Source organism: Clostridium pabulibutyricum (genome assembly GCF_058242705.1).
The window spans coordinates 110015-167685 of record NZ_JBZAYZ010000004.1 but is presented as its reverse complement, the minus strand read 5'-3'; the positions used below and the strand labels follow the sequence as shown (position 1 = coordinate 167685).

The following is a 57671-nucleotide window of genomic DNA, read 5'->3' as shown; positions in this document are numbered from 1 at the left end:
TTACACATATTCTCAAGTGTATACACTACATCCGGATCTTTCATTTTATCCATCAAATCCCGTGACTTGTTCAAATGCACAAAAGATTCTTCCATGTTGTCAAACTGATAGAACAAGTTGCCAAGGTTATTTTCAATTTTTGCCATACTTCTGATATCTTTTATATCCTTATATACAGAAAGAGCTTTTTTTGAATATCTGACCGCATTGTCAAGTTCACCTTTTTTATTGTATTCCTCTGCTATAAGAAGAAGCGTCTTTGCATATTGATTTTTATTTTCCGTTTTTATAAACTTCTTCTTTGCAAGATACGAATAATTCATGGCTTTTTTTATATTATCAAGCTTAAAATATATAAATGCTATATAATAATATATTTTCCCTATAAGGAACTCTTCATTAATATTATTTTCATTATATACAGTTTCAGCTTGTCTAAAATAACCCATGGAAGAATCATAGGATTTTATTTTTACATTTATATATCCAAGTCCCATAAAAGTTTTAATAATTTCCATAAAATTGTTATTCTTTATAAAAATAACATTAGCTGATAAAAACAACTGCTGTGCAGACGAATATTCGTCCTTAATTATACAAATTTTACTTGATAAATACATGTTTTTTGCTTTTTCATATTCGAGATTATATTTATCTGCATAATACGTTGCGTACTCAATGTATTTTTGGGCTTGTACTAAATTTCCTTGAACGATATAAGACTCAGATATATTTTCAAAATAATTACAACTCTTACTGGCTTGAGTTTTTTCAGATTCCATAAGATATTCAACTGACATTCCGAGTTTTTCTGAAAGATATTCAAGTAAATCCATACTTGGATTCGACTTTCCGGATTCCACAAGACTTATTTGTCCTGGAGTTACCCTGTCTCCTGCGACGTCTTTCAATGTCATACCAAGCCCTTTTCTTCTCTTTTTGATTTTTTCTCCGAGCGAAAGTATTTCCATATATCATTCTTCCTTCGATATAAATTTTTAGAATTGCTATGATGTAAAAATACGTCATGAAACAATACAATATTATCTAATTAATGAATCAACCAATAATTTATTCATTTTATTATAGCATAATTTATATAATATAATATAATATGTCAATAAATTAATATCTGGCTGTTTTATGAAAATCTTTATGAAATAACAGCCAGATACATTTTTTTATATTACTTCATCCAATCTGCTGCGCTGTGAGCCATATTTTTCATAATTTTAGAGGTTTTTCTCATTTTCTTTCCAGTGGATTTTTTAGTATGCATCATCACTGCAACTGTACTTCCAACTATAATACCTGCCAAAAATTTACCATGAATCATAATAAGTCGCTGTAGATTTAGTACAGCTTTCAACTCCTTTCAAATTAAGATATTTGTGCTCTTGAATTATGTTGTGTAAATTTGAGGTTTTTATGCTAGTCTGCAATAACTATATTGTCTTTATAATTTCCCGCAAGGCTTTCAATCTTGAGTTTTGTATCCAAATCCACTACTTCAAGTTTATTTTTTCGAATCCACTTTTCAACAACTTTTTTTGATTCTATTTCACAGGCCTCTTTTGCCATTTCATCTGCGATATCATTAAATAAATCTCCAGAGTGTCCGGAAACTTTTGAAAATTTTATATCAAGTCCCGAATCCATAAATTTTTTCATTTTATTATAATACTCAACAGAAGAAACACTTTTTCTTTCCCAAGCGCCAGTTACATGATTTGCCACACCTGCATAATCATGCAGTATGACTATATGTTTTTCATTATTTTTAAAGCTGTATTCTGCAGCTTTCACAGCAGCTTCAAGTTCTCCTGCAACTTGTCTTATAGATTTTTTTTTGCTGTCCTTAGAAACTCCATTCTCAACATACTGTACTATATTATTTTTCACTGCAACAAAAGCATAAGCATATCTTTCCGTGGAAATATTAAAGCTTCCATCTACATATATATTCAAAAACTTTGAATCACCAAATAAAACCTGCCCATTCTCCATTGTGTTTTCATTTCCTGAAATATATTCTTCTGCAAGACACCTGCTTTGAAAACTTTTATATTCGGCACCTTTAGCTCCGTGTACATAAAGAAGACATTCCGCCCATGTGTCTACAATCTTATTTTTTACACTCTCGTTTTTTTTAAAATCATAACCCTTTCTTATTGCATAAAATTTCTTTTTCATGAATTAAAACAAGTCTCCCTTCCCAAATTAAACCTTTTTCCTTAAAATGCTTGATATCTTGCTGAAATTGCCGGCTCCAACTATTTCAGACATATACTTCACTGCATTCTTCGCAATTATGAATATGTCGCTGCTTCCGCTCCAATTATCAAGAAGAACCTCCTCCGGAATCTTGTCTATAACCATGTTAAGTGCAATAAATGCCACAGCCGCATCATCCATTTGACCAAGTACAGGTATAAAACCAGGTATCAAATCTATTGGGCTTATTATATATATCATTGCATTTACAATTAATATTTTTATTTTTGCACTCACACGTTTGTCTCTAAAAAGTTTCCAGAAAAGAACAACTATATCCGGAATAATCAATATATACTCTGCAACTTTGGCATATTTGTCAGGCATTTTAGCTTCAGTCTTCTTTCTAAATTTCTCATACCACTCAAGCATAAAAGACGGATACTTTTTTTCATCATCATCAAAATGCGGACCTTCTTTGTCTTTGTTATATATTATGTTTTCCACATTAATCTGAACTTTTCCCTCACTTGCCTCTATTCCCGTCACATTAAAATCAAATTTTGGTACAATTGTTTTTAATTTATCAAGTTCAACATTTACAGTATCTCCGTCGACATTTACGCCAAACTTTTCAAAGTTTTTTAACTTGTTTTTAACAACCTTGTTCTTTATGATATTAAATATTCCAAATTTATATATCTTAAGCTTATATACTTTTAAATTGACTACATTGCCGTGAACATTTCCAATTCCAATTCTAGCTTCAAAACTTATAGAAAGCTTCTTTTCATATCTTCCCTTTACAATTATGACTTCATCAAGAAACACACTGTCTATACGAAGCCCCTCCACATGCAGATACTCATCTAAAAGTTCAAGTATATCCTTCTCTTTTAGAATTATACTGGCAGATGATACCTTCATTCTGCATTCTCCTCTCAATGTTTATATGTAAAGTATACATTAAACCAAAATTTCTGCAACTTTCAGTTCACAAATACCCATATTACAATTATATCCTAAACTTGAATCAATTACTTTAGCAAATTTTATGATTTTGATTAGACTAATATCCACACATGTTATATCATAGTTACATAAAATTCAAAAAAATATGAATAGCAGGTGATCCGATGAAAAAACTCAAATACAGATCTTTCATGCTCCCGCTTGTCATAATAGCAATATGCATTCTATCACTGTCAATTTCAAAATATAAAAACGGCGGAGCCATAGAAAATTCCTATTTAACCTTCAAAAGTTACATTCACGAAAACAGAGTGTCAAAAGTATACATTTTAAACTCGGAAAAAATAAAATTCACACTTAATGACGGCAGCATCCACGAAACTGACAACCCTGGCAGCAGTGATTTCAAAGAAAGTTTATTAAATAAAAACATAAATGTACTAGAAGGCTATCCTGAAAGCAACCTCGAAAAATATTCCATGGCAGCTCTTATAGCATGCCTGATATGGATGGCTGCATCGTACCTTAAATCCGGGAAATTTAAATCGAAACGTTCTCTTGCAATAGATTCCCTTGATGCTTCAAAAGTCTCCTGTCCTGATTTCACATTTGATAGCATGGCAGGAAATGATGAAGCAAAAGAAAGTGTCAAAGATGTAGTTGATTTTCTAAAAAATCCGGATAAATACACAGCCTACGGAGCAAGAATACCCCGTGGAATTATACTCTACGGTGAACCTGGAACAGGAAAGACTCTTCTTGCAAAAGCAGTTGCCGGTGAAGCAGATGTACCGTTTTATGCAGTATCGGGTTCAGACTTCGTTCAAGTATATGTGGGTGTAGGTGCCAGTCGTATAAGGCAACTTTTTAAAAAAGCACGAGCAAACAAAAAAGAAAAATCCATAATATTCATAGATGAAATAGATGCCATAGGGAAAAGAAGACAGGGAAGCGGCGCTTCAGGTTCCGACGAGAGAGACCAGACTTTAAATGCCCTGCTTACAGAAATGTCAGGCTTCAACGGCAATTCACGCATAGTGGTAATGGCTGCCACAAACAGGCTTGATACTCTTGATCCAGCTCTCCTTAGACCTGGAAGATTTGACAGACACATTGAAGTTACACTGCCGGATATAGCTGCAAGGGAAAAAATAATAAAGCTTCACCTAAAAGACAAACCGTGTTCAAACATAAGTATAAAAGAATGGGCCAGAAAAACCTCATATTTTTCAGGTGCCAAAATAGAAAGCCTAATAAATGAAGCTGCCATAACAGCCTGTAAGGAAAACAGCAAAACAATTGAAGATGCTCACATAGACAGAGCCTTTTCAATAATCCTTGCAGGATATGAAAAGAAAAACCACAGCTATATAAAAGAAATTGACAGAAAAATCACAGCCTACCATGAAATGGGACATGCTATAGTTTCGTTAAAAATGCTTCCGGAAGAAAAAGTGTCAAAAATAACAATCATCCCAAGCACAAAAGGTGCCGGAGGATATACTATGAGCATACCCGAGGACAGACTATACCACAGCAGATCATACCTTGTGAAGAAAATGATGTCTCTCTTGGGAGGCAGAGCTGCAGAGGAACTGATATTCGGAGCGGAATATATAACAACAGGTGCCCACAATGATCTGAAAAAATGTACAAGTATAGCATATAATATGGTTACAAGATATGGAATGGGAGAAACTCTCGGGCTTCTAAACATGGATGAACTCGCAGAACTAAACATAAGTCAAGATAAAATAATAGTAGAATGCAAAAAAATTGTAAATCAAATCTACAAGGAAACCAAGGAGATACTGGAAAAAAGCCGTGATATCCTTGAAAGCAAATCGAAACTTCTCCTTGAAAAAGAAACTTTGCATGAAAACGACATTGCATTTTAAAACTATAAATAAAAGACAGCCTTTAAAGATTAATTTCCCTAGGCTGTCTTTTTTAAATTCAAAACAAGCGAAATTAAAATTCCTCCCACAAGCCCTCCTATATGTCCAAAATTATCTATGTTTGATGCTGAAAATCCAATTAACAGATTAATTATTATTACTGAACCTATATTGTACACATATTCTCTATTTATACCTTTCTTCATCTTCAATCCAAAAACAAGTGCCGCACCAAATAATCCAAATATTGCTCCAGATGCACCGATTGACATACTTGGGGAAAAAATATAACTAAAAACCGACGCTAAAATCCCCGAAAAAAGGTATATAAAAGCATATCTCATGGAGCCGTATATCCTTTCAATAAAAGGTCCTACTGCAAACAGTGCATACATGTTGAATGCAATATGCATAATACCTCCATGCAAAAACATACATGAAACAAGCCTGTAATACTCACCAGATGATATAAGATAGTCCACCTTTGCACCCATAGCAACAAGTACATTTGAATCTATAGTAAAAAAATGTTTTGACAATATTGCACTTATTAAAAAAACTATTATATTTACGGCTATTAAAAAATATGTAAATTTGGCACTGCTTAGATTTATCTTGCCGGAATTTGTACTGCGCCTAAAGCTTTTTTCTGTACAGTCACAAATTTTATAAAAAATATCATCTGATACCTGAACTGAAGAAATTATTTGTTTAGAATTCAAATCCACTAAAATTAATCCACAATGTGGATAACTTATGTTCATAACAACAGACTGATCATTTTTTTTTCTGTATGCCATAACTATTACAATTTGTATACTCCTAAAACTGTATTTTTCCAACAGATCAGAATATATTTTTTCAAAATCTATTCTCTGATACACACCAGGAGCTGAAAAAAACACTGCCTCAATACCGCCATTGCCACACCTTCTTGAAAGTCCCCAAGTACTTACAAGTCCTTCTGCCTTCTGCTCTATTATGTTATATCCATAAATTCTATACATATTATGTACAAATTTCTTTATATATTCTTTCATTAAATTCCTCTGAGTCAAGCCATACTTGAAATTACAATTGAATGTTTATCCAAAAGATCTATTTCATGATAGTCATTTTCTCTTTGAAAACACCTTACAACAGGCCTGTCTGGAAATCCCTTGTTTTGTCTTATTACATATCCATCCTCACTATTTGAAAGAATTACATGAGCTCCAAGAGGATAAATTGAAAATGTATCTTTAAAATTTACGACATATTCCATATCAAAGGCACTTCCACTTCCTGAAAGCACAAGTTCGTATGCATCGTTCAGACTGAACTTTTTTCTATAAACCCTGTCATTGCTTACTGCATCATATACATCACATATACTGACGATTCTCGCAAATTTACTTATCTGACTGCCTTCAAGCCTGAATGGATATCCACATCCGTCAAACCTTTCATGGTGCTGTGCAACTATTTTTATTATACAGTCCGAAATGGAATATATCTTTTTTAAAATTTCCACTCCATATACAGGATGCTTTTTTATTTCTGAAAACTCTTCATCTGTAAGTTTTGTTCTTTTGTTTAATATCTCGATGGGAACCATGGTTTTTCCTATATCATGAAGAACTGCCCCCATACCAAGTTCCTCCAGACTGTTTCTGTCAATTCCAACTGTCATTCCAAGAAAAGACGCCATAATACATGTATCAATCGAATGTACAAAAGTATAATTGTCATAAGTCTGAATATCATAAAGACTTTTATTCACATCGCCCATTTCAACTATATAATCTATCATATCTCCAACAGTTTTTATCGACTCCCTAAAGTCCCTCATATTTCCCCCTGATAAGCTTGGAAATATTTTGGAAATGCTCTTCATTGCTGTCTGTTTGAGCTCCGTAAGTTTTTCATCTTCTACATCAACATCGTCAAGCCTTTCATCTTCAAGATATACATATAATACACCAAGTTCCTTAAGCTTATTTATATAAACGTCATTTAGCTTTATTCCAGAGCGAAGAAGTATCTGTCCTTCTCTTGTAAATATACTTTTTCCAAGAATAAAATCATCTTTCACATTATCTATAAATTCCAGTCTCATCGCATCACCCCAATAACTTGTAAAATAATTTATTTCCAAATATTTACTTATGACGAATTTAACGTTATTATTATAATGTAAAGCAACCTACTTATAAGGAGGATATCATGAAAAGAATTACATACATATCAATATCGATATTACTGCTATGTGCTGTCTGCCTTTATGGATATAACAGAAGCAAATACAGAGATTTAAATTACACATTGAATAAATACTTCACCACAGGCATTTTCAATAAATACAAAATGTACACAATAGGCACAAAAAATCTCTATTTTTCAGACGGAAATACATCTTTCTTCAAAATAAGCGGAACTTCATGTAAATATCCGTATGACAAGGTAAATTATATCGTATCTGTTCAAAAGAATTCAAGTGGAATATGGAAAATTAAAAGAATATATACAAATTCAGACAGGGAATAACACTATTTTGGTTTTGAAAGTTTATCTCTACATTGGCTGCATATTCCATTAAATCTCAAATTGAGATTTTCGTCTACAAGTATAAAACCTGTCTTGCTTTTTATTACTTCCTCTATCTCCTGCATTGGACAATCTATTTCCACTTGCTTGTGGCAGAATTTGCACTGAACTATATGTTTATGATGTTTTTTCAATATTGCATATGTAGCCTTGTTAATTCCAATATCAAATTTTTTTATTATCCTCTTTTTTTCAAAAAGCTCCAAAGTTCTATAAATAGTCGACATATCAATATTTATATCTTTCTCTTCGAACTCTTTGAATATATCATCCGCAGATATGGAACTATCGCTAGAAGAAAGGATTTTAAGTATACTTATTCTTGATTTTGTAACTTTTATGCCGCAGTTCCTCAAATACTGTCTTAAATCTTCCATAAGATCACCCCAAATTAAATGACAAAATAATTTCGGTTCATAACTACATTATATATCAAAAGAGGAACATTTTTAACTGCTCCTCTTCATTAACTTTTTAAATAAGTTGTCATTATCCTCTTTTTTTGGGTTTTTTTCAGTATCTGGTTCACTTTCTGAAAGTTCAACCATACTCAAATTCAAAGTATATTTATTAAAATATTTTTTCACTATGATTGTAAGTGTCAAAAATATTATCCAGAACATTGCAAGACACTTTATATCTTTAAACAGAACTGTATAATTTATACCCCATATTATCTCCCTAAGTGCTGAAACAGAATAATAAAATGGTAAAAATGGTCCTACAGTTTTAAAAACCGCTGGAAGCATCTCTCCAGGAAACGTTCCTCCTGAACTTGTAAGCTGAAGTATAAGGGCAATTATTGATATTACCCTTCCTATATCTCCAAATATAAATATAAAATTCTGCATTATAGCTATAAACACAAAGGACAGAAAAATATTAAAGGCAAAGTAAACTGGAACATTTGACGGTCTAAGTCCCAACAATATAATTGCAACGCTTAGAAATAATGCCTGCACAAGGCCTACAGTTGAATATGTTATATATTTTCCAAACGCTGCAGAACCTCTTCCGACTTTATCATTCTTATCGTTCATCGGCTTCTCTGTTATTATGAAGAACATCAACAGCGCTCCAACCCATAAACCAAGACTTATAAAATAAGGTGACAAACCTTCGCCATATCTATTTACAGTATAAAGATCATTTTCCTTCATCTTAAGCGGACTTGCAATAAAGTCTCCCATTTTTCCACTTCCAGAGACTAGCTTGCTTTTAAGCTGATCAGCTCCATCTGAAAGTTTTTCGTGAAGTGTATTGGTTCCATCATAAAGTTTTTGTACACCCTCTTCAAGAGCAGGTAACTTGTCCCTAAGTTTCTTTATTCCATCTCTCAATTCACTGGCTCCATCTGAAAGTTTGAAAATTCCATCTGAGAGTTCGGTTGAGCCATCTGAAAGTTTTTTAACTCCTGACTTCATATCGCCTGCACTGCCATTTAAAGTTCCAAGATTACTTGTAAGACTTTGAGAGCCATCCCTCAGCTTGAAAATTCCATCTGACAAACTTGAAGTCCCGTCTTTTAGCTTACCTACTCCTTCTTCAAGGTCGGGTACCTTCTCATTCAGTTCACCTATACCATCTTTTAATTCTCCTGAACCGTCATAAAGTTTTCTAACTCCTGATTTTAGATCAATACTTTTATCATACAATTCATCAAGTCCGTCATACAAATCTCCGGAACCATCATAAAGTTTTTTAATTCCAGTATTCAATTCATCAAGCGAATCTTCCGTTTCATTTATGTCAGACTTTATATCCTGAAGCAGATTTATTGTCGAAGAAATCTGATCCTGAATATTTTTTGCAGCCTGCTTTATGCTTTCGGGAAGATTTTGTGAACTTGAAAAAGGTTCCAGATCCTCTTTTATATCACCAAGTGTATTTATCGCCTCATCAATTTTCGATTGAATTTTTTCAAAATGAATATTATCGCTTGTTTGCATTTCCTGCAGTGCACTATCCAGCTGGCCAAGCAAAATGCCTGTATCCTTTAATGTTTTTTGAACATACTGCCTGTATTCACTACCCGATGTCCCCTGAGGAAGCGCATCAATCATTTTACCTATAAGCTCCACCTGATTTTCCATGCTCTTTACAAGCGGAATAACTGCTCCCGATATTTTTTTGCCTTCTGTAACTACCTTGTCCGTGATTTCATCCTGTTTTTTTGCAAGCTTATCCTTTAGTTCCGAAAGTCCATCACGTAACTGGCTGGAACCATCTTTAAGCTTACCCACACCGGAAACAAGATCCGGCATTTTGCCGTTTAGAGTTCCAAGTCCGTCTTCAAGTGTTGAAGAACCGTCATAGAGCTTGCTCACCCCTGATGCAAGATCCGGCATTTTGTCATACAGCTCTCCAACTCCATCATTAATCTTATCGCTTCCATCAAGTGCACTGCCAAGTTTGTCGGTAATTGTAGCAGAGCCTGTATAGAGCTTACCTACACCAGAAACAAGATCTGGCATTTTGCCGTTTAGAGTTCCAAGTCCGTTTTTTATCTGAAGTGCACCATCCGATGCATCGCCAAGCTTGTCTGCAAGTGTTGAAGATCCTTCAAACAGTTGTGACACTCCATCTGTGAGTGTCGGCATTTGATCTTTCATTTGTCCTATTCCATCTTTTATCTCTCCACTTCCAGAGGCTGCACTCTCCATGCCGCTCTTAAGTGTCTCCATACTGTCATATAATTTCACTCCTACATTCTTTGCTATATTCTCTCCGATTTCATCTTTTAATATTCCAGAAGCCTTGTCGGTTATTATTCCAACTACATAATTTTTCTTCTTGTTTGTAGAAAATACTAATTCAGGCTTTTTTATCGTGCCTTTTTCAACCTGTGACAGCCTATATGAAAAATTTCTGGGTATTACAAGAAGCGCATAGTACTTTTCATCCTGAAGATTATCTTCCGCTTCCTCTAAATTATTTGTAAAATGCCATCCCAGACTATCATTGTCTTTTAACTTGTCTACAATATCATTTCCATAATTGGTTTTTTTCCCATTTATTTCAGCTCCCGAATCCAGATTTACAACCCCAACCGCTACCTGTTGAGTCTTGCTGTAGGGATCCCAAAAAGCTGCAAGGTAAAATCCTCCGTAAATTATAGGAATCAAGCTTATGGAAAAAACCGCCATCACGAGAAGCTTCTTCTTGGAGATATTTTTAAAGTCTCCCAATACTACTTTTAAAAATCCCATGTCTATCTCCCCTCTTTAAGCTTGAAAATATTTCTTACTGACTGGTCAGTTATATTAAACACCTTTTTTCACTTTCTGTCAACAGACTGTTTCATCATTAATTTATAAATATAAAAGTAAAGTTTCCGCAAAACATGTGCAGAAACTTTACTTCTATATTTCATCCATTTATATGAAATTTTACAGTTCAACTACTTCAATCCTGCCAAGCAGTCTTTCTACCTCTTCCCTGGTGCAAAGATCCGATGAAAAAGCTGTTGCACTTCCAGACGCCGCACCAAATTTAAAAGCTTCAACCACATTTTGGCTTTCAATATATTTTCCAAGAAATCCTGCCACAAGAGAATCTCCTGCACCTACTGAATTCACAACGCTGCCTTCAGGTGCAGAAGCCCTGTATACACCTTTTTCGCATACAAGCAGTGCTCCGGAACCTCCCATGGATACAATCACATTTTGTGCACCCATTTTTCTGAGTCTGCCTGAATATTCAACAACATCGCTTATTTGTTCTATATTCCTGTTAAATAAATCTCCAAGCTCGTGTATATTCGGCTTTATGAGAAAGGGTTTATACTCAAGTGTGCTCATAAGTGCTTCACCCGTAGTATCCACAACAAATTTCACACCTTTGCAATTTTGCTGAATCATAGAATATATGTTTCTTGGAACAGACTTTTGCACATTTCCCGAAAGAACAATAAAATCATTTTCATTTAGATTCTTTACCTTTAACATAAGTTTTTCTATATCGTCTTCAGAAATTTGAGGCCCTGCTGCATTTATCTCGGTTTCCACCTCCGACTTCAATTTAACATTTATCCTCGTATCTTCCTTGACATTTATAAAGTCAGTTGAAATTTCGGAGTCTTCAAGTGCATCTTTTATAAACCTGCCTGTAAATCCACCTATAAATCCAAATGCCGTACTGTTAACTCCAATATTTTTCAATACTCTGGAAACATTTATACCTTTGCCCCCTGCATACTTCTTCTCACCGGAAACCCTATTTATTTTTCCTAGCTTGAACTCTCGAAAATTTATAACATAATCCACTGAAGGATTAAAAGTTACTGTATATATCATCTACTCACAACCTTTATATTAGTTTTACAAGAATATTTATTGTAATTTTCAAGCTGAACATCAGTTATTATGCATGCCTCCTCAAGATCGGCAACTTTCACAAAGCTAACTTCCCCAAATTTGCTTTCATCTGCAAGAACAAAATTTTCAGTTGAATGCCTTATGGCACTTTGCTTAAGTACAGCTTCCTCCGAATCAGGAGTTGTATACCCGTGTTCAAAATGTATTCCGTTTATTCCAAGAAAACACTTGTCAAATCTAAATTTCTCAATATTTTTCAGCGCATCTGAACCTATTACAGCCCTTGTGGTATTTTTTATTTTTCCACCAAGTATATAACCGCACATGTTGCTTTTCATAATGGCGTTTATATGTTCAAGACCATTGGTTACTATTGTTACATTTTTCTTGTCTATATACTGAATCATCTCAAAAGTGGATGTACCTGCATCAATATATATACAATCACCATCTTTTATACAAGCTGCAGCATATTTTGCAATTTTCCTCTTCTGCTCTGCATTTGTAACCTCCTTTTCACCATAACTTGGTTCCGCAAGTCTTTTTTTAACAAGCGACGCACCGCCATGCACCCTCTTCAATGCATTTATACTTTCAAGATATGTAAGGTCCCTTCTTATAGTTGATTCCGAAGTATCAAGTATTTTCACAAACTCGTTAATTCTTATAATACCCTTCTTTTTCAATTCATTGAGTATTATTTTATGTCTCTGTTCCGTAAGCAAAGCCTATACCCTCTTTCCATGATTATTATAATATACTTTTTATTCAGATTCAATCATTTTCAGTTAAAATCATTCAAAATCTTTCATTGATATTTTTCAAAACTATGATATAATTTATAAAAAAAAGAAAGGAAGACCAGTTATGATTAAAAACTTTGCAACACTCCTCAACTGTATGGATGGACGCGTGCAGCTGCCTGCAATAAACTGGATAAAGGCAAATTTCAATGTAGAATATGTGGATACTATAACCGAGCCTGGAATTGACCGATTAGTTTATGAAAAAGACATGGATTTTTTAAATTCTCTCAACAGGAAAATTAACATATCACTAAGTTTACATACTTCAAAATACATATTTATAACCGGTCACCATGACTATTCCGGAAATTCTGCAAGTAAAGAAGAACATATGAAACACATAAAGTGCTCAGTTAAACTTCTAAAAGACATATATAAAAATATACCTGTAACAGGGTTATGGATAAATCAAAACTTTGAGGTGGAAAAAGTATATACAATAGAATGAAACAAAAAATTGAGCGCAGCTTTACAGATTCCAAAAGTCTACATGAATTGCATTATGCTTATTTTCTTTCATTACTGAAATTGCCCAAAATGATTTAAACAGCCCGCCAACACCATTAATTTATTATCTCGCCATTCCATATAATGATAATATTCTTCTATTGTCATGCAATTATAGCGACTGTTCTGTTCTTCCAATAATATCGTCCTGCGTCTTTTTAGACAATACATTGAAAAATGCACTGTAACCTGCCACACGAACAATCAGATCTTTATGCTCTTCTGGATGTTTCTGAGCATCCAAAAGTGTTTCTCTGGACACAATGTTATACTGCACATGATATCCGTGTAATCTATTGAAAAACGCTTTGATCATCATCTCCAACTTCTGTTTATTTTCTTCAGTAGAAACCATCTGAGGTGTTATTTTCTGATTTAGCAGTACACCTCCTGTAATCTTTTCTGTAGGAAGCTTGGAAACTGATTTAAAAACAGCTGTCGGGCCACTCTTATCCGCATTATGAGCAGGACTGCATCCTTCCGCCAAAGGTTCATAAGCATTTCTTCCATCTGGTGTTGCCATGGTTCCCATTCCCTGTCCTACATTTGCACTGATAGAAGAAGTTCCACCATACCTGATTCCTCCAATCGAACCTCTATGATATCTTGTATTCGGATACTTCTTTATCTCATCCAGGTAAGAATCATAAGCTTCTACCACAAGTTGATCCACGTAATCATCATCATTTCCGTATTTCGGTGCTTCATTTATCAGCATTTGCTGAATCTTTTGATTCTCAGTAGACTGGAAATCATCCAAGATTGCATTCCAAAGCTGCTCTCTCGTGATTTTCTTTTCTTCATAAACAAGCTTCTTAATTGCTGCAAGTGAATCTGCCATGTTAGCAATTCCTACCTGAAGTCCAGAAGTGAAGTCGTAAACTGCTCCACCTTCTTTGATGGTCTTCCCCTTTACAATGCAGTCATCTGTAAGTGCAGAGCACAGAATATCCGGTACATCCCGCTCGGATGCTTTGTCAATGGCATTCTCCACGATAACGCTGTAACGCGTCATTTCTCTTACAGTCTTGTCCCATGCTTTTACCAAATCTTGATAAGTGTGCATTTCTTTAAAATATCCATATCCTTTTGTAAACCTCCTGCCACTTGTCATATCTATACCATTATTCATTGCACAGAGCAACACTCGAGGAAAATTTATATAAGACATACCTGTACAACGATATCCCCACTTGCCCGGGACTGCTGTTTCTACACATCCAATAGCACTGTAATTATAGGCGTCCTCTTCTTTAACACCCCAATTAATAAATGATGGAATAATAATTTCGTCATTATTAAGCGCAGGCATTCCAAATCCAAGTTTCATCACTTCAATACATTCATCAAAGAAGTGTTTGTCAATATTTTGATGATAACGAACCGTCAAATTTGGCTGAGTCAGTCTTGTCTGGGCAACTGACCGAAGAACTGCAAAACTCAATTCATTTACTGCATCCTTTTTATCAATTGTCTGACCTCCTATAGTAACATTCTGGTACATAGGAGAACCTGCTGAACTTAATGTATGGGACTGAGAACGTACTTTATTGATTGTCAGTGTCTTAATCCAAAGACAAGTCAACAACTCAAGTGCTTCCTGTTTTGTCATCTTTCCTTCATTTAAATCTTTCACACAGTACGGATACATATACTGATCAAATCTTCCATAACTCAAAGAATGTCCATTTGATTCAATCTGTAAAATTAGCTGAATAAACCAGACTGACTGTACCGCCTCTCTAAAAGAAGATGCTGGCTCATAAGGGACTTTTCCACAAATTCTGCTCATTTTAAGAAGTTCAGCTTTCCTTCTTGGGTCCTGTTCTTTTTCTGCCAACTCTTCTGCAAGGACACTGTAACGCAATGCAAAATTATGAACTGATTCGATAACAGTCAGAATAGACTTATAAAATACATTTTTATCAATGCTCTGTGGGTCAGTAAGATCAAGAGCTGCCTGAAGCTCTCGAGTTTTCTTCTCATATCCTCGCAGTCCATCAGATAGAAGCCTTCCATAATTAACAGACAGATGTGCATCCCCCGCATTTAATTTGCCTTCCATTCCAAAAACTTCGGTCTCCATGAATACGCTTACTTCATCTGGAAGAAGCGCTTCTCCTCTTGCTCGAAGATTGTTGTTTTCCCAAAATGGTGCAATTTCACGAAGCTGTTTTTTAGTATCTTCCGTAATATAAAAAACATCTCCATCTCTCTTCTCGAAAAGATCAAGCTCATTCATTACAAATTCCATCGTATATTCTGGAAAAATAGGTGCATTGCGATTCTTCGTTGACTGATTTCCCGCAATCATAGATTTCTTCTCAATATAAATCGTCATACCTTCCAAAATTTCTTTCAGCATACGTGCTCTTATAATCACACGAGGCTGATTCAAATTTTCCTTATATGCTTTCGTTGCCAATACTGCCCGCTCGGCATCAATATAGGGCTTTTCATTCAAAATTTCTTCACGAAAAGCCTGCATCCTGTCTGTCAATTTGCCAAAATGCGCTTTGCTCTTCATATTATCGCCTCCATTAATTTCATTCATAACTTTAATTAATTTTATTTATAATTAAACTTTACTATTTCATTATATGTCTGTCAATAATTTTTGTTAGAAAATATTTTTACTTTCATTTGAAATTTTAGTTTTTAGCTGAGTTGTTGTATAATCTTATTATACAAAGGAAGAAGGTAATATCATTATGAAAAAAGCAGACCGTGATAAAACCGGTGTAATATTTAACATTCAAAAATTTAGTATCAACGATGGACCAGGTATCAGAACTGTGGTGTTCTTCAAAGGATGTCCACTTCATTGCCTCTGGTGTTCCAATCCTGAAAGTCAACTTTCCAAGACGCAAATATTTTTGGATCAGAAAAAATGTATAACCTGCCTTCATTGTATAGATATTTGTCCTATTGGTGCCATTACTTTACACAAAGAACATATACATATCAACACTGCTTTATGTAATGGATGTAGGCGCTGTGTACTGGAATGTCCTAAAAAAGCTATGGAAACAGAAGGTGAACAAAAAACAGTGCAAGAAATCATAAATGTAGTATTACAGGATCAAGTATTTTATGAAGAAGATGGCGGTATTACATTGTCCGGTGGAGAATTTCTTTTCCAGCCTCATTTTGCAGAAGAATTACTTCTTGCAGCAAAAGAAGAAGGACTTCACATTTGTTGTGAAACAACTGGTTTTGCTATTCCAGAAATTTTTAATAAGATTATTCCATATATAGATTATGTTCTTTTTGACATGAAGCACTGGAATACCGAAAAGCATAAAGAATATACAGGTGTCTATAATGAACTTCCTCTTGTTAATATGAAGTATGCAGTTAGAATAGGAAAAACTGTTCTACCAAGAATCCCTGTCATCCCGGGATTTAATAACTCTCTTGAAGATGCTGCCAGATTTGCAACTACTCTTCATACAGTCGGTATCGAAAGTTGTCAGCTTCTCCCTTTCCATCAATTTGGAGAAAATAAGTATCATCTATTAGGTCAGCCTTATCACTATGCAGATATCCCTTCCCTTCACCAAGATGATTTATATGATTACCTACAGGAATTTCATAAGTATGGAATTAATGCTTTTTTCTAATTCTTTCATGCATTAACCCTGTATTTATAACTATACGTCATTGAAAAAATAATTGTTTGTAGTATACTGATAGAAAAACAATCGAGGTGACAATATGAAACACAGATCAAATAAAATATTAGAATTTCTTACTCATCAAAATAAAATGGAAGTGTCACTTCTCTCAAAAAAACTTGGTGTTTCTCAAGTTACAATCCGAAAAGATCTCGATGCGTTGGAAAGAAAGGGAATTATTAAAAGAGAACATGGTTTTGCTCTATTATGCAGCACAGATGATATTAATGGCAGGATTGCCTACCACTACGAAGAAAAACGAAAAATTGCCCAAAAATCATCTGAACTTATTTGTAACGGCGATACCATTATGATTGAAAGTGGAAGCTGCTGTGCAGTTTTAGCAGATACTCTGACAACTACAAAAAAAGATTTAACAATCATCACCAACAGCGCATTTATTGCTGGCTATATACGTGGAAAATCTAATTTTCAGGTTATTCTTTTGGGAGGAATCTATCAACAAGATTCACAAGTCATGGTTGGTCCTATGATTCGGCAATGTATAGAAAACTTTTTTGTAGACTTGTTTTTTATCGGGACAGATGGATATAATACCAAAGTTGGTTTCACCAACCGTGATCAAATGCGTGCACAAGCTGTGCGTGACATGGCACATCAAGCCGGACAGATTATTGTCTTAACAGAAAGTAATAAATTTTCAAATAATGGTGTTGTTCCCATGAATCTAAAAGATCAAGTAAAAACTGTCATTACAGATGCGAATATTTCTGATGCTGTAAAGGCAGAACTTGAGAGCAAAAAAATTCATGTTATTATTTCCTGAATTCATCCACTTAATTTACTCTTTATATAAAAATGGAATACCAGAATGAATCCGGTATTCCATAATCATTTTCTATTTTCTAATAAATAGGAGTACAGTAATCTGCATATTTTGGATTTTTTCCTACAGTAAGCGTAAAGAACAACTCCTTGAGCTTCCTGCATATTTCTCCTTCTTTTCCATTTCCAACAATTCTATGGTCAACTTCAATTATCGGAGTTACCTCCATAGCTGTTCCACTGAAAAATACTTCATCTGACGCATAAAGTTCAGTTCTTGTAACGCTTCTTTCAACAACTTCAAGTCCAAGTTCTTCTTCTGCAAGCTTTATAACAAGGTCTCTTGTTATACCTTCAAGTATATTGTCTGAAGCTGAAGGAGTTACTAACTTTCCTTTTTTATATATGAACAAGTTTTCTCCAGGTCCCTCACAAACATGTCCCGATCTTGTAAGGAATATTGCTTCGTCAAAGCCTGCTCTATGCGCCTCAAGCGATGCAAGTGCCGAATTCAAATAAGAAGCAGTGGCCTTTACTCTAGGTGGTATCATGTTATCTTCAATCCTGCCCCAAGACGTTACCCCAACGCTCAGTTCAGATTTTCCTGCATATTTGTCAAGAGGTTGACAATATATTACAACTTTTACATCAGGATTAATAAGATTCGGCCCTATATCCTGAGCATCATTATAAATTATAGGCCTTATATAAGTAGTCCTCTTGAATTCATTTTTCTTAAGCAACTCTACAGTCCATTTGCAAAGGTCGTCCACTGTATATGGAACATTCAAGTTAAGTGTTTTTGCAGACTGAAGCATTCTTGTATAATGATCTTTAAGCCTGAATCCAAAAAGCTGTTTCTGCTCCTCGTCCCAGTAAGCTCTTATCCCTTCAAAGCATCCAAGTCCGTAGTTGAACGCCTTGCTTCTTATGCCCACACTTACTTCACTTTCATCTACAATTTTTCCTTGATAAAATACGTATGATTTTGACATCAAAAGCCCCCTTAGTTAATTTTCAAAGTTATAAGACAAAAACTATTATAACGTTACTAATTAATATACCTCTATAAAAAAGTTTAGTCAACAAATTTTGTATCTTCTAAATAAAATGGTCTAATCTCAACACCACTTCTGCAATTATTGTTGCAAAGACAAAGGTACCAGTATAAACTGTAATAGCAATTACAACTATTTTCCAGCTCAACTCTTTGAAAAGTTTCAGGTCTTTTCCAAGGGAAAGCCCTGCAAAGGCAAGTACTGGAGTTGTAAGCGCAAGCATGTCTATTTTACTCAAATAATTCGAATCTATATATGCTCCATAAGGATTTACAGGACTTGTAACAAGAACCGCTATTATTGAAACCCAAAATACTGTAGGAAGTTTCAGAGGAACAACCTTGCCTATAACCATTCCTAAAACCGTAATTCCAATCAATATTAACATTCCAATTGCACTTATCTTCAAAGATACCTTATCACTTATACTGTTACCTATCAATGCTACAAATCCGACCCACAATAAAACAAATAATTTCTGCTTCCAATTTTCCATATTCAACTTCTCCTATCTTCTTCTACCTATTTTAGGTTCAAGCCAACTGTAAAGCTTGTTTGCTACAGGAAGTGAAACAAACAGCGTAAAATATATTCCAACTATTGTTGTTATCAAATTTGAAGCTGCAGCAAAACTTGCTATTTCCTTCTGCTGTGCCGGGAATACGGATGCAATTGCCCCGGATGCCGCCGCCATCATGCTTCCCGAACCTACTCCAGATCCCATTGCAAGCGCAAGTGGATTAAATATTTTAAGCGATCCGAGATATCCTGCAAGAAGTCCTATATATATGGCTCCAAACAGAGTACCACATATGTATATGCCCATAACTCCTCTTCCCTCTGGTGAATCCATTCCATATTTTTCGGCAATAATTGCAATATTAGGCTCCCTGTCTATAGAAAATGTAGCACCTACAGCTTCTCTCTTCATTCCAAGCAGCAGCGCAATGGGAAGTCCAAGGATAACGGTTCCAAGAAAATGCCCGAGCTCCTGAAGGCAAAGTGCAATACCAGATTTAAAAAGCATCGCGATTGACGGCCCCATGGTCGCACCTATCTTTGCAACAAATATTACTACAGCTATACTCATTATAGAATTTGAAAGTTTCATTTCCTCCCTGGAGAGAATTTTTAATTTTGGGAGACTTATAATGGTTCCAAAAACCAAAGCAAAAAGCATTGGGAGTATTATAAGGTAACCCGGTCCTAATTTTATCTTCTTTTCACCTATGAATTCACAAACCACAACAAGCACCAGTGCCAGAAGACATATTTTCCAGTATTTTTTTATCATTATTTTTTCCTCCAAAATAAAATATCAGTTATAAAACTCATTCATCATGCTTAAATACTTTTCAACTGTAAATGCAGGTTCAAAATTGTCCACAATTTCCCGCCCCTTTTTACAATTGTCAAAAAGCAAATCCACAACAGTCATTGCCAAGATTTTTGCTGGCAGGACACAAGCTGCATTATAATCTTCAACATTAAAATCACTTGAATGTAAAAGTCCGCTTACACCACCGATGTAAGGATGTATTGATGGAATGAGCTGTGATACATCGCCCATATCCGTAGACGCAAAGAAATGCCCTGCATCGATTACTGCTTCTTCTGGCAGAACTCTTGTACAATTTTCTCTAAAAACACTGTTTAATTCAGTAGAACATCTAAGAGGAAGGTATCCTGGAATATTGTTTATTATAGTTTTCGCACCAACAGCATCTCCACCAGCTTTAAGCGCCCTGTCTACATTTTTATTTGCTTTTACCATGGCATCTACTGTTTTTGCGCGAACATAGCTTTCCATTCTTACATCATCCGGAACACAATTTACAACATCTCCGCCTTTTGTAATTATAGGATGAAACCTAACGCAGTCCTCATCACGAAAAGTTTCTCTAAGTGCATTGACTCCCATTATTCCAAGCATTGCAGCATTAAGCGCATTTATACCCTCTTCCGGTGCCTCTGCCGCATGTGCCACTTTTCCTAAATACTGTATTGTCTTTACTATAAATCCATTGCTTGTCTTTCCTATTGCAGCTGACGGTTTTGGGCTGTCTTTTAAAGAATGCATCATCATGGCAATATCAACATCTCCAAATTCACCCTGATATATGAGTTCCTGCTTTCCACCCATGAAGTGAATTTTGCCTTCTTCCCGAAGTTTCTGCCTGTACTCAACTTCTATGCATTCCTCCGCCGGAACAGCCATGAATGTTACATTTCCATCAAGGCCGTCCAAAGCTCCCGACAGTTTAAGTCCAATTGCAGATCCAATCAAAGCCCCAAGCTGAAGATGGTGTCCACAGGTATGTGCTGCACCAGTTTCTGGATCAGTGTTTTTGTTGCCTCTGCATATGACTGCATCCATCTCTCCAATAACTGCTACATTTACACCTTCTGAACTATCCTTCAATTTCGCCTTTACTCCGGTTATTGCAAGTTTGTCCCTATACTTAAGTCCTATTTTATCGAAAACTTCTTTTACTTTTTGGGAAGTTTTCTCCTCTTTGAAGCCAAGTTCGGGATTTTTTTCTACGGATTTAGAAAATTTTATTATATCATCCGCATTTTCGTCAATAGTCCTGCATATTAACTTTTTGATTTCTTCAATTTCCAATTTGCTGATTTCCCCCTTAATATTTGATATCAAATTGTTAAATTTATTACAATGCAATTATACATTAAGTAGCTGTATTATTCCATGCCTACTTACGCAAAGAGCTCCTCTTACCCCTATTAAAAAGCTTGTACCGTATGACGTAATATGCAAATATCCCCAAAAGGCTCCCAAAAAAATCTATTAAAACATCGCTTACAAGTGATGTCCTCCCTGCTACCAGTTGTTGGTGAAATTCATCTGTAACAGCATAAAAAAGGCATAGAAACATAATGTATATTATTGCCCGCCTTCCCTTTAGTCCAAAACTTGACAGCACAATCGACACAATTACAGCAAGTACAAAATATTCAAAAGCATGAGCATTCTTTCTTATAAAAATATTCAATCTCCCCTGCTTCGTATCTGGAATGTCAAAGGCTTTCTGTAATTTTTTCTTTAAAGAGATCTTATTTGTACCATTATCATCTTTTTGCTTATCCTGTCCAATTAAATCCTTGACTATATGGAAATCACCATGTTTTATATTTCTAAGGTCATTTAAAAAATTGTAGCTTCTATTGTTTGACTGAACTCCGTTGTTGGAGGAATTGTAAAATATAAAACCCATCCACAAAACACAGAATAAAATCACAGCTATCTTCTTCATGCAAAACACCTTCTTTTAAATAGTAAATTCATATTGGTAATGATTATAACATAAAAATAACCTGGATATTCAAATCCAAGTTAGATGATTATTTTTCTATATCAAGTGCTTTTGCAAAACCTCAACTACTGTTTTAGCACCGCCTAATGTTTCAATAGTCTTTCCCTCTCTTAACGCGTTTGCCTTATACTTGTTATTATTTTCAAATGTCTGCACTGCACTTCTCAGTGTTTTAGACGTAAACTCTTTCATTTGTAAAGATACCCCTGCATTAAGTCTTACAATTGATTCAGCATTATATTTTCGCTCAAAAACTTTTCCAGCACAGATAATTTGAGGAACTCCATACATCAATCCTGTCATAATGCTGTTTTGCCCTCCATGGTTGATATATGCTACTGCTTTCGGCATTAAATCCGCAAAGTCGAAGTATTTGTCTATAGTAATATTATCAAAATTTCTCGAAGTAAGATCAGATGAAGCAATATAAATATTGTAACTACTGTTATGAAAAGCTGAAATTAATTCTTTAACTACCTTTTTTGTTGTAATAGCACCATTTCCCATATAGACCACTATGATATTGGGATGCTTACATATTTCAACTTCACCTGGTTTAAAAAACGCACCTGTAAAAACAACTTTTTCATCGCTAAATGGCTCCAACTCGTAAGAACTGGGGACGAACTTTATATCCATCCACCTGAAAACATCCAAAATTGATGAAATTTGTGACAGACCTTTGTTTTGCAAAAATCGGCGAACTTCACCAGAATATTTTGAATTGCATGCATAAGACGTTTGAGTTGGATAGCTTATGCTCCCTGCTACAGTAACTCCCTCGAGTTTAGCCGCCACAATAGCAGTCAATCTAAATTCAGAGTATATAATGTCTGGCTGGAAATCTTGTATAGCTTTCTGTAAACACAATAAATCTTGCTCAAAATATTTTCTATTGTTTGCTCCCGTTAGCTGTAGAACTTCCTCAAAACTGTTGACTGATTTCCTTTGCTGTATTCCTAATGTTTTAGCAACTTTGAATGCTCTTTTTCCTAGCACGAGAGGAAGTCCTAAAGGAGATGGAACAGGAGCATAATAATTTTTCACATCCGTAACGGTTTTGTAATTCATATCCTCTGCTGCACAAAATGCAACATCATGTCCATTGCTCAGCAATTCATGACAAATGGCGATTGCTCTTGTCATACAGCCATTAGTCTGTGCCATAGCCGACATTGGTGCAATTAATACCTTCATATGTAAACCTCGTTAGATGATATTTGATAACTTCCTATTTCAAATTTAAACTTATCATAATAAAAGGGCTGTTCATCTCCCACTTATAGAAGACAGGAGATTTACGGCCTTTGTGTTAAATAATCAATTTTATTTTACAAGCTTGTACGCTACAGACCAGCCTTTAAGTTCCTGTGCTTTTTCAGGTTTTACATTCGTCTGGAATGCAAAATTGCAAAGCTTTGCCTTGTAAGGCCTTACAGTAAAATCTTTAAGTTCAAACTGTCTTGACTGGAACACAAGATTTTTCTCATTCAATACAGTAATAGGCATTCTGCTGAGTGTTATAGGCTTTGGTGCTGCATTTCTCATTACACATGTAACAAGAACTCTTCCATCTTGTTCAATACCAATACTGAATGTAGATATACTAAATTCGCCTTCTTCAAGTTCTGGCAGAGTTTCAAGAAAATCACCAAGCACTTTTCTGTCCTTTTCTTCCAAATCTTCAGGAAGTCCCTCAAAACTAGGTCTTACCTTGGTAGTTATTTTAAATGTACCACTTAAAACAATCTCCCAGTCTTCAGGCATCTTGTCCACCTTGACATTATCCTTTTCAAAATAAACTTTTATAGGTCTTACAGAGTGTGGCGGAAGTTTTCCAAGTCCCCTCAAATTGAAGGTTTGAACTCCAAGCGTCTCATCTTTCGAATTCTTTATGACAAGTGGAATATCCTCCAAATTTAAATTTTCCGAGAGTCCGTTTCTTACATATATTTTAGCTTCAAATTTTTCTCCTATATCATATATATATACTCCGGAAATATTAAGTTCGCCTTCTTTTATAGGAGGCAGCTCGTTTATCTCATCTTCCAGGATTTCCTTATGTACATCAGAAATTACAACATTGTCCTTCTCAAGCAGGGACAACTTTGTAGAAACATATTCATTTTTATCACTGTTCTGTGGATTGTGTTCTGCGTTCTTAACCATATTTTCCTCCATTTTAATATTTTATCTACATTATACTATAACTATCTATTTTATTCTATATTGATTGTCAATATGGAAAAATGTTCACAATCTATACTCTTTTACCCGGCTCCGAAGCAATAATCCTGAGATTCCCGGATATGCTCCAGCTTTTCACATCAAATGGCAAAATTAAATGGTCCCCTTTCGCCAGTTTGTATTCCTTTCCGTCTACTGTCAAAGTCCCACTGCCACTCAACACAGATGCAAGCGTGTACGGTGCCTCTCCTCTTTCAAATTCAGCTTTTCCATTATTACAAAGCTCCCACCTGTAAACAGTAAAAAAGTCACTTTTCACATAACAAGTCACCTTAGCATCACCTACACGGTATTCCTTTATGTCCAGCTTTGGATCAACATGAGGCACGGTTATAACAGCTATTGACTGATCTACATGAAGTTCACGTTTTTTGCCGCTGTTTGGATCAACTCTGTCGAAATCATAAACCCTGTAAGTTGTATCAGAACTTTGCTGTGTCTCAAGCGCCATGATTCCACCTCCAAGCGCATGTATGGTACCACTTGGGACATAGTAAAACTCCCCTGCCTTAACCGGTATGCGTCTGAGCAGCTTATTCCAGTCGTTATTATGAATCATTTCAGCCAGCTCTTCTCTTGTTTTTGCATAATGCCCGTAAATTAATTCAGAGCCTTCCTCCGCTTCTATAATATACCAGCATTCAGTTTTGCCCAATTCGTGTTCATGCTCCATGGCATAGGAATCGTCCGGGTGAACCTGAACAGATAAATCCATTCGTGCGTCAAGGATTTTAGTGAGCATAGGAAATTTATCCCCAGAGGCATTGCCAAATAATTCACGATTATTATCCCAAAGCTCATTCAGTGTTTTTCCTGCATAAATTCCATTTTTAATTTTAGCAGGCCCGTGTTTGTGGGCCGATATTGCCCAACATTCACCAGTATGGTCACTTGGAATATCATATCCAAATCTCTTCTCAAGCTTACTTCCGCCCCACATTTTATTTTGAAAATATGGTTTCAAAAATAATGGTTCACTCACAATTTATCTCTCCTCTCAATTTTTACAAATATCTGCAGCTGCAAGCAAACTTCCTGTAATGCCTGCATCATCTCCAAGTTTAACATGTACTATATACTTATCCACATCCGGAACAATCACATAACCATTCAGAAGTTTTAAAAATTCCCGGCGTATCATTGGAAACAATTGTTCCTGTTTCATCACTCCACCGCCTAAAATTATTATATCAGGTGAGAACGTAAGTGTATAATCCATACACGCCTGTGCAAGATAATATGCTTCAATTTTCCATGCCGGATCATCTGCAGGCACTTCAAACGCCTTCCTGCCTGTGCGTTTTTCAATTGCCGGCCCAGAAGTCAATCCTTCTATGCAGTCGCCATGATACTCACAATTTCCTTCAAACCTGTCTCCTTCAAACCTGTGCAGCAAAATATGTCCACTTTCAGGATTACTTCGTCCACAGTATAAATTTCCATGGGAAACATAGCCCACACCAACTCCCGTTCCGACAGTAACATAACATACATTTTCCATGCCTCTTCCCGCACCAAGCTTATACTCTCCATATGCGGCCACGTTTACATCCGTTGTCCACACATAAGGAACATCACAGTGTTTTCTCATCGCACCTAAAAAATCATAATTTCTCCATAAAAGTTTGGGAGTGTCTTTAATATAGCCATAAGTCGGCGACTTTGGATCAGCATCTATAGGTCCAAAAGATCCAATTCCAATTGCTTCTACCTCATACCGTTCAAAGAATTTACAAACCTTTTCCATTGTTTTCTCAGGTGTTTCAGTTGGAAATTGATCACGCTTTTCAATTTTACCTTCTCTGCTTCCAACAGCACAGACAAATTTTGTTCCGCCGGCTTCAACGGCACCCAGCAAATGTTTCATCATAATACCTCCCTTATTAAAATTTATATATCTTTTCTTCTCTGCGGCAAAGTTAACTTCTCTTTATATCCCTGTAAATGAGCATCAAAACTCAAAATCATAATACTTCCTATAGCAGGTATCTCATCTTTTGCTGTCTTTTCTAAGTACTTGGAAAATCGTGTGACTTTTTCTCTTCTAATATTTCCATTGGAAATATGTGCTATGTCATTTCCAGTTTCTATTATTGTAGCTAATGGAAGTATTAACGTATCTTCTTCACTTTCAATCAATAATTTTTATATTCATTTACTTATCCCTCCAACCATGAATAATCTTTATTTCTACTTTTATCTTTTATACTCTTCAAGACTTCATTATTTACTACAAGATCTCCTAAGCTTCCTTTAGCTAATAACTTAGGATATCTATTTATATCTATAAATTGAACAAACTCACTTCCACCGTTATCTTCATTTTTATTATACTATAATAACATGATAGCCTAATTTAAAAAACATTGGAAATATCACCTATGATATACAGTAATATTTCCAATGTTAAAGAATTACATACAGCCAGGCAATTTTTTATGGACTAAACAAATTGATTTCTCCACGGTTCAATTTCAGAATACAATTTAGCCTTGCCTACTGCATTAAATAACTTGTTTTTATGGTGTACCACTTTTTTAGCTTCTGCTATACACGATGGGAAAAGATTATTTGGATCCCATCCCTCATCCTCTCTCAAAACTTTCCTTGCCTGTTTGAAAAAAGCATATTTATAATCGGAAGAGATGTTGACTTTTGATATACCCGTTCTGACGGCTTCTGCAATCTGCTCATCCGGATTTGACGAACCACCATGAAGTACAAGCGGAATATGTACAACATTCAGTATTTCCTTGAGAATATCTATACGTATTTTAGGAGTGACATCTGAAGGATAAATTCCATGAGCAGTTCCAATTCCCACAGCAAGTGTGTCAACGCCTGTCTCTTCAACGAATTTTACGGCATCCTCGGGCTGTGTATAAATACCATTTTGCAAATGCTCTTTAATATGATTCCCCGTCTGTCCTATGGTTCCAAGTTCTCCTTCAACTGAAACTCCAACAAAATGACACATTTCAACGGTTTTTTTAGTAATTGCCACATTTGACTCCCAGGACTCGAGAGAGCCATCTATCATAACCGAACTGAAACCGTCATGAATTGCACGTGCAACATTTTTAATGGTATCTCCATGGTCAAGATGGAGTACAAATGGGACCCTGTTGCCTTTTATTCTCTGAAGTACATATGAAAAAAAGTCATCTTTTGCATATGCAAGCTCCTCAGGATGTACAGCTATTATACCAGGTGCATCATCGGCCTCGCATTGTTCAACTGCGGACTTTAACAGCTCCGCGTTGGAAACATTGTATGCTCCTACAGCAAAATGATTTTCTTTGGCTACAGACATCATTATTTTTCTAGATCTTTTTTCCATTTTATCCATCACCCTCCGGCTACATTTTCATTATATCATCTACAAAAGAAAACGCTTACTGAATTTTGTCCCATGGCAAAATACATTTTTATAAAATTGATTTAATTATAAAGCAAGCTAATGATATAATAAACTAAAAGGGAGGGAAACATATGCCAAAACTACCAGGCAGACATTTTACAATATTACTTTGCATAGGTATCATCCTTGGTACTCTTCAAGTAATACCGAACTATGCGATGGCAAAGTCTTCAAACAGCAATTACAACATATCAAAAACCAATATTCAAGCCGACAGCGTATATCCTTTTAAAAGTGGTATTGCAAAAATACAAAAAGACAATCTCTATGGTCTTATAGATACAAAAGGAAATTTAATAATAGAACCCCAGTTTACTTCCATAGGAGACTTTAAAGACGGATATGCAAAAGTATCAAAAGGTTCCAAGGTTGGTATAATAGACAAAAGCGGGAGAACAATCATAAAACCAATATACGATGATATATCCTACTTTCCAAAAGATAACGCAGCCGCTGTAAAAATTGATTCAAAATGGCAGATTGCAGATAAAAACGGCACAATTCTATCAAACTTGAAATTTGACTTTATATACGGCTTCAATGATGGATTCATGAAAGTAAGACAAAACAACAAATACGGATTTGTGGACAAACAAGGCAGCATGTTTCTAAATTGTGATTTTTCTGATGCCTCGGACTTCAAAGACGGTCATGCCGTTGTAAAGAAACAAAGCACCTGGAACATCGTGGACGAAAAGGGCAATCTTACAGTTACAGACTTTCAAGAAATGAAACAGCCGTCCGGCAGTTTGATACCCGCAGAAAGAAACGGTAAATGGGGGCTTTCAAATACAAAAGGAAAACTCGTACTTGAAGCAAAGTACGATGACATATCCTTCTTGAACAATAATCTCCTAAAAATAAAAAAGTCAGGTGAATTTGGAATTACAGACTATTCTGGGAAGGAAATACTCAGCCCCCAATTTGACAGCGTAATCCCTGCAAATTCCGGTATGTCGCTCATATCTAAAAATGGAAATTACGGGATGGTAGACTCATCGGGAAAAATTATAATACAGCCAATATACGATTGGATAGACAATTACAGTGAAGACAAGACAATAGTAACCCAGAAGGATGCCTATGGTTTTAAAAATACTTCTGGAGACATAAAAATGAAATCCAGTTTTGAAAAGATATATGCTTTCCATGAAGGACTGGCCGAAATAAAGGAAAATGGGAAATATGGTTTTATTGATGAGAACGGGAAGGTAGTAGTGGAACCAAAATTCGATTCCGCAGAAAACTTTACAGAAGGCTCATCCGTAGTCAGAAAAGATGAGGGCTCAAGAGGTGACAATGACGATATAAAGTGGAAATATATAGACAGGCTTGGTTCAACTTTGATAAACAATGATTTCGACTACGCAACAAGTTTCAACAACGGATATGCACTTGCTATAGAGGACGGTAAATGTTCGATAATAAAAAATACCAGTATCCAGACTTTAAACGAAAAAACTACAAAAGACATTTATAAAGTGTGGAAGGTCAAATTCAACAGTCCTCTTAAAGACAAAACCGAAAAGGACAAAGACGACAATGTAACAGAAAGCATAGACATGTCAATGAGAAACAATATAGAAGTATCGGACGAGAATGGAAATATCCAAAATGTATCCTTCAAATTCGAAACTCCAAGTACCATATTAATAGAACCTCCCTACGGCGGTTATGATAAAGATATGGAATATACAATAACCATACTCGACAATATAGAAAATAAATCTGGAGATAAGCTTACCTCCAATATAACAAAAATGAATTTCAAGGTAATACCTTGAAATTCATTTTTCATTTTTACTTTACCAAATACCCACCGTCAACTGGTATAATAGCTCCACCAAGGTAATCACTTGCGTGGGATGAGAGGAAAATACATGTACCTTTCATGTCGTCACCGGTTCCCCATCTGTGTGCCGGAATTCTATCAGTAATTTCCTTGTACCTTGGATTACTCTTGTCAAGAAGAGCTTCATTCATTTTAGTTGCCATATATCCAGGTGCAATGGCATTTATATTTATTCCCCTTGAAATCCAGTCATTACTCATTTCTTTTGTCATTTGTGTAACTCCACCTTTTGCTGCCGAATATGCCGGAACTGTCTGACCTCCAAAGAATGAAACCATTGACGCTATGGTAATAATCTTACCATATTTCTTTTTAAGCATTATCTTTGCAGCTTCCTGGCACAGTATAAAAACGGAATTAAGATTTACATTCAAAACAGCGTCCCATTCTTCCACAGGAAACAATTCTGCACTATATCTCCTCTGAATACCATGAGCTGTAACAAGTATGTCAAGATCTCCTCCTAGTTTTTCCACACATTCATTGAAAACATCATACACTTGATCTCTATACTCAAAATTCCCTTTTATACCATGGCACTTGAATCCTCTGTCACAAAATTTTTCTGCTACGGAGTATACTTTCTCTGAAGTTCCCACAATTGCAACTTCGCATCCTGCTTCCATAAGTCCCTCGGCCATTCCATATCCAAGACCTCTTGTTCCTCCTGTAACAATTGCCTTCTTACCCTTTATGTCAAATAAATTCATATCATTACTTCCCTTCCATAAATTTAATTAGATCTTTAATCAAACAATATTACTATTTTCTTAACTTGTGGATCTGGATTCTGAATCAAATCAAAAACTTTTTCTATCTCACTAAATTTCACAAATGTTGTAGCAATACCCTCTAGATTAAAATCACCATTCTCCATATGCTCTATAGTAGGTTCAAACTGATAGCATGACATTCTGGATCCAATAATGTCAAGTTCCCTTTGATTTATCATAGCTTGTGTTATTTGTTCAGGTTTATCCACAAATCCCATTGGAACAACCCTGCCGGCATTTCTAACTATTCCAGGCTGCATAATAAGTGTAAGAGACCCTTGAAAACATGCTGAATCAAAAGCTATGCTAACTCCTTTTCCATGCGTTATTTCCCTGATTCTTTCAACGATATCCTCATTTTTAGAATTAATTGTATAATCTGCTCCATACATTTTGGCTCTTTCAAGAGAATCGTCGTTTACATCACAGCATATTACTGTTTTACAACCTTTAGCTTTGCATGTTTGAAGAATAATTGACCCAATTGTTCCGGTGCCAAGTATAAATACAACGTCATCTTTAACCACACGTCCCCTGTTTGTACAATGTGCTCCTATGGCAAAAGGTTCTACAAGTGCAGCATCTTTCCAAGGTACCTTGTTTGATATTTTATAAACCTCATCCTGAGGGACTGTAAAATATTCTCTCCAACCTCCCTCAGCTCCACCTGAACCTCTGACTTTGACACTTTCGCACACATTTTTTCTTCCTATTTTGCATTGATAACACTCTCCGCAAGTTGAAATCAAATCAACGATTACATGGTCTCCAACCTTTACATTTGTTACTTTGCTGCCAATTGCCGATACAATTCCTGCATTTTCATGGCCTGGTATTCTTGGATATGTTGAACATGGATTGGTACCATTATATAGATGAAAATCACTTCCGCAAACACCTGCCGACTTCATTTTCACTAAAACATCATATTCATTTGTGACTTTTGGTGTAGGAACCTCCCTTATTTCATATTTATGAGGATTTAAAACAATTACTTCTTTCATTGATATATCACTCCTTTTTTATTATTTATCTTACCCTTTACGGGACAATTCACTGTTCTGCAAACTTATTTTGACTTTTTCTAAACTCTTTCAAATCAATAGGTTCAAGCTTATCCACAACAATCATGAAAAGTATTGCACCTATAAATGAAACTGCAGAGATATAATATATAGCAGCATGAAAATTATTTGTCTTCTCAAGTAAAGATCCAAAAACTATAGGAGTTATTATTCCTGATAAGTTTCCAAATAAATTGAGTATTGCTCCAACTGTACCCATTATGTTTTTTGGTATTATATCACTCATGGCAACCCATCCTAAATTTGATGCCGCATTGGCGAAAAACGCTACAGACAAGATAGTAATTGCTATTACAGGTGAACTTTCGAAGAAGTTTGTCAGGCATAATACTGATGATATGAGCATTCCAACTATCATCGGACATTTCCTTGAAAAAGTTGTACTCTTTCCCTTCTTTAATAAAGAATCGCTTATAGTTCCTCCCATGAGCACTCCTGCCATAGCCATAAGATACGGAGCACAAGCTATAATTCCAGCCTTGTTTATAGAAAGGTGGAGACCTTTCTGAAGGTACACAATGAACCATGTGAGGAAAAAATAAAGCGTTGAAGATGCAGCAAACTGTGCAATAAAAATGCCCCATACCCTTCTCTGTTTTATAACATATTTTATTTCTGCAAATGTAACCTTCTCTGCATTTTTCTCTGTACTATCAACGTCAGGATTATACCCTCCATTATTTTTTATATAATCAAGTTCAAGGTCGTTTACTTTTGTGCTCTCCTTTGGATCTCTATAAAATGTGTACCATACAAATCCATAAATAACGGCAATTCCTCCTGAGAAGTAAAATACTGACTGCCATCCAAAACTTGTTATCATAATAGACAAAACCGGTGTAAATATAGCAAGTCCTATATACTGTGCCGAAGAATACGTGCTTATAGCTCTTGCACGCTCTTTATTTGGAAACCAAAGAGATGCTATTTTAGTATTGCTTGGATATGCAGGTGCCTCTGATACCCCAATCAATACACGACAAAGTATTAGAAATGCAAATGAAGCCGCCGTAGTAGTAAAAATCTGATGGGAACTAAAACCCATTACAAAAGTGAATATTCCCCAGAAAACAAGTGCCACTGCATACAATATCCTTGGTCCCAATTTATCAAGAAGCACTCCTACCGGCAACTGTGCAATAGTATATGACCATGTGAAGGCAGAGAATAGTATTCCAAGCTGCGTGGAAGTCAGTTTAAATTGACTTTGAATTGAAGATCCACTAACTGATAAATTTGCCCTATCCATATAATTGATAGCAACAGCAATAAACAAAAGCATTAATACAAACAATCTAACTTTAGTAGGTCTTTTTTTAATTTCCATATTTCAACCCCCGATTTCTTAAACGTTTTCTCAATTCTTATTCGATGTACTTTATTGTATAAAGCCTTACACAATAAAGTACTAATTCACAGTATCATGGTGTCTGCAGTGTACCATCAATTTTTCTAGTCTGAGTCCATGTTGTTACATTATTTTCACATGGATACTTAAGAGCAGCCTTTTCATCAATATCTATTCCAAGACCAGGCTTGTCATTTGCATACACATACCCTTTTTTGTATTCCGGCAGTCCCTGGAAAACTTCAAGCAGTGCATCCTTCGGTCCCTTTAATTTCTGGATGACCGAATTAGGCGGTTCTGTACCGGACCATTCTTGGATTCCGAAGTTGTGGGATGCAATATCCAAATGAATATTTGCTGCATGTCCAACAGGAGACATATCTCCAGGACCATGCCATACTGTTTTTACTCCAAATTCTTCTGCAAATATTTGCAGTTTTCTCGCTGCTGTAATTCCTCCAATTTGACTTATATGTACTCGAATATAATCTATAAGCCTGTTTGAAATCAAGTATTTCCACTCTGAAGGATTATTAAACAGTTCTCCCTGAGCCAGTGGAATTGACGTATGGTGTCGAAGTTGTTTTATCCATTCAATTTGTTCCAGTGAAACAGCATCTTCAAGAAAGAAAAGCTTGAATGGTTCAAGTTCCTTTGCAAATCTTATGGCTTCAATAGGGCTGATTCTTTCATGAACATCATGACAAAGTTCCACATCAAATCCCACTTTGCTTCGTACATCTTCAAATAATTTCACGGTATCCCTCATATATTTACCGCTGTCTACATATATTCCATCTGGTGAACCTGCAGGTGAGTTTGAAGGAGCTTTGCCGTATCCATATCCTACACCACCATAACCTCCTGATTGACATCGAATATGTGTAATTCCCTGTTCCATATATTTCTCAATATTCTCACATATTTCGCTAATATCCCTTCCATCAGCATGTCGATATATTGGTACACCTTCCCTGCACTTACCGCCAAGTAATTCATAAAGCGGCATGTTGGCCATTTTACCCTTTATATCCCAAAGAGCCATATCAATTGCTGAAATCGCATTGTTCTCAGCAGGCCCATTTCTCCAATATGCGTTATAATGCATTAAATGCCACAAGTCCTCGATATTTGATACATTCCTGCCAACTATAAGAGGTTTTATATACTCTTCAATCAAACATTTTACCGCCAAATGCCTATATGCAAATGTTCCACAACCAAGGCCATATAATCCATCATCTGTTGTTTCAACTTTAACCACCATCAGGTTGATTCCTTCCGGGGCTGTACAAATAACCTTTACATCTTTAATTCTTACTGACATGACAACCTCCCTTATTCGTTTTCATTATTATAGCATCTTGAAAGACGTCTGACAAGTTGTTTTTTTTAAAGGCTAAAAATTATACAACCATTAATCAAACTTGCTTTTTAATACATCAATAGCCTTTTGCAAATGTTCATGCATTAATTTTTTAGCTTTCTTTGCATTTTTCACTTTCAAGGACTTTATAATTTCCACATGATAAAAAATTCCATCCTGATATCCAAATATCTCATTCAACTGCTTGTGGTTTTCAATGGTCTGCTCAAAAACTTCCCTCATACATTTTTTAATTAACGGATTATGTGACGCATTGCATATTTCTTCATGAAACAATATATCATATTTAACAAATTTATCCGGATTTCCAACGTTGATTTTCATATTGTCAACATATAATTTTAGATTGTCCATATTTTCACTAGTTGCATTTAAAGCAGCCAGATAACAACTTTCCGGTTCTACAATATTTCTAAATTCCAATACTTTGTTTAGATTGGAACAGTCATATTCATCTATAACATTAAGTCCTTCTCCAAAGACCCTTAAATCATTTGATTCCAAAAAAGTACCTTTTCCATGAACACTTTTTAATATACCAAGTGCAACAAATTGCTGTATAGCAACATGAACACTTGCCCTGCTTACTCCTAAAATTTCTGTAAGTTTATTTTCGGAAGGTATTTTTTCACCCACAATCCAATTGTTGTTTTTAATATTATCCTGCATATACCCTATTATCTCCTGTATTACATTACTTTTTTTTATCATGGAATACCAACCTCTTCCTTTGTATATTATCCAACCAAGTAATTATATAATAACACAAAAAGAGAACTGTAAAAATACAGTTCTCTTCGAGTTCTCCAGAATTAAATGTTACTTAATACTTATATTTGCCACATTTTTATTATTTTTAACTGCCATAACATATACAGGCATGTTTTTATACTCTTCTTTTAATTCTTTTGCATATTTATTTGCAAGAGCTTTTGCATCGGAGTCACTGGAACTTTCTTTTACAACCATTGTCGCTATAACTTTTTTGTCTTTAACATACACTTTTCCATTCAAAAGTATCTTTTCTTTTTTAAGTTCCTTGGTCTTGTCCTCGTTAATGGTTATATGTTCCTCTTTATTTTCCTTCGCAATCTGCGCTTTTTCTTCTGCATTTTTCACATAAGTTTTATGTCCAAAATAACCTGCAAAACATGCAATAATCACCAAAATTGCTACTATTATCCCGATTTTTTTAGATTTGGCTTTCACCTTCAACACTCTCCCTATAAAAAGTTAAAATCAATTACAACTAATTTTAACACATATATATTTTTTTTATAGAGGTATGCTGTATTCTTAATAAATTTTTAAACTCTTCATCTATTTTGTAAGATCGTAGGCAAATTTATGAGCTGCCACCATGTAATTGTTTTTTGCATCTTTCAAACTTATGTTTTCACTGTCAAGGGAAAGCTTTGCCGAATCTGCATCAAGCTGGACAGCAGTGCCCTGCTTTACTTTTTCAAGTATAGTATTGTAATTTGACTTAGCACTTTCAACCTTTGCATTTTCCGTAGTTACATTGTCTTCAAGATTCTTTAGATTGTAATAGCTGTTCCACAAATTTATTTTTGTATTTAATTCCGTATCCTTGAGACTTGACTGCAGATTTTCTACATTAAGTCCTGCATTTACTTCACCTGTTGCATCATTGTAGGAATACTGCTTGTATATGCTTTCCTGAAGCTCTGCAATTTCAATATTCTTGTTTATTTTTTCTATATTATAGCTGTTCTTGACGGAGGTTTCAATTTTTCCATTCATATCTGAATCATCGTACTTTGAATATGCGATATCTGCAGGAAGCAAGGTAAGATTGCTGTCAATATCCATATTTATAGCCTGCTTTATGCTCAAAACATCTTCCTGAAGCTTGGCTTTTGGAGAATTAAGTGATGCCTGAAGCTGACTTCTCTGGACATTCAAGCTGTCAAGCGCACTGCTTGTTGCAACTCCATTTTTTATTTTTATCTTTACCTGTTCAATCTGTGCGTCCACATTCTTTATCTGATTGTTTATGACATCTATCTTGTCCTGACAGGAAAGTGCATCCATATACTGCTGTTCTGTAGAGAACTTAAGTGTATTTACAAGCGTGTCCCTGTCATTTTTGGCATCTTTTATGTTTTGTTCGTCACTTTTCGGGAGAACGTCTGTCTGAAGTTTTATGCTTGCATACTGTCCTCTCGGATAATTTGCCTCGGAGGTACCGCTGTTTTCTATAAGCTTCGCATTCATATTATCCCTGTCAAATTGCTTCTGGTAAAGTGATATCTTCTGATCATCGGCTTTTACCTGAATATTATTTTTTTCTATATATGAAAGCACCTGATCAAGATTCAGTGTCTGGCTTCCTATTATAGACGGCCCATTACTTTCCGCAGTACTGGATGCAGCAAAGCATGTTGCATTTATACCGAATGTCAAAACAACTGCAATTATTGCACCTAATCCTTTTTTCATATTTACCCTCCCAAACTTTAATTGATTTTTGATGTATCGTATCCTATATCACATGCCTGGCCAAGCTTGTACTGTGCCAGCCATATATCCCTCTCGGCTGATTTAAGAGTATTTTGCGATGTTTTAAGTTTTATAGCCTCGTCTTCAAGGTCAAGTTTGCTTAAAACTCCCACATTATACTTCAAAAGTGCAGTATTGTAGTTCTTTTTATCAAGCTCAAGTGCATCCTTTTTTGAATTTAGAGTCTTCACCTTAATCTGAAGATCATTATATAAGCTATTTACCTCGGAAGTTATATTGGCCTTTTGAATTTCAACACTGTCTATGGCATTATCCCACTTGGCTTTTGCAAGCCTGTTTGGAACAGACTGCTTGTCCGGAAACACTCCGTCTGCAACTTCATATTCAAATTTTTGAAGCTTTACATTTTCCTGCCCTACAACAATCTCAGTCCTCTTTGAAAGAGCATCATTCAAATATTCCTTGTAGCTTCTTATGTATGGATCTTCAGTAAGCTTGTCTCTTAAAAGAACATCATATTTCTCGGACAAATCCACACCAAGGGTTTTGTTCATATTTACAACATCCATGTCATAGGCTCTCTGTGCACTGTCAAGCACGGACTTTTGGGAATAATATTCTGCTTCAGCCTGCTTTTGCTGTGCAGGAGATATAGTCCCAATCTCCAGTTTGACTTTTGCACTGTTATACTTGTCTTTTGCATTGTCAAACTTTTGTTTTGCAAGATCAAGTGCATCTTTATCGTCAACAAGTCCAGTATACTGATTATATGCAGAAAGCTTGACTTCATTTTCAGCTACGGATTTCATCTTGGTATATTTGTATTCATTAAACTTATCTTCTTTTGGGGGATTTGCTATTCCCTGCATAAGTGAAAGTATAGTATACTTATCAAGATTAGGCTCGTCAAGCTGATCTCCATAATCCGCTGTCTTTTTCATATCGGAATCATATGTGTTTTGAGCCTGCTTTATTGATATATCTATACTCTTTATCTTGTACGAATTTACTATTGTGGAATCAATGGAGCTGTCTATATCAAGAGTTTTTCCACTTGCAAAGGCCACCGTACTTGAAGAAAGCGCAATAAACATAGCTGCCGCTGTTATTTTTAACTTGTTCATATTTCCCTCCTTCTTCTTAATAAATTGTTTCTATACTAACATTTACATCATAATTTTATCATAAACTTCACATTATTTCTATAAAGCATAGAAAATACACTAATTTGTTTTTTTCTTCCTTCTAAACCTGCTTTTAAAATTGTTAAGCATGACATATATAACAGGTACAAAGAATAGTGTGAGCAGGGTTGATGTAATAAGTCCTCCTATAATTGCAAAAGCCATAGGTGCACGAAGTTCCGAACCGGAACCATTTGCAAGAGCTGTTGGAAGCATTCCAAAGATCATTGCAAGTGTAGTCATTATAATAGGTCTGAGTCTTGTTCTTCCAGCTTCTACAAGAGCATCTTTCAAATCCATTCCCTCTCCATAGTTTTTCTTTGCAAAATCAATTAGCAGAATTCCGTTCTTTGTAACAAGTCCCATAAGCATTATGACACCTATCATGGACATCATGTCAAGCTCCTTGCCTCCAATGAAAAGTCCCAAAACTGCTCCTATGATGGCAAGCGGCAGTGATAAAAGTATTGCAAATGGATCTACGAAACTTTCAAACTGGGCTGCAATTACCAAAAATACAAACAATATTCCCATGCCAAGTGCAGTGACAAGTCCGCTCATACCATCAGCCATCTGTTCCTGGCTTCCACCTGACGAAATCTCTATGCCATCCGGTATCTTGGCATTTTCCTCGATTCCCTCATTAAACAGTTTTTGAAACTTACCCTGGGAAATACCTGTATAGTTTCCCGTCAGCTGAATTTCCCTCTGCCTGTCATATCTGTTTATGGTAGATGAGGATGTTGTAAATACCTTTTTTGAAATCTGATCTAAAGGTATCATACTGCCACTTGTACTCGGTACATATATTCCATCGAGACTGTCAAGATTCTTCTTATCCGAATCTCTTAGCTGAACTCTTATATCATATCTGTCCTTGCTTGTCTGGTATTGTCCCACTACAGTTCCATTGAACAATGTTGTAAGCGTACTTGAAATTGCATCCGGTGAAACTCCAAGGTCCGCCGCCTTGTCTCTGTCAACTTCAAAATCCACCTCTGGTTTTCCAGCCTTGTAACTAAGTGCAACATCTACAGCTCCCTGAGTGTTTTTCATTACTCTTTCCGCTTTTCTTGCATATTCCTCAAGCTTGTCAAAATTATTTCCCTTTATGTGATACTGAGCTCCTTTTCCTGAAATAAACCCTCCTCCGGTAACTACTGAAATATTTATACCCGGAATACTTTGAAGCTTATCTCTCATGCTGTCTTCTATTTCATCTATACTCTGCTTTCTATCCTGCTTGTCGGAGAGTTTCACAAATACAGATGCCTTGTTCTGGGTAACCGTGGAATAGGTATACTTCACTTCCTTGTTGCTTTTAATAATTTTCTCCATGTTGTAGGTAACATCGGAGGCATTATCAAGGCTCGAGCCGGAATCAAGATCCGCTTCTATTTCAATCTCTCCAGTATCTCCCGTAGCAATAAAACCACTATTGAGTTTAGTCGCAAGTCCTATACTTCCAACCAGCATTAAAAGAGGTATCACTACTACAAGCAGCCTGTGTTCAAGTGCAACTTTAAGAAACTTTGCATAAGCCTCGGATACTCTGTCGAAAAACTCATTAAATTTGTCCAGTAATCCTCCAACTAAAGGTATCTTCTTTTCCTCTCCATTCAAATACTTGGAAGACATAAGTGGTACCAAAGTAAAGGCGACAAACAGCGATATGAGAACACTCGCAGAAACAGTAAGTCCAAACTGCACAAGAAATTTTCCTATAAGACCATTTATCATGGCAATAGGCAGAAATACAGCTACAAGTGCAAAGGTAGTCGCCATAACTGCGAGTCCAATTTCCGCCGTACCGTCTTTAGCCGCCTGAAGCACATCCTTGCCCATATTTAAATGACGCACAATATTTTCAATAACAACTATGGCATCATCTATTAAAAGTCCTACTGCAATGGAAAGTGCCATCAAAGATACAGTATTAAGCGAGAAGTTCATAAGCTTCATCATAGAAAAAGTTGAAATTATGGATACAGGTATTGTAATACCCGAAATTGCAGTACTTGCAATATTTCTGAGGAATAGGAAAACTACAACTACAGCCAGTATACATCCTTCAACCAATGTCTTCTGTACATCTTTTACAGAATCACGTATGGATGTTGAGTTATCACGCACAAGTTCAACTTTTACCCCTTTTGGCAAACTTTTTTCAATCTTCGAAAGACTGTTTTTTATATTGTCGGCCACGTCAACAGTATTCGAACCCGACTGTTTCAAAACATCGATACCTATTGCCTCTCTGCCATTGTAAAAGGATAAGCTGTCCATTTCCTTGCTTCCATCTTCAATGCTTGCAATATCCCCCAGTTTTATATTGGTACCATTTCTATTGGCGATAAGTATGTTTGAAAAGTCTTTAATATCTTTTACCGTGGAATCTGTTTTAAGCGATATGTCCGTATCCGAAGCTGATATTTTACCGTTTGAAGCATCTATATTGTCACTGCTTAATCCTTTTGTTATTTCCTGTACGGTTATACCATATTCATTGATTTTATCCTTATCCAGCTTGAAGTGTATTTCACGTTCGTGCTCACCATATGTATTGACTCCACCAACGCCACTTATAGTTTGAATCTTTTTTACAATGTCATCATCTACAAGCTCTGACATGCTTTTCCCGGACATTGAACCTGTAACTGCAAGAGAAACTATAGGCTGGGCAGCTGAATCATACTTTGAAACAACAGGCTCAGTAATATTTGTAGGCAAAGTTCCACGAATATTTGACAATTTGTCTTTTACATCCTGAACAGCCTCAGCGGAGGATTTACTGAGTTTAAATATAATAGTCGTATTTGAAACTCCCTGAGTTATAGTGGAACTTATGTGATCTACTCCCGATATTTGTCCTACGGCATCCTCAACCTTCTTTGTAACCTTGGATTCTATCTGGTCAGGCGCTGCTCCATTTTCAACTATAGTTATAGATACAGCCGGAGTATCAACATCCGGAAACTGATCAACCGACATACTTGTATAACTGACAACACCAAGTGTCAGCAGGACTATAATTATTACTGTAGCAAATACTGGCCTTTTTAAACTAAAATTTGTTAAAAACATAACTGTACTGCCTCCCTTATTTTGCCGCCGATTTTACTGCATCACCATCTTGCAGTGTATCCACATTGGTGCAGATTACACTGTCGCCGATTTTAAGTCCGGATTTTATTTCAATGTTGTCCTTGTCAAAATTTCCTATGGTCACACTCTTCTTAGTAGCAATACCGTTATTATCCACAAACACATAATAAGCTCCATCAGTACCTGCTATAGCCTTAACAGGAACTGTAACAGCTTCTTTGCTGTTATTTGTCGGAACTTCAACATTTCCAAAAACACCAGGCTTTAATTTTCCTTCTTTATTGTCAATTTGAACCTTGCACTTAAACGACCTGGACGTTGGATTTGCAGCCCCGTCGATACTGTGTATTATACCTTCATATTTATTCTTTTTGTCGCCATTCAAATCGAAGACTACCTTTGTTCCAACTTTTGCATAGCTTAAATCACTCTGAGTTAAATTTATATCTGCATATATCGGCGAGACGGTATAAATTTTCCCGAGTACCGTACCGGGACTTATGTATTGCCCTACATTAACGGCTTTTCCAGTTATGACTCCACCAGTTGGTGCGGTTATGACCGTATTTGAAAGAGATTCTTTCAAATTATCAAGATTTGTCTGTGCAGTCTGTATATTTGCCTGCTGGGTTTCAATTGAACTGTTTGACGCATCAGCACTTGCCTGTGCCGACTCGAGAGCACTTTTTGCTGTTTTAAGCTGTGCATCCGCATTTTCCAAATCCTGCTTTGTAGCAGCTCCACCATTGTAAAGCGCCTTTACTCTGTTGTAATTGTTCTGGGCTGTATTCAAATCAATTCTAGGCTTGTTTACTTGAAGCTGTGAAGACGATGCCGTACTTCTAGCTGCCTTCAACTGTGCCTGTGCTGCCTCAACCTGGGCTTCAGCAGACTTTATGTTGTTTTGAATGTCCGTGGAGTCAATCTTTACAAGTGCTTGTCCTGCAGACACAGTCTGTCCATCATTAAAGGAAACCTGAATTACCTTGCCTGCTATCTTGCTGCTTATATCCCCCTCCTGTGACTGTTCAAGACTGGCATCAAAAACTTTTGTAGATGAAACCTTGCCCATGTCTACTTTTGTCTCTTCAACTGAAGTTGCAGTGGAATTTGCAGACAACTTCTTTTCAGTCTTTCCGCCGCCTGCCACACTAAGTACAACTACTCCTACTACAAGAATAGATAGAATAATATATCTGCTTTTCTTGTTTTTAGCAAGTTTTTTTGTCAAAAAAAATAATTTGTCTTTTAAAGCGAGTAATTTTTCCCTTATGTTCATTCTTGAATCTCCTTTTTTATATGTAAATTTATTGAACGATCAGTGAATTATAGTGTTTTAATAAAAACTAGATTTAAAAATCTAGTTTTTCCATGAATCTATAGTAAAATGAATTAGTCTTTTCATGTAATCATAACTATTTTCCTTTGGAATGTTTTCAAGAAGAAAATTCATAATCAAAACACTTGACACTGTTGCCATAATCTGATGAGTTGCCATATCAAATTCAAGCTCTTTTATCTCTCCAATTTCCACCCTGTGCCTTAAAAATTTGTTCAATTCAGACCATGCCTTCCCAAAGGACTTTCTAAGAAGCTCTTTTATCTCTTCTCCCAGAAGTTCTTTTTCCCTTGCCATTATTACAATAAAATCACTGTCAAATTTAAAATTAGCCTTCAAACTTTCACAAAAACACATCATAACCTCGTCAAGAGGCATCGTATCATCTACAGAATCCACAATATCATTTGAGTGCTGGCTTACTATTTCACAGCCTTCCCTGCATATGGTATGCAGGATTTCAAGCTTTCCTTCAGGGAAATAGTGGTAAATAAGTCCATCTGCCATACCTATACTTTGGGTAATCGCTCTTACAGGGGTGTTGTAATATCCATTTTTTGCGAATAATTTTTTGGCAGATTCCAGTATTTGTTTCTTTCTTTCAATAGCTTTCAAATCTCTACCTGTCAATTTTTTCCCATTAGCGTTCATAGTTTCCTCCACATTATTGAGCAAATGATCAATAATACAATTTTAATATTATTTTGTGTTAAAGTCAACATATCCATGCCCCTTTCATACATGAAACTGCAACGTTTTGAAGTAAAAAAGCCGCCGAATGAGCAGCTTAATTTTTATATGATTTAAAATCCTTTAACCTCTCTAAAAACTCCCTGATTCAAAAGTTTTATTGAACCATCATCAAAATATACATATACTTTATAATCTTCAGTAGGTATTACTTGTATAACTTCGGGAAAATATTCCATACAAACACTTCCTTTACATACAATTAACTAACTTAATTACATCATATTATAGCAGATGAAATTATACTTGATATTGTAGATGGAATAAATTCTACAAGCAGAGCAGATATGACAATAAAAACAACGACCACCGATATAGAAATCAAAAACAAAACATGGTCTTCCGAAATTTCCAGAACTTCTCCTGCAATCATATTAAAACATACAATGGAAGCTGTTACACCAAACAACATAATTATAATTCCAAGTTGAGTGGAAAAGTATGATGAAATTATTGAAAAACATTCAAAATACAAATATGGAAAAACCATTATAATCGCTATCTTGTAACACTTAAAAACATCAATTTTGGATTTGGAAACCAGTTTATTTATAATACAGACAATCAGAAAAACAACTGCTATGGATGCCAAAATCATTATACAATTTTGAAAGAATATATATGCATATGGTATTTTTACATTTGATTTTATTTTGTTTATTTCTGAAATTAAATTACTTATATCGTTACTTGTAATATAAGAAACATAATCAGGATACATAGATGCAAAAACTTCATAAACTTTCTTCACAATGTTAATTATAATATCATTTATATTAAAAATTATTTCACTTGCTCTCCAAATACCAAACAATCCACTTAACACCACAGCAAACGCCGTAAGAATCAAGCTATCACCTTTTCCTCCGTTGTTCACAAAATTTTTAGCCGTCATAACCGGCTTCAAAAGCATATTTACCATAATACTTAAAGTTGACTTTTTTCCTGGAGTATCATCGTCCATTTTTTTAGCACCACAATTTGGACAATAAATATCTTCTTCTTCAAGTTTTGTACCACATTTAGAACAGTATTGCATAAGTTATCCCTCTTCACATATGTTTATTTTGCCGAAGACTCCATTCTTTCCGTAAGCTGATACGTCTTGATGGTATCATTGTATTGAAACTTATATGCAGTATGAAAAGTTTTAGTATTCGGTTTTGAATCCATCTCTGAATAATCTTCATTTATTTCATATACTTCCGTTGCATATACAGTTCCAGATTTACCATCAGGATTCATTTTATATGAGTTGACAACTGCCGAATCATACTTCTCATAAAAATGACTGTCTTGACCATAATATTTATCTATTCTATCCATCTGCTGTGTATAAAATTTGCTTCCAGGGTACATATAATTTACAAGCTGAGATTTATCACCATAAGTAAGTGTATTTGCAAGTGAAGAAGCATATCCAACTATCATTGCACTTATTTCATTTTTCTTTTCTTCCGGATCTTCTCCATCCTCTTCATAGTCAAAATAGACACTTGTATCACTATCTGAAAGTTTTGAAACAGAACTTTTTATTTTCTCACCATTATAATTCATTACTGCATATATATCGGCACCGGATGCAATAGGACCTATCCTATCACCTGAATTCACAGATTTTCCAGTGTCCCTGACATTTATATAAACTTCATTTTTCGTGTACTTGGAATTTACATCCAAATATATTCCATTAAGAACATTTACCTTTGTACTTGGTATTCCATTTTTTATAAAATCTACATTCACAGTATTGTCCATTTGTCCAAAAGCACCATTTGCCCTTCCTTCTATTTTATATGTTCCAGGGACATACGGTCCAAATTGCTTTGAAAAACTGCTGCTGTCTGTCTGAAGTTGTTTTTTATCGTTTATTAAAATGTCAGCTCCCTTTACAGTTGATGTAACTGTCAAAAACACAGGATTAAAAGTTACTTTGTATTTTGGAAAAAACAGCATGATATTTCCCACTTTTTTAATATATAAACTGGATTTTTTATTTACAATTCCACCATTTCTAATACTTAAAGCCTCAGTATTTAAGTTATTCATAATATCTGTAAATTCTGAAGGTGTAGTTTTGAAAGATTTAACAACTGGTTTCAAATTCTCTTCTGTCATTTTCAATCTGCTGTCGGAGGTATACATTACACCACTCAAACCTTGTATATCATTGCTGTTTACAGCATTTTGAAATTTGGATACACACCTAAAAGGATTGCTTAAGAATCTTCCAAGAAATACAAATCCAGTTGTGAAAACTACTAAAGCAATTACACATATAATTATTCTTCTTGATTTTAAATCAGTAAATAAACTTCTAATTCTTTCCGTGTCTAAAGATGAAGTTTGATCCATATCATCATTATTTGCAGTAGTCTCTGAATTTACATAGCTTTTTGATATTGAGTCATAACCGCAATTTGGACAAATATTGCCTTCATCTTCAATTTTTGTTCCACATTTAGTACAAAATTTCATAAAATCACCTCTGAATGCCTATATCAACATTTTTTTCTTTATTTGTAAGATATTCTACGAAATATTAATAATTCCTTCTTAAAATTCATAGTTTATTAATATTTTTGAAAAAACTAATGAACATAAAAAACAGATGCATTGTCCATTTTGAACAACACACCTGTTTTCAAATCTTAATAAACTTTATTTTGCAGTTACAGTGTATCCACTCAAGTCGTCGCTTGAAGGCGAATATGTAGTATAACCTGCATTATCATGTTTTTCACTTCTTACGCTTATGCTTGATGTGCTGCTGTTTGCAGAAACCTTTATTACATCTCCCTTGTCGAAGGCAGAAGTACTGAACCTGTAAACAACAGTTTTATCATCAACACTTACAGATGTAGGAGTCAATGTCTTTCCACTTGTTACATCTTCAAATACAAAATCGTCTATATAATCTCCGTGCAGAGCAGTATCTATGTCCTGATTGAACTCTACATTTACCGTATCGGTATTCGATGCACTTATTGCCTCAAAATCACCGGATCTTGTTACAGGAGGTATATATACTTTTGTAGAACCTGTCCTTATTCTGCGTCCTGCAGCATCTGTAGACCCATTGTTTACAACGCTGAAGTTAGTACTGTCTCCACAATCCTTTATACCCTTTATTTTATCTCCGTTTTTAACGCCGGATTTGTATATAAGTGTAACCTGGCTTCCATTTGCACTGCCGCCGTCAGGTTTATATCCGTCAATCCTGAAGTCATTCATGTCGAGGGAATCTATCGGAGTATCAAAAGAAACCGTTGCAACAAGGTCATTTCCGCTGAAGTTTATCTTTGCAGTACCTGATATTATTCCGGGTCCGTCACTGCTCGAGGTTTCTATATCACCTACATATCCAATATCAAGTGAGTTTCCATATTTGTCAGTTACATTTTGAACACCCATTTGAGCTACATCTCTTGCAGTAGTTCCATCTCCACCTATAGTATAACTTGAAGGGAATTCAATAGTTACGCTTTTGTCATCATAGGATGGCGTTATAATTGCTCCGCCTGGAAGATCTCTCATTTTGCCGGTTCCATCTCTGAAAAGGTAGTTGGATCTGTTCGATATTGAATCATCATCCATAGTTTTGCTGAAAAATACTGCAACTGCCTGGTCATTGTCGGATCTCTTTACTATTTCCGTTACCTTTACAGACTCATCATCTGTACCGGACAAATTAACGGTATAGGTATCAATTACATTTGGTTTTGCCTCTGTATCTATTATATTTTTCACAGTCAATTTGTAATCCGAACCTTTAAGCGCTCCGTCCTGGAACTTAAGTTCAAAAGTTCTGTTGTTGTTTCCATCTACTGTTATCGTATTTACATTATTAAGCTTGTAGCTTACGTCATTTCCATCTGAATCTTCAATTGTGTAGTTTCCAATATTTGTTGCAGTGCTTCTTAGTACATCTTTGCTGAATTTTATTCTTATAGTATCATTGTCCAAAATGCTTGCCGATGTTACCTCAGGTTTTTCACTGCTGCTTCCATAGTAAAGTGTCTTGGTTGTCTTCACTATATTGTTTCCGAAGGTATCTTCCACATCATCATCCACAAGGATTGTATTTGTTCCCTGATCCAGATCTCCACCCAAATTCTTTATCTTTACCACGCTGTCGCCGGAATCGGCATCAAAGGTCATATAAGACTTGTCTACATCTACAGTATCACCATTTATCTTGTAGTTGTCAGGATCAAGTGCAGTCTGAGTATCCATAGGCCTGTCGAATTTTATATAAAGAGTTCCTGCATTGTTGCTTGTTACACTTTCAACCTTCGGTGTCCCGGATTCCGCATTTACAGTAAAATTCTCCGACTCTCCCTTTATTGGAATGTTTGCCGCATTGTCAAACTTGCTTCCTGAAGTACCTGTCGGCATTGTAAAAGTATTCTGTCCTATAGGAAGAGGTGAATTAAAATAAAGATCCACTCCACTTGCCCAGTCGCCGCACTGATTTACAAGTTTTGTATAACTCTTATTGTAACCGTAGTTTGTAACACTTCTCTTGTTTATTTTCATGGATTTAAGGTCTGAATCCTGCATTCTTATTGCTTCGGAAAATCTTATCTCCAACTTATTTCCACCAATAGGAGTTACCGATTCTATAGAAGGCGCCCCTGTTGCATTAAAGGTAACATCCCTTTCATATTCCGTTATTCCCCTTGAGGAATCATCGCTTAAAACATTATCCTTTACTTTGAAGGTAACATCCTTACCCTGGGAAAATGGATTTCTAAATGTAAGTATAACTGTTCTTCCATCATCCTGAAGAGTCGCAGAAGCCTGGGTCTGAGCTTCTGAACCAAGCTGGCTTCCATCTATCTCATAATTTGCAGCCCTTTCAGCGGAGGTTTTATCGACTTTTGTATTGAAAACAACTTTTATCTGATTGAGTCCAACCGTACTTACGGAATTTACAGTATCACTTGTACCAACAATTCCATTTGCCGCATTTTCAATGTCAGATACAGTACTATCTGAAACAGCACCTTTTTCAGATAGTACATTAAGCTTTGAAGCAGACGATGCCTTTGACTTTATGTAATTTAACGCATTTGTAGTCTGTGTATCGCCATTTCCGTTTACAAGTACAAGAGGTGCAGATTTTATTCCTGCAATGGATGCAGATACAAGAGCATCTGCATATCTGCTTCCCGTTGCATTTGCCACATAAATGTTATCGGATTTCAAAGTGCTGTCAAAAGCCTTTAAAACATTCAAATTGGTTGCAAACCTGTCCGATCCACCATTTATTCTCTCCACTGCACCTACAGACTTGTAGGTTTCATCATTTACAAGATTATTTGTTCCAATTACAGTTACCTTTGAACTGTTTGATTTTACAAAATTTACAATAGGCGTCATTGCAGTCTTGTCATTTCCGCCTAAAAGAAGGATTTCACCTTTCGCAGAAGCTACAGGTGCCGCAGACAGTGCATCTGAAAATTCACTTCCACCTACCATCATTACATTTGAGGGATTCATGCCAAGGTCTACAAGTTTTTTGGCAACTAGGGAATTTGTTGCATATCTGTTTGCTCCACCAAGTTCTACAAGATTACAGCCGGAGCTTTTAAGCTGATTTCTTACAGCCTGCGATATTACTCCCGTTCCACCAACTATATAAACATTTTTTGCATTCAATTTACTTATTTCACTTTGCGTGTCACTGTTAAGGCTTGTCTTTCCAGTAAAAAGCACTGGTGCATCAAGCTGTTTTGAAAGGACTACTGCACTTATGGCATCTGAATAACTCTCACCTGAAACTAGAATTACATCCTCTGAGCTAGTCCAATTCGACTCTGCTGCAGATACTGCCATCTTGTAGACATCTTCCCCTTCTATTTTATTCATGCTTGCTGACGCCGCTGAAACCGTCGCTGCTGGAACAGCTGCCGACATAACAAGGGAAAATACAGCAGTTCCTCCCAGGGCACTTAAAACCTTTTTATTCATAAATATACTACCTCCAGTTTATTTTACATATATATGAATATTGTACCATAGATACACATTTCATAGGAAAAATTTTAATATAAAAAAAAGAACAACCACAAGGGCTGTCCTTTTTTATAAAATTACTTATTTAATAGTATAAGTAGCAGTTGTATATCCATTTTCTGCTGTTACAATAACTTTGTATCCAGCTACAACATTGCCACTAGTAACCTCAGTTTCTCCGTCTTCTTTAAATACTTTAACAGTATATTCTTTTCCAGTAGTTAAGTCAGCTTTAAAATCAGACACAACTGGAGTTGCTCCTTGTAAATCTATTGTCTTAGCAGAACTATCAACAGAATAAGTACTTGAAGCTAAAGCTGTACTATTACCCAAAGTACCATTTATTACTACGTCAATTCCATCTTTATCATCACTTGATGGTACATAGTATGCATATTTGTCATTTCCATCCTTCAGAGTAGAAATAGTATTCTTTCCTGAATTAAGATTAGGCTTAACAGTAATAGTTTTTCCTGCAACAAACTTTTTAGCATCCTCAGTCTTAAATGTAAACTTAACTGTATCATTATTCTCTCCTACAACCTCTACATCATCTGCATCTATTGTAGTTCCTGCAACATTAAAAGTAAAGCTTGAAGTAGTTACGCTATGACTGTCAATTGTAGTATCAAACTTAAGGTCAACTTCTGGAGTAGTTTCATTCTTTGCAAACCAAGTAGCTGAGTTAACAACTGTTCTAGGTGCTGCATTATAGAAATATGGATTTACTTCTGTTACCCCAGCACTAATTGGAGCACCTGTAACATCTTTAACATTACCAGAAGTTATAGTTAATGGAGCATTTACACCCTTACTCTTTATTGCATTAATTTTAGTATTTAAATCTTTTGAATCCTCAACTGCTGGTGCATCTGAAGCTGAGCCAGTTACATTCTTATCAGCATAGAAAGTAAGTGTTACAACACTTCCACTTGCTTTAGCCAAATCAGCTGCTTGACCTGCAACTTTGAAATCATCATAATGTCCAACCAAAGTATCAGTATCAATTGGTTTAGTGAAATTAACGTCTACTTTTAAGTCATCACCATCACCATTATCACTGTAGTAAACCTTCATTGAATTAGCTTTAACTGTTGCACCACTATTAGCTGCATCTATTATTTCTCCACCATAATTTCCTACTTCCAAAGCATTTCCATCATTATCCTTAATTCCAGTAGCATAGATAGCCTTTACTTGATTATCGTAAGAAGTTATTTTTTCATTATAAACACCTGTTTTAGTGTAATAAGTATAAGAAGAAGGTAATTTAATAGTTACACTCTTATTATCAGAACTTACTGAATCAATACTTGCATTACTTGGAAGTGGTTTTGTATCTCCACTCTTATTTTCATACTTATAATTGTCTATGTCGTTCAACGTACTTGAATCCATTGCCTTGTTAAATACCAAAGTAATTTTTCTAAAGCTATTGTTGCCATCACTATTTGAAGCTGAATCATTTACACCATAAACGCCAGTTACTTCCGCATTTACATCTCCCGATCCATCAAATGAAACCTCTTTGTCATCTATTACATTTGGAGTCGAAGCTGTATCCTGTATATTCTTAATTTCAAGAGTATATTTAGAATCAGTTAACTTATACTGTGTGCCACTCGAATCTTTTCCTAGGTGGATGTCAAATACATTTGCAGTCTTCGCATCTTTGTCTCCTGGTACATCAATATATGCTCCAGATTCTTCTTCTATTTCATTTGTTATATCAGTACCGTCACCGTCTCTTAACTTGTAATTTGAATCATTAGTTGCATAATCTGCATCCACGTCTTTTGTGAATTTAACCCTTATAGTATCATCGTCAAGAGCAGTTACTGAACTTACATCAGGTTTTGTTGTATCTTCATCAAGTGTAAATGATTCATAAGTATCATCAGCAACTTTGTTGCCATAAGCATCTTTTACTTTGTCACTTATATACAATTTATTTGAATTTTTATTAAGTAATGAACTTACACCACTTATCTTAATCTGAGTATCATCCTTTTTAAGTTCAACTTTGGCATCTTTCAGATTTTCTTCATCATCTACTCCGTTTATTCCATAATACCCTGCATTTGTAGCAGTTTTTGCATCCATTGGCCTGTCAAAGTTTATATAAACTTTTCCACTGTCTTCAGCTGTTATACTGTTGATTTTAGGAGCACTTGTAAGTGTATCTACTGTAAAGTCTACTGTAGTATCCTCAATTGGGAATCCAGCGGCATCTGATAATATAGTATCATCAGCATCTGAAATTTTCAACGTATTATCTCCTGTTGGAAGATCATCATCGAAATAAAATTCTACTTCATCTGTATAGAATACATTATCAGTTGTATTTTCAACTGAGTTGTCTAATTTAGAAAGAGTATCACCATTTCCATCTTCTTCAGTAGTATTAAGTCCATATGATGTTAGATTATCATCACCTATTTTAAATTTAGATGCCAATTTTTGAATTGCCTGTGCTTCACTAGTAGCCTCTACTTTTATAGCTTCTGAAAATTTAACATCTAATTTTTTATTTCCTCTAGCTTCTACTGAATCAATTGTAGGAGTTGTAGTATCTTCAAAAGTTATAGTCTGAGTATACTTAGGAACATTTCCTGACTTGTCAGCTGTAAGTATTCCTTTTTCTACTTCTACATCAACATCACTATTTTGATCTTGTTTTTTTGCAAGAGTTATTATAACGGTTTTATCGTCATCCTGTAATGAAGCTGATGCATCAGTTTCAGGATTCTTATTTTCTGTAAGCTTAGTACCGTCAACTTTATAATTAGCTACATCTTCAGCTGTATCTGAATCAACTTTACTGCTGAATACAACCTTTATCTGGTTTAATCCAACTGCACTGATTGATGAAACTTCTGCATTGTCATCACTCTGAGGATTAACTTTGTCGTTTATCTTGCTAACTAATGAATCTGAAACTACGCCAGTTCCACCTACAACCTGAAGGTCTGTGGATTTTGTAGCTTTTGTTCCAATGTAGTTTAATGCGTTTGAAGTTGCATCTGAACTATCGGAATCAAGAAGTACAAGCGGAGCTGAATTCTTTCCAGCTATTGCTGATGCTACAAGTGCATCTGCAAATGCAGTATCTTTTGCTCCGTCAGCATTTGCTTTTCCAGTAGCTGCATAAAGCGAAGTAGCTTTAAGGTCACTGTCAAATGCCTTTAATATGTTAATGTTTGTAGCAAATCTATCTTTTCCACCATCTATTCTCTTGTCTGCTGCCAAGTTTGAATATGTGTCGGCATCTACACTGTTTGTAGTTCCGATTACTGTTACATTTGCATCCTTTGCAAATTCATCAGTTGCTTTCATTGAAGTCTTGTCGTTTGTTGTAAGAAGAAGTATCTGATCCTTTGCAGCTGCAACTGGTGCTGCTGATAAAGCATCTGAATATGCCTGTCCAGTTACTGCGAGCATATTGTCTTTGCTTACTCCAAGGTCAACTAACTTGTTTGCTACTGCAAGGTTTGTGTCATATCTGTTTGTTCCAGCAAGCCTTGTTACTTTGTAGCTTGAAAGTGAACTTTCAACTGACTGTGAAACTGCTCCAGTTCCACCAACTATATAAACATTCTTTGGGCTCAATTTTTCAAGTGCGCTCTTTGCATTTGAATTAAGTGAGTCAGCTTCTGTAAGAAGTATTGGTGCATTTAATTTTTTAGCCAAAACTGATGCACTTACTGAATCTGCGTAGCTTAATCCGTTAACCAATATAACATTTTCAGCACTTGTCCAGTTTGTTGTTGCAACCTTTGCTGCTGTTTCGTATCTATCTGCTCCGCCTGTTCTTGTTACGGAACCTGCTGCTGCTTTAACTGGTCCAGCTGTAAGAGCTGTAGTTAAAACAAGTGACATAAGTGTAGCACTTGCAAGTGCCTTTGTAGTTTTCTTACTCATAATCGTATTTACCCTCCTCGAATTTAAGTGAACTTTAATTAAAATTCTTTAATATATATATATATTATTTAATATATACTTTTTTTTAGAATGCCTGTCTAAAAATACCTTTGGCACTCATAAAACAGACACAATTATACCATAGATAAATTGCATAATCCACCAAAAATTTTATCATATTCATAATTAATGCAATTTCTACTGAATATTATAACATAACCATATTTTAATTTCTATAGGATATATCTAGCAATAATCAATTAAATTGCAAATGTCTGTCTATTTTTACATGTATACTTTATAATTCACGCACTGATATACTATTCTACAAAAGTTAAAAAAACCCTTCTTTTTTTTACAAAAAATTTTTTGCAAAAAAGCATAGCATAAAATCAGCTTTTCAGTTCACACCCATTAGACGAACCTTCCATGGAAAATGCTCCAATTTTTTTTTATTCTACTCCAATTACTTCAAAAGGATCCTCATCACGGAAACATTCTTCAGCTTCATTTGATACAGCTCCACTTCCTCCAACTATTACTATACTTGGGCTTTTCTCTACACCAAGAAGATAGTTTCTGGCTCTTAAAGTGGCATCGTCTGCCTTGTATCCTGAAAGCAAAAGCGGTGAATTTTCTTTTGCAGCTGCTGCTGAAGCTACAAGTGCATCTGCAAACTCAAGATCATTTCTTCCTCCTGTTGCTACGTACACTTTGCTGAAATCCAAGCTGTAGTTCTTTCTGAAATATTCAAGCACTGAAGTATTCGTGTCATAACGGTCTTTTGTATTTCCTGTTATCTTTGTCGCATTTACAGACTTTACAACAGAAGACGGCAAAACTGCATCTCCTCCAACTGCATATATCTTGTTGAAATTCTTTGCAATTTCTTTGACAGAATCACTTACTCCTGTAGTATCTGCAAAAAGTACAGGATAGCCCTTTTGCGCTGCAAGTGCTGCTACAGAAAGTGCATCAGGATAGTTGTATCCGTAGACAAGCATTGCAGTTTTCTGGCCGCTCATTGAAAATACTTTTTTTGCAACTGCTGCATTTGTTCCTGTCCTTGTTGTATCCACATTTCCATCTGCATCCGTATATCCTGCTATACGCTCTACATCGTATCCGGATCCTTTGAGCTTGTTTTCCACATTATCGGATACTACTCCACTTCCGCCTACTATGTATACCTTCTTTGCACCCAGGCTCTTTATAGTATCTGCCACTTCACTTTCAAGCTCGTCCCCTTTTGTAATGAGAATAGGCGCATCAAGCTGTTTTGCAAGTGGTGTTGCAGATACTGCATCAGCATAATTGTAACCATATACCAAAATTACATTTTGGGAGCTTGTAAACTGCGTTTTTGCAAGGTTGTCTGCAGTTTGTATTCTTCCGCCGCTTCCTCCATCTATTCTGGTAACACTTGGCGCAGCCTCGGCCTTCATGCCTGTAAATCCAATGGCAAGTGCCAGAGACAGTACTGCAGGCGCTAAAATTTTCTTAATTGTAATCATAAATTGTGTACCCCTCTCTTGTTATTATGATTTTTTTCAGCTGTATATTCCAGCCAACAGATAATATTATATAACATTAATATTCATTTTCCTACCTTTAAATAGTTGTAACTTTTTAATTGGATATAAATAAAATAATATTATACCAAGATTTTATGAGGTGAAGCCAGATGGCTTTTTCAGACAGGGAACTTCTTGCAAGAATCATAAAATGTGAAGCTGGCGGCGAAGGTGAAAATGGAATGAAGGGAGTCGCCACAGTAATCATGAACAGGGTGAGGGTTCCCTACGGTGAATACCACAGAATAGGCCAGGGTGATATAAGAAGAATACTTTACCAGGAAGGCCAGTTTGACTGCATGAGAGATGTCATAAATGGAGTTCCAAATCCCCAGACAATATGGTCAAATCCGCCGGAGCAGATACATTACGATATTGCCGACTGGGCTCTCGCAGGAAACAGACTCTTTGACATAGGATATTCTCTGTGGTACTTCAACCCCTATGCCCCTTGCCCAGGACTTTTCCCGAGCACTGGAGTTGGAAGTTTCCAGGTTAAAGTATTAAACCACTGTTTCTACAATCCTACAGAACTTTACGCAGATACCTAAAAAATAAATTTATAATAATTAATAATTCATGGAGGTTGTCAATTTATGATTTCAAGTTATCCTGATTATTTTACTGCAGTGCCTGTGATGCCAAGAGGTATCCCTGTAATGCCGGGATATCCTTCCATAGGTGAATTTATGGAGCCAGTAGACGGATACTACAGATTCGACGAAAATCAAAATCAAAACTCAAACAATACCAAAAGCGAGAAAAAAAGCAGCAAAAAAGAAAAGGATACTATAGAAGAAGATACTGAGAAGATGAAAGACAAGAAAAAGAAGAAAATGGGCAAAAAAACTTCTGTTAAAGGAGATGAAAATTCTGCAAGACAGCACTCTGCAGGTTCAACTGGAGGCACCGCCTCTCAAGGAGGATCAACTTTCGAGATGGCACCCGGATCTCCTGTAAGCCAGGATATAAATTACACGCAGGGGTACTTAAGAACACAAATAGGCAAGAGGGTTAGGGTAACCTTCCTTCTTGGAACAGGCACACTTCAAGACCGTACCGGAATACTCCAAAATGTCGGTATAAGTTATATCATACTGAGAAATGAAGAATCGAATTCAAATGAACTCGGAGATATTTATTCCATAAAATTTGTAACTATATTCGATTAACTCTTGCGGACTTTGTTCCGCTTTTTTTTTATGCATATTAATCTCAACTTGACTCCATGGACAGTTATAGAGTAGAATTTTTTTACTTGCAGCAAAATATTAAAAAATAAGTTATAGGAGATGATGTCGTATGGGAAAAGCTGACTACAAATGGATAGCCCTCTCCTGTACTACAATAGGAGCATTGTTCTCGGTTCTGAGCGGCAGTACTCTAATGATAGCACTGCCTGTCATAATGAAAGACCTCAATGCTGGAATGGGCATAATAATGTGGACTGTAATGGGATATATGCTTTCACTTACAATACTTGTCCCATCCATAGGCAGAATAGCCGACATGTTTGGCAGGAAAAAATTATATGTATTTGGGTTCTCACTGTTTACTGCAGCTTCTCTTTTCTGTTCCTTGTCATCTACGGGACTGCAGCTTCTGATATTCAGAATGGTACAATCTGTAGGCGGCGCACTTATGGTTGCAAACAGTACCGCAATAATTGCAGACGCCTTTCCAAAAGGCGAACTTGGAAAGGCCCTTGGAATAAACTCAATGATAATAAGTGTGGCTGGCGTCATAGGTCCCATACTCGGAGGGTTCCTAACAAATTTCGGCTGGAGAAGCATATTCTATATAAATGTTCCCATAGGAGTGTTTGGTACTATATGGGCCGGACTTTCACTGCGTGAAATGGAAAAGCCTTCGAGAGATGAAACCTTCGACTTCAAGGGAACTTTTTCCTTTACTCTAGGTATGCTTTCACTTTTGATTGCAATTACAATAGGCGGATTCACCTCCTGGGAAAACACACCTGTGGTGGCTCTTTTTATAGCAGCTTTTGTACTTATAATATTGTTCCTTCATATTGAAAGCTGTGTAAAATACCCAATGCTGGATTTAAGGCTTCTAAAAACACGGCTTCTTGCAGCAGCCTACGCGAGCACATTACTTAACGGAATAGCCCGCGGCGCTGTAATGTTTCTTATTATTTTTTTCTTTGAAAGCACAAAAGGCGTAAGTCCTGTAATGTCCGGAATACTTCTCGCTCCTTTTGCAATAGCAATGATGGTGTCCTCTCCCATAAGCGGAATACTGTCGGACAAGTATGGTGCAAGAATTTTAAGCTCACTTGGTCTTGTGGTATCCGCCGTAGGTCTGCTGGGGCTTATGGAAATAAGTCTAAACTCCTCAATAATCAGCATAAGCATATGGATGATGATCATGGGAATAGGCTCCGGATTTTTCTTCTCTCCAAACACAAGTGCAATAATGAACAGCGTGCCTTCACACAAAAGAGGTGTTGCTGCGGGAGTAAGAACAATGGCAAACAATGCAGGAACAGTGCTTAGTATAGCAATATCAATGGCTATACTATCTTCAAGCGTACCCCACGGGGCGATTCAGACACTCTTTGTACACACAGGCCTTCACTCATCTGCAAAGTTCATAAGCGGACTCAGGACAGTATTTACAATTTCATTTTTCTTCAGCCTCTTTGCAGCTTTCATATCATTTTTGAGAGGCTCACCACCTAAATGGGATTCAGAATCAGCAAAGGAATAGACTAGAAATTCATCTAGTCTTTTCTGTCAATCTCCTCTATCACAAACTTGTCATAGGAAAATTCATCTATAAAGTTGTCTTTTGTAAATGAAGTTTTTCTCCTTGCATTATACTCATCTACATTTGCCGGCAGCCAGTAGGGTGTCTCTATATCAAAGTTTCTGCATATCTCGTTAATACAGTTTTTAAGATTATCCTGGTATGTACCATCTTCGTCCGAACTTGCAGCCATATCTTTTATTATTTTATTTTTTGTAACAATTTTTCCCCATATTTTCAATTTGCCATCTCCCTA

The 57671-nt window shown here is 35.8% G+C and carries 50 protein-coding genes (2 of these 50 running past the window's edge); 9 read left to right on the top strand and 41 right to left on the bottom strand.

Features of this window, described 5'->3' with window-relative positions; genetic code table 11:
* From AC4CVH_RS07240 to AC4CVH_RS07225, 4 genes are all read right to left on the bottom strand, one after another.
* On the bottom strand, positions 1-971 hold the 5' portion of the coding sequence (locus tag AC4CVH_RS07240) for a helix-turn-helix domain-containing protein (RefSeq protein WP_490787080.1). 328 nt of this gene lie to the left of the window's left edge; the window shows 971 of its 1299 coding nt (coding positions 1-971); its start codon is at positions 969-971; its stop codon lies off the left edge, out of view.
* 215 nt (positions 972-1186) lie between these two features.
* Positions 1187-1336 carry a hypothetical protein gene (locus AC4CVH_RS07235; RefSeq protein WP_490787079.1) on the bottom strand — a complete coding sequence of 50 codons (150 nt, stop codon included), beginning with the start codon at positions 1334-1336 and terminating at the stop codon, positions 1187-1189.
* 95 nt (positions 1337-1431) lie between these two features.
* Positions 1432-2193 carry a ribonuclease H1 domain-containing protein gene (locus tag AC4CVH_RS07230; RefSeq protein WP_490787078.1) on the bottom strand — a complete coding sequence of 254 codons (762 nt, stop codon included), beginning with the start codon at positions 2191-2193 and terminating at the stop codon, positions 1432-1434.
* Between the two features lie 27 nt (positions 2194-2220).
* On the bottom strand, positions 2221-3141 hold the full coding sequence (locus tag AC4CVH_RS07225) for a YkvA family protein (RefSeq protein ID WP_490787077.1): 921 nt from the start codon (positions 3139-3141) through the stop codon (positions 2221-2223).
* Positions 3142-3350: 209 nt separating this feature from the next.
* Here AC4CVH_RS07225 and AC4CVH_RS07220 point away from each other — a divergent pair, with 209 nt between their 5' ends.
* Positions 3351-5084, top strand: coding sequence for an ATP-dependent metallopeptidase FtsH/Yme1/Tma family protein (locus AC4CVH_RS07220; RefSeq protein WP_490787076.1), 1734 nt, complete (start codon positions 3351-3353; stop codon positions 5082-5084).
* A 38-nt stretch (positions 5085-5122) separates the two neighbouring features.
* Here the strand turns inward: AC4CVH_RS07220 and AC4CVH_RS07215 are convergent, their stop codons facing one another.
* Both AC4CVH_RS07215 and AC4CVH_RS07210 read right to left on the bottom strand, forming a co-directional pair.
* On the bottom strand, positions 5123-6124 hold the full coding sequence (locus tag AC4CVH_RS07215; protein WP_490787075.1) for a rhomboid family intramembrane serine protease: 1002 nt from the start codon (positions 6122-6124) through the stop codon (positions 5123-5125).
* A 14-nt stretch (positions 6125-6138) separates the two neighbouring features.
* Positions 6139-7182, bottom strand: coding sequence for an HD-GYP domain-containing protein (locus tag AC4CVH_RS07210; protein WP_490787074.1), 1044 nt, complete (start codon positions 7180-7182; stop codon positions 6139-6141).
* Between the two features lie 107 nt (positions 7183-7289).
* Here AC4CVH_RS07210 and AC4CVH_RS07205 point away from each other — a divergent pair, with 107 nt between their 5' ends.
* On the top strand, positions 7290-7610 hold the full coding sequence (locus tag AC4CVH_RS07205) for a hypothetical protein (RefSeq protein ID WP_490787073.1): 321 nt from the start codon (positions 7290-7292) through the stop codon (positions 7608-7610).
* 2 nt (positions 7611-7612) lie between these two features.
* Here the strand turns inward: AC4CVH_RS07205 and AC4CVH_RS07200 are convergent, their stop codons facing one another.
* The 4 genes from AC4CVH_RS07200 to AC4CVH_RS07185 all read right to left on the bottom strand — a co-directional run bounded on the left by AC4CVH_RS07200 (position 7613) and on the right by AC4CVH_RS07185 (position 12711).
* Positions 7613-8047 (bottom strand): Fur family transcriptional regulator, encoded by a 435-nt coding sequence (locus tag AC4CVH_RS07200; protein WP_490787072.1) that lies wholly within the window; start codon positions 8045-8047, stop codon positions 7613-7615.
* A 72-nt stretch (positions 8048-8119) separates the two neighbouring features.
* The gene (locus AC4CVH_RS07195; protein WP_490787071.1) at positions 8120-10879 is read right to left on the bottom strand and encodes a YhgE/Pip family protein; all 2760 of its coding nucleotides are present in this window, start codon (positions 10877-10879) and stop codon (positions 8120-8122) included.
* Between the two features lie 180 nt (positions 10880-11059).
* Positions 11060-11965 carry a 1-phosphofructokinase gene (pfkB, locus tag AC4CVH_RS07190; protein ID WP_490787070.1) on the bottom strand — a complete coding sequence of 302 codons (906 nt, stop codon included), beginning with the start codon at positions 11963-11965 and terminating at the stop codon, positions 11060-11062.
* A complete protein-coding gene (locus AC4CVH_RS07185) occupies positions 11962-12711 on the bottom strand; it encodes a DeoR/GlpR family DNA-binding transcription regulator (protein WP_490787069.1) in 750 nt (249 codons plus the stop codon). Before AC4CVH_RS07185 ends, pfkB begins: the two co-directional genes overlap by 4 nt.
* Positions 12712-12853: 142 nt before the next feature.
* Here AC4CVH_RS07185 and AC4CVH_RS07180 point away from each other — a divergent pair, with 142 nt between their 5' ends.
* Positions 12854-13240 (top strand): carbonic anhydrase, encoded by a 387-nt coding sequence (locus tag AC4CVH_RS07180; RefSeq protein ID WP_490787068.1) that lies wholly within the window; start codon positions 12854-12856, stop codon positions 13238-13240.
* A 171-nt stretch (positions 13241-13411) separates the two neighbouring features.
* Here the strand turns inward: AC4CVH_RS07180 and AC4CVH_RS07175 are convergent, their stop codons facing one another.
* Positions 13412-15826 carry a glycyl radical protein gene (locus AC4CVH_RS07175; protein WP_490787067.1) on the bottom strand — a complete coding sequence of 805 codons (2415 nt, stop codon included), beginning with the start codon at positions 15824-15826 and terminating at the stop codon, positions 13412-13414.
* Between the two features lie 184 nt (positions 15827-16010).
* Here AC4CVH_RS07175 and AC4CVH_RS07170 point away from each other — a divergent pair, with 184 nt between their 5' ends.
* Positions 16011-16922, top strand: coding sequence for a glycyl-radical enzyme activating protein (locus tag AC4CVH_RS07170; protein ID WP_490787066.1), 912 nt, complete (start codon positions 16011-16013; stop codon positions 16920-16922).
* Positions 16923-17016: 94 nt separating this feature from the next.
* A complete protein-coding gene (locus AC4CVH_RS07165; RefSeq protein WP_490787065.1) occupies positions 17017-17763 on the top strand; it encodes a DeoR/GlpR family DNA-binding transcription regulator in 747 nt (248 codons plus the stop codon).
* 79 nt (positions 17764-17842) lie between these two features.
* Here AC4CVH_RS07165 and AC4CVH_RS07160 read toward each other — a convergent pair whose 3' ends face one another.
* From AC4CVH_RS07160 to AC4CVH_RS07110, 11 genes are all read right to left on the bottom strand, one after another.
* Entirely contained in the window at positions 17843-18757 is a 915-nt protein-coding gene (locus AC4CVH_RS07160) for a branched-chain amino acid transaminase (RefSeq protein WP_490787064.1), read from the bottom strand.
* Positions 18758-18863: 106 nt separating this feature from the next.
* On the bottom strand, positions 18864-19316 hold the full coding sequence (locus AC4CVH_RS07155) for a hypothetical protein (RefSeq protein WP_490787063.1): 453 nt from the start codon (positions 19314-19316) through the stop codon (positions 18864-18866).
* Between the two features lie 12 nt (positions 19317-19328).
* Positions 19329-20114, bottom strand: coding sequence for a DUF3100 domain-containing protein (locus AC4CVH_RS07150; protein ID WP_490787062.1), 786 nt, complete (start codon positions 20112-20114; stop codon positions 19329-19331).
* A 24-nt stretch (positions 20115-20138) separates the two neighbouring features.
* Positions 20139-21446, bottom strand: a complete 1308-nt coding sequence (locus AC4CVH_RS07145; RefSeq protein ID WP_490787061.1) for an amidohydrolase — start codon at positions 21444-21446, stop codon at positions 20139-20141.
* A gap of 88 nt (positions 21447-21534) precedes the next feature.
* Positions 21535-22095, bottom strand: coding sequence for a VanZ family protein (locus AC4CVH_RS07140; RefSeq protein WP_490787060.1), 561 nt, complete (start codon positions 22093-22095; stop codon positions 21535-21537).
* Between the two features lie 96 nt (positions 22096-22191).
* Positions 22192-23352: a glycosyltransferase gene (locus AC4CVH_RS07135; RefSeq protein WP_490787059.1), complete on the bottom strand. Its 1161-nt coding sequence runs from the start codon at positions 23350-23352 to the stop codon at positions 22192-22194.
* A gap of 129 nt (positions 23353-23481) precedes the next feature.
* Positions 23482-24324, bottom strand: coding sequence for an SLAP domain-containing protein (locus AC4CVH_RS07130; protein ID WP_490787058.1), 843 nt, complete (start codon positions 24322-24324; stop codon positions 23482-23484).
* A gap of 91 nt (positions 24325-24415) precedes the next feature.
* Positions 24416-25384, bottom strand: coding sequence for a mannose-6-phosphate isomerase, class I (manA, locus tag AC4CVH_RS07125; protein WP_490787057.1), 969 nt, complete (start codon positions 25382-25384; stop codon positions 24416-24418).
* Between the two features lie 15 nt (positions 25385-25399).
* Positions 25400-26269, bottom strand: a complete 870-nt coding sequence (locus AC4CVH_RS07120; RefSeq protein ID WP_490787056.1) for an ROK family protein — start codon at positions 26267-26269, stop codon at positions 25400-25402.
* 23 nt (positions 26270-26292) lie between these two features.
* Positions 26293-26541, bottom strand: coding sequence for a hypothetical protein (locus AC4CVH_RS07115; RefSeq protein WP_490787055.1), 249 nt, complete (start codon positions 26539-26541; stop codon positions 26293-26295).
* A 304-nt stretch (positions 26542-26845) separates the two neighbouring features.
* On the bottom strand, positions 26846-27742 hold the full coding sequence (locus AC4CVH_RS07110) for a ketose-bisphosphate aldolase (protein ID WP_490787054.1): 897 nt from the start codon (positions 27740-27742) through the stop codon (positions 26846-26848).
* Positions 27743-27894: 152 nt separating this feature from the next.
* On the opposite strand from AC4CVH_RS07110, the gene AC4CVH_RS07105 reads away from it, so the two are divergent.
* Positions 27895-29607 (top strand): WG repeat-containing protein, encoded by a 1713-nt coding sequence (locus tag AC4CVH_RS07105; RefSeq protein ID WP_490787053.1) that lies wholly within the window; start codon positions 27895-27897, stop codon positions 29605-29607.
* Between the two features lie 16 nt (positions 29608-29623).
* Here AC4CVH_RS07105 and AC4CVH_RS07100 read toward each other — a convergent pair whose 3' ends face one another.
* From AC4CVH_RS07100 to AC4CVH_RS07020, 17 genes are all read right to left on the bottom strand, one after another.
* Positions 29624-30385, bottom strand: a complete 762-nt coding sequence (locus AC4CVH_RS07100) for an SDR family NAD(P)-dependent oxidoreductase (protein ID WP_490787052.1) — start codon at positions 30383-30385, stop codon at positions 29624-29626.
* 35 nt (positions 30386-30420) lie between these two features.
* Entirely contained in the window at positions 30421-31452 is a 1032-nt protein-coding gene (locus AC4CVH_RS07095; RefSeq protein WP_490787051.1) for an alcohol dehydrogenase catalytic domain-containing protein, read from the bottom strand.
* A gap of 49 nt (positions 31453-31501) precedes the next feature.
* Positions 31502-32860, bottom strand: coding sequence for an MFS transporter (locus tag AC4CVH_RS07090; RefSeq protein ID WP_490787050.1), 1359 nt, complete (start codon positions 32858-32860; stop codon positions 31502-31504).
* Positions 32861-32954: 94 nt separating this feature from the next.
* A complete protein-coding gene (locus AC4CVH_RS07085) occupies positions 32955-34208 on the bottom strand; it encodes an enolase C-terminal domain-like protein (protein ID WP_490787049.1) in 1254 nt (417 codons plus the stop codon).
* Positions 34209-34298: 90 nt separating this feature from the next.
* On the bottom strand, positions 34299-34979 hold the full coding sequence (locus AC4CVH_RS07080; protein ID WP_490787048.1) for a FadR/GntR family transcriptional regulator: 681 nt from the start codon (positions 34977-34979) through the stop codon (positions 34299-34301).
* 108 nt (positions 34980-35087) lie between these two features.
* Positions 35088-35477, bottom strand: coding sequence for a hypothetical protein (locus AC4CVH_RS07075; protein WP_490787047.1), 390 nt, complete (start codon positions 35475-35477; stop codon positions 35088-35090).
* Between the two features lie 111 nt (positions 35478-35588).
* Positions 35589-36731: a TolC family protein gene (locus tag AC4CVH_RS07070; protein WP_490787046.1), complete on the bottom strand. Its 1143-nt coding sequence runs from the start codon at positions 36729-36731 to the stop codon at positions 35589-35591.
* Positions 36732-36748: 17 nt separating this feature from the next.
* Positions 36749-37876 carry a TolC family protein gene (locus AC4CVH_RS07065; protein ID WP_490787045.1) on the bottom strand — a complete coding sequence of 376 codons (1128 nt, stop codon included), beginning with the start codon at positions 37874-37876 and terminating at the stop codon, positions 36749-36751.
* 99 nt (positions 37877-37975) lie between these two features.
* The gene (locus AC4CVH_RS07060) at positions 37976-41020 is read right to left on the bottom strand and encodes an efflux RND transporter permease subunit (RefSeq protein WP_490787044.1); all 3045 of its coding nucleotides are present in this window, start codon (positions 41018-41020) and stop codon (positions 37976-37978) included.
* A 16-nt stretch (positions 41021-41036) separates the two neighbouring features.
* Entirely contained in the window at positions 41037-42320 is a 1284-nt protein-coding gene (locus AC4CVH_RS07055; RefSeq protein ID WP_490787043.1) for an efflux RND transporter periplasmic adaptor subunit, read from the bottom strand.
* 81 nt (positions 42321-42401) lie between these two features.
* Positions 42402-43031 carry a TetR/AcrR family transcriptional regulator gene (locus AC4CVH_RS07050; protein WP_490787042.1) on the bottom strand — a complete coding sequence of 210 codons (630 nt, stop codon included), beginning with the start codon at positions 43029-43031 and terminating at the stop codon, positions 42402-42404.
* 152 nt (positions 43032-43183) lie between these two features.
* Positions 43184-43309 (bottom strand): hypothetical protein, encoded by a 126-nt coding sequence (locus tag AC4CVH_RS07045; RefSeq protein WP_490787041.1) that lies wholly within the window; start codon positions 43307-43309, stop codon positions 43184-43186.
* A gap of 41 nt (positions 43310-43350) precedes the next feature.
* Entirely contained in the window at positions 43351-44169 is an 819-nt protein-coding gene (locus AC4CVH_RS07040; RefSeq protein WP_490787040.1) for a zinc-ribbon domain-containing protein, read from the bottom strand.
* 23 nt (positions 44170-44192) lie between these two features.
* Positions 44193-45608: a zinc ribbon domain-containing protein gene (locus AC4CVH_RS07035; protein WP_490787039.1), complete on the bottom strand. Its 1416-nt coding sequence runs from the start codon at positions 45606-45608 to the stop codon at positions 44193-44195.
* 183 nt (positions 45609-45791) lie between these two features.
* A complete protein-coding gene (locus AC4CVH_RS07030; RefSeq protein ID WP_490787038.1) occupies positions 45792-49106 on the bottom strand; it encodes a cell wall-binding repeat-containing protein in 3315 nt (1104 codons plus the stop codon).
* 126 nt (positions 49107-49232) lie between these two features.
* Positions 49233-53072, bottom strand: a complete 3840-nt coding sequence (locus AC4CVH_RS07025) for a cell wall-binding repeat-containing protein (protein WP_490787037.1) — start codon at positions 53070-53072, stop codon at positions 49233-49235.
* 452 nt (positions 53073-53524) lie between these two features.
* Positions 53525-54586 carry a cell wall-binding repeat-containing protein gene (locus AC4CVH_RS07020; RefSeq protein WP_490787036.1) on the bottom strand — a complete coding sequence of 354 codons (1062 nt, stop codon included), beginning with the start codon at positions 54584-54586 and terminating at the stop codon, positions 53525-53527.
* Positions 54587-54756: 170 nt separating this feature from the next.
* On the opposite strand from AC4CVH_RS07020, the gene AC4CVH_RS07015 reads away from it, so the two are divergent.
* The 3 genes from AC4CVH_RS07015 (at position 54757) to AC4CVH_RS07005 (ending at position 57376) form a co-directional block, all read left to right on the top strand.
* On the top strand, positions 54757-55197 hold the full coding sequence (locus AC4CVH_RS07015) for a cell wall hydrolase (RefSeq protein ID WP_490787035.1): 441 nt from the start codon (positions 54757-54759) through the stop codon (positions 55195-55197).
* 45 nt (positions 55198-55242) lie between these two features.
* On the top strand, positions 55243-55818 hold the full coding sequence (locus tag AC4CVH_RS07010) for a hypothetical protein (protein ID WP_490787034.1): 576 nt from the start codon (positions 55243-55245) through the stop codon (positions 55816-55818).
* A gap of 130 nt (positions 55819-55948) precedes the next feature.
* The gene (locus AC4CVH_RS07005; RefSeq protein WP_490787033.1) at positions 55949-57376 is read left to right on the top strand and encodes an MFS transporter; all 1428 of its coding nucleotides are present in this window, start codon (positions 55949-55951) and stop codon (positions 57374-57376) included.
* A gap of 13 nt (positions 57377-57389) precedes the next feature.
* Here AC4CVH_RS07005 and AC4CVH_RS07000 read toward each other — a convergent pair whose 3' ends face one another.
* Both AC4CVH_RS07000 and AC4CVH_RS06995 read right to left on the bottom strand, forming a co-directional pair.
* Complete coding sequence (locus AC4CVH_RS07000) at positions 57390-57656, bottom strand: hypothetical protein (protein WP_490787032.1); 267 nt, start codon at positions 57654-57656, stop codon at positions 57390-57392.
* Between the two features lie 12 nt (positions 57657-57668).
* Positions 57669-57671: the 3' portion of a tRNA 2-thiocytidine biosynthesis TtcA family protein gene (locus AC4CVH_RS06995; protein WP_490787031.1), read on the bottom strand. The gene runs 861 nt beyond the window's last position; 3 of the gene's 864 nt are visible here — the last part of the coding sequence; the start codon falls outside the window, past its right edge; its stop codon occupies positions 57669-57671.

What these genes read in the sequence shown, in the direction of transcription:
- AC4CVH_RS07235 (WP_490787079.1), bottom strand. Translation starts at nt 1,336, where the DNA reads ATGATTCATGGTAAATTTTTGGCAGGTATTATAGTTGGAAGTACAGTT.
- AC4CVH_RS07230 (WP_490787078.1), bottom strand. Translation starts at nt 2,193, where the DNA reads ATGAAAAAGAAATTTTATGCAATAAGAAAGGGTTATGATTTTAAAAAA.
- AC4CVH_RS07225 (WP_490787077.1), bottom strand. Translation starts at nt 3,141, where the DNA reads ATGAAGGTATCATCTGCCAGTATAATTCTAAAAGAGAAGGATATACTT.
- AC4CVH_RS07220 (WP_490787076.1), top strand. Translation starts at nt 3,351, where the DNA reads ATGAAAAAACTCAAATACAGATCTTTCATGCTCCCGCTTGTCATAATA.
- AC4CVH_RS07215 (WP_490787075.1), bottom strand. Translation starts at nt 6,124, where the DNA reads ATGAAAGAATATATAAAGAAATTTGTACATAATATGTATAGAATTTAT.
- AC4CVH_RS07210 (WP_490787074.1), bottom strand. Translation starts at nt 7,182, where the DNA reads ATGAGACTGGAATTTATAGATAATGTGAAAGATGATTTTATTCTTGGA.
- AC4CVH_RS07205 (WP_490787073.1), top strand. Translation starts at nt 7,290, where the DNA reads ATGAAAAGAATTACATACATATCAATATCGATATTACTGCTATGTGCT.
- AC4CVH_RS07200 (WP_490787072.1), bottom strand. Translation starts at nt 8,047, where the DNA reads ATGGAAGATTTAAGACAGTATTTGAGGAACTGCGGCATAAAAGTTACA.
- AC4CVH_RS07195 (WP_490787071.1), bottom strand. Translation starts at nt 10,879, where the DNA reads ATGGGATTTTTAAAAGTAGTATTGGGAGACTTTAAAAATATCTCCAAG.
- pfkB (WP_490787070.1), bottom strand. Translation starts at nt 11,965, where the DNA reads ATGATATATACAGTAACTTTTAATCCTTCAGTGGATTATGTTATAAAT.
- AC4CVH_RS07180 (WP_490787068.1), top strand. Translation starts at nt 12,854, where the DNA reads ATGATTAAAAACTTTGCAACACTCCTCAACTGTATGGATGGACGCGTG.
- AC4CVH_RS07175 (WP_490787067.1), bottom strand. Translation starts at nt 15,826, where the DNA reads ATGAAGAGCAAAGCGCATTTTGGCAAATTGACAGACAGGATGCAGGCT.
- AC4CVH_RS07170 (WP_490787066.1), top strand. Translation starts at nt 16,011, where the DNA reads ATGAAAAAAGCAGACCGTGATAAAACCGGTGTAATATTTAACATTCAA.
- AC4CVH_RS07165 (WP_490787065.1), top strand. Translation starts at nt 17,017, where the DNA reads ATGAAACACAGATCAAATAAAATATTAGAATTTCTTACTCATCAAAAT.
- AC4CVH_RS07160 (WP_490787064.1), bottom strand. Translation starts at nt 18,757, where the DNA reads ATGTCAAAATCATACGTATTTTATCAAGGAAAAATTGTAGATGAAAGT.
- AC4CVH_RS07155 (WP_490787063.1), bottom strand. Translation starts at nt 19,316, where the DNA reads ATGGAAAATTGGAAGCAGAAATTATTTGTTTTATTGTGGGTCGGATTT.
- AC4CVH_RS07150 (WP_490787062.1), bottom strand. Translation starts at nt 20,114, where the DNA reads ATGATAAAAAAATACTGGAAAATATGTCTTCTGGCACTGGTGCTTGTT.
- AC4CVH_RS07140 (WP_490787060.1), bottom strand. Translation starts at nt 22,095, where the DNA reads ATGAAGAAGATAGCTGTGATTTTATTCTGTGTTTTGTGGATGGGTTTT.
- AC4CVH_RS07135 (WP_490787059.1), bottom strand. Translation starts at nt 23,352, where the DNA reads ATGAAGGTATTAATTGCACCAATGTCGGCTATGGCACAGACTAATGGC.
- AC4CVH_RS07130 (WP_490787058.1), bottom strand. Translation starts at nt 24,324, where the DNA reads ATGGTTAAGAACGCAGAACACAATCCACAGAACAGTGATAAAAATGAA.
- AC4CVH_RS07120 (WP_490787056.1), bottom strand. Translation starts at nt 26,269, where the DNA reads ATGAAACATTTGCTGGGTGCCGTTGAAGCCGGCGGAACAAAATTTGTC.
- AC4CVH_RS07110 (WP_490787054.1), bottom strand. Translation starts at nt 27,742, where the DNA reads ATGGAAAAAAGATCTAGAAAAATAATGATGTCTGTAGCCAAAGAAAAT.
- AC4CVH_RS07105 (WP_490787053.1), top strand. Translation starts at nt 27,895, where the DNA reads ATGCCAAAACTACCAGGCAGACATTTTACAATATTACTTTGCATAGGT.
- AC4CVH_RS07100 (WP_490787052.1), bottom strand. Translation starts at nt 30,385, where the DNA reads ATGAATTTATTTGACATAAAGGGTAAGAAGGCAATTGTTACAGGAGGA.
- AC4CVH_RS07095 (WP_490787051.1), bottom strand. Translation starts at nt 31,452, where the DNA reads ATGAAAGAAGTAATTGTTTTAAATCCTCATAAATATGAAATAAGGGAG.
- AC4CVH_RS07090 (WP_490787050.1), bottom strand. Translation starts at nt 32,860, where the DNA reads ATGGAAATTAAAAAAAGACCTACTAAAGTTAGATTGTTTGTATTAATG.
- AC4CVH_RS07085 (WP_490787049.1), bottom strand. Translation starts at nt 34,208, where the DNA reads ATGTCAGTAAGAATTAAAGATGTAAAGGTTATTTGTACAGCCCCGGAA.
- AC4CVH_RS07080 (WP_490787048.1), bottom strand. Translation starts at nt 34,979, where the DNA reads ATGATAAAAAAAAGTAATGTAATACAGGAGATAATAGGGTATATGCAG.
- AC4CVH_RS07070 (WP_490787046.1), bottom strand. Translation starts at nt 36,731, where the DNA reads ATGAAAAAAGGATTAGGTGCAATAATTGCAGTTGTTTTGACATTCGGT.
- AC4CVH_RS07065 (WP_490787045.1), bottom strand. Translation starts at nt 37,876, where the DNA reads ATGAACAAGTTAAAAATAACAGCGGCAGCTATGTTTATTGCGCTTTCT.
- AC4CVH_RS07060 (WP_490787044.1), bottom strand. Translation starts at nt 41,020, where the DNA reads ATGTTTTTAACAAATTTTAGTTTAAAAAGGCCAGTATTTGCTACAGTA.
- AC4CVH_RS07055 (WP_490787043.1), bottom strand. Translation starts at nt 42,320, where the DNA reads ATGAACATAAGGGAAAAATTACTCGCTTTAAAAGACAAATTATTTTTT.
- AC4CVH_RS07050 (WP_490787042.1), bottom strand. Translation starts at nt 43,031, where the DNA reads ATGAACGCTAATGGGAAAAAATTGACAGGTAGAGATTTGAAAGCTATT.
- AC4CVH_RS07045 (WP_490787041.1), bottom strand. Translation starts at nt 43,309, where the DNA reads ATGGAATATTTTCCCGAAGTTATACAAGTAATACCTACTGAAGATTAT.
- AC4CVH_RS07040 (WP_490787040.1), bottom strand. Translation starts at nt 44,169, where the DNA reads ATGCAATACTGTTCTAAATGTGGTACAAAACTTGAAGAAGAAGATATT.
- AC4CVH_RS07035 (WP_490787039.1), bottom strand. Translation starts at nt 45,608, where the DNA reads ATGAAATTTTGTACTAAATGTGGAACAAAAATTGAAGATGAAGGCAAT.
- AC4CVH_RS07030 (WP_490787038.1), bottom strand. Translation starts at nt 49,106, where the DNA reads ATGAATAAAAAGGTTTTAAGTGCCCTGGGAGGAACTGCTGTATTTTCC.
- AC4CVH_RS07025 (WP_490787037.1), bottom strand. Translation starts at nt 53,072, where the DNA reads ATGAGTAAGAAAACTACAAAGGCACTTGCAAGTGCTACACTTATGTCA.
- AC4CVH_RS07020 (WP_490787036.1), bottom strand. Translation starts at nt 54,586, where the DNA reads ATGATTACAATTAAGAAAATTTTAGCGCCTGCAGTACTGTCTCTGGCA.
- AC4CVH_RS07015 (WP_490787035.1), top strand. Translation starts at nt 54,757, where the DNA reads ATGGCTTTTTCAGACAGGGAACTTCTTGCAAGAATCATAAAATGTGAA.
- AC4CVH_RS07010 (WP_490787034.1), top strand. Translation starts at nt 55,243, where the DNA reads ATGATTTCAAGTTATCCTGATTATTTTACTGCAGTGCCTGTGATGCCA.
- AC4CVH_RS07005 (WP_490787033.1), top strand. Translation starts at nt 55,949, where the DNA reads ATGGGAAAAGCTGACTACAAATGGATAGCCCTCTCCTGTACTACAATA.